The following is a 54,107-nucleotide window of genomic DNA, read 5'->3' on the forward strand; positions in this document are numbered from 1 at the left end:
GGGAGCCACCAACGTTCTACGGGCAGGGCTTGTCCGTCGCAACGCCCGCCAGGGTTAGCGAGAAGCCCCCGGCTTCAGCCGGGGGAGGAGTCACGGTCACGAGCCCGTTCGGGGTGGGGACCGGTGCGAGTTCGGCCGTGAACAGGCCGTCCGCGTGGGCCCGTGCCGCCTTGGCGTGCGAGTCGGCGGCGAAGGCGTCCATCTCCTCGCGCGAGATCGACCACTTCGCGGCGATCAGCTCGGCGCTGACGCCCTGCGGGACCAGCCCGCCGGGGTAGCGGGCGGCGACGGACGCGCCGAACGGATCGGCGCCGGGCGGCACGTTGGACCACATCGGCACGCGGCTCATCGACTCGATCCCGCAGGCGACCACCACGTCGTAGTAGCCCGCGATCACGCCCTGCGCGGCGAAGTGCACCGCCTGCTGGGAGGAGCCGCACTGCCGGTCGACCGTGGTCGCCGGGACGGAGTCCGGGAACCCGGCCGCGAGCCACGCGTAGCGGGTGGTGTTCATCGCCTGCTCGGCGACCTGGTCGACGCAGCCGCCGATCACGTCGTCGACCAGGGCCGGATCGATGCCGCTGCGCCCGATCAGGGCCTGGAGCGTGTGCGCGAGCAGCTCGACCGGGTGGACGCCGGCCAGCGAGCCTCCCGGCTTGCCCTTGCCGACGGGGGTGCGGACGGCTTCGACGATCACGGCGTCACGCATGACGGCCGCCCTTCTTGGGTGTTGGGGACCTGAGAGGGTAGTTGGAAAAGCGAACTCACTATAGATCTAGTGAGTTCGAGAATCCAACCCTCTCGGGCTCGTCGCCGCCTCGCCGCTACCGCTTCGTCGCCGCCTCTCCGCTTCCGCCTCTCCGCTTCGGCTCCCCGCGCCGGCTACACCGCCGCCGCGAACTCGTTCTGCAACCTGCGCAGCAGCGCCGTCCCCGCCGAATCGGCCGACCGCCCGCTGTTGACCAGGACCACCACCCCCACCTGCTTCTCCGGATCGAAGGCGACGAAGGACCGGAACCCGCCCGTGCCGCCGTTGTGCCAGATCTGGAGGTGACCGCCCTGCTGGCTGTGCAGGCGGTGGCCGAGCCACCCCAGGTGCATCCAGGCGAACGGGTTGACGCGGTGCCGCACCTCCCTGGTGAGCGAGACCGCGGGCGCCCGCGGCCCGTCCGGCTCGCGGCCGGCGGCCAGCTGGGCCCGCAGGAGTATCGAGAGGTCGGCGGCGGTCGAGCGGAGCGCCCCCATGCCTCCCAGGTCGGCGAGGTCCCAGTACGGCACCGGCCGTGCGGCCGCCGAGTGCCCCCGGGCGAGCCGGTCGGAATGCTCCTCGCCGGGCGTCACGACGGTGTCCCCGAGCCCGAGCGGCACGCAGACCTCGCGGCGCACCAGCTCCTCGTACCCGACCCCGGCCCGCTCGGCCAGCGCGAGACCGAGCAGCCCGGCGCCGAGGTTGGAGTAGCGGAAGCTGCGCCCGGGCGTCGAGCGCAGCTTGGTGCGGCCGAGCCCGGCGAGGACGTGCTCCGCCGTGCAGTGCGCGTACGGATCGGACCGGCGCGAGGTGAACAGACTGGCCACCAGGACGCCCCGGGGCAGGCGGGGGAGTCCCGAGGTGTGCGTGGCGAGGTCCTTCAGGGTGATCTCCCGCCCGCCCCGGACGGGGAGCGCGGTGCCGCCGGGGAGCAGTGCAGTGACCGGCTCCTCCAGCGCGGTGGAGCCGTCGAGCACCATCCGGGCGAGCGCGAGCGAGGTGAACACCTTGGTGACGGAACCGATTTCGAACAGCGTGCGCGGTCCGGGCGCGCCGCCGCCCGGACCGGTGCGCCCGGCACCGTGGATCTCCACGGCGCCGCCGGCCAGCCCGGCGACCACCGCGCCGACGTGCTGGCCCGCGAGCCGGTCGGCCGTCCGCTGGACGAGGCAGGCGAGTTCGTTCATGACTGTGAGCCTAGGCCCGCCCACCTGCCGATTCGTCAGCCCTCATGGTGATCTGCGCCGCCTCCCCGTGCGTCCCCGGGAGTACGCCCCGCTGCGCTCGCCGAAGTACGGGCGAAGTACGGGCGGAATGCGAGGCGACGTACGGGCGGGGCGACGTACGGGCGAGGCGGCGTACGGGCGGGGCGCGTCAGCAGGTCAGGTTCGCCCCCGGATCCACGCCGAGGAGCTGCGCGAACCCCTGGTAGAGGCTGACCCGGTGCTGCATCTGCGCCGGGTTGTTGCCGTTGCACTCCAGCGTGCCGTTGATGCTGCGGATCGTCTCGCCGAAGCCGGCGCCGTTGACCATCGCGTCGTGCGCGGTCATGGTGCCCGGCCCGTTCTGGGTGTTCCAGTACCAGAGGCCGGTCTTCCAGGCGACGGCCGGATCGGTCTCCACCAGGCCCGGACTGTCCAGCAGGTCGATCCCGAGCGAGTCCCCGGCGGCCTTGTAGTTGAAGTTCCAGCTGAGCTGGATCGGCCCGCGCCCGTAGTACGCGGCCTGCCCGGCCGGGCACCCGTACGGCTGCGAAGCGTCGCAGTAGTGCGGGTAGTTGGCGGTGTTCTGCTCGACGACGTAGACCAGTCCGCCGGTCTCGTGGCTGACGTTGGCGAGGAACGCGGCGGCCTCCTGCCGGCGGACGGTGTCGCTGCCGGTGGTGGTGAAGCCGGGGTAGGCGGGGAGCGCGTCGAGGAGGCCCTGGTAGGTGTAGAAGGGGTTCCGGTTCGGGAACATCTGCTCGAACTGGGCCTGGCTGACCGGGAATCCGCCCGGACCGGGCTGGGTGGGGGTCGGTGTGGGCGACGGGTCGCCGGAGCCGCCGCAGGCGCCCTGGTCGGACCAGACTCCGGAACCGCCGGTACTGGGCGGCTCGTTCTGAGTCCACCACTTGGCGGTCCAGTTGTGCCCGCCGTACGAGACGGCGGCTCCGCCGGTGTACACGGCCGAGGAGCTCCACGGCATGCCGCAGGTGGCGGCGCCGGCGCCAGCCGGGAAGAGCAGGAGGACGGCGAGTGCCGTCGTCATGGCGGAGAGCAGCGCGAATGCGCGTTTGACTGACACGTCATCACCCTCGGTGCAGTGGGGGAGTTGTGGGGGTGATGACGACTGAACCGCTATGGTCTATACCTGTCAAGGGGTTTGGTCAAAGGCGCTTACGAAATCCGACAGGGGCCCCGCCCCGCCCTACGGCGCCAGTGCCGCCCGCAGCCGCGCCGCGACCTCGGCCGCCGCGGCCTCGTCCGGGTACGTCCCGCGAGGCCAGAAGAAGCCGCGCAGCCCGTCCTTCGGATTGCGCGGCACGACGTGGACGTGGAGGTGCGGCACCGACTGGCTGATCCGGTTGTTCGCCGCGACGAAGCTCCCGGCCGCGCCCAGCCCGCGCTCCACGGCGGCGGCCACCCGCTGGACCCGCAGGAAGAACGGCCCGACGTCGGCGGCCGGCAGGTCGGCGAGGGTGCGGTGGTGGGTGCGCGGGACGACGAGGACGTGCCCGGGGAAGAGCGGTCGCCGGTCCAGGAATGCCACCGCCGCCTCGTCGTCCAGCACCCGGTGCGCGGGCTCGGTGCCGGCGACGACCGCACAGAAGACGCAGTCCATCCGCCCATTCAACCCGCCGCCCGCGGCCCGGGCACCTCCACCGCGCGAACGGACGCAGGAGGAGCGAACCGGCGCGAACCAACGTGCACCAACGTGAACCGGCGCGGACGGATGCCGGCCGACGCGGACGGACAGGCCGGGCTCCGGCAGCCCCTACTCGTACCGGTACTGCAGCGCGTCCCGCTCGTCCTGCTCGATCATCTCGATGGTCAGCCCGCCGTCCCGCAGGTGCGAGAGCGTGACCGCCGCCGAGCTCGGCTGCGCGTCCTTGGCGAGCCAGTTCTCCGGCTTCCACGCCGAACCGCGCAGGAACGACTTCGGGCAGTGCGCGTACACCTCCTCGACGCCCACGACGATCGCGCTGCGCGGCGGCTTGCCGACGGCCGTCAGCCGGCGCAGCAGCTCCGGGTCGGTGGACACGCAGGCCCGCCCGTTGACGCGCAGGGTGGTGTCCCGCCCGGGGACGACGAAGAGCAGCCCGACCCGGCCGTTCTCCAGGATGTTGTTCAGGGTGTCCAGGCGCTTGTTGCCGGTGGCGTCCGGTATGGCCAGCGTGTACTCGTCGAGCACCGAGACGAGCCCGGCCGGCCCGCCGCGGGGCGAGACGTCGCAGCGGCCCTCGGCGTCGGAGCTGGCCACGAAGACCATCGACGAGCAGGCGATCAGCTGCCGCGCGACCTCGTGCAGCCGGTCCACCTGCTTCTGGCGCGCCCGTTGGCCGGGCTGTTCGTAGACCTCGCGCAGCTGCTCGGCGGTGCGCAGGGCACCGGCGTCGAGCGCGGCGAAGAGGCCGTGCGGCTCGTCCTGCCCGGCGGTTGACGGAAGGGAGGTTTCCGATGTGCTGGTCATACCGGCGAATCTAGCCGGGCGGGTCAAGGCACCGGCCGGGGCGAATCCGAGTCCACCCCTCCCCACCAGCGCTTTTCCGCCGATTCCGCTGATAATGGGGCCAAGGACTTCCGCGGGAGGTGGTGGTCGTGATCGTCAGGATCTGGGCCGGGCAGGTCATGGCCGGGCGCGTCGAGGAATTCTGCACGCTGCTCACGACGAAGGTGATCCCGCAGCTCGGCAGCACCGACGGCTGCCTGGGCGGCGAGCTGCTGCGCTCGGTGACCGAGGACGGGCATCGGGTGCTCGTGGTCAGCCGGTGGCGCGACGAGGAGGCCCTGCGCGGGTACGCCGGGCCGATGTGGCGGATCCGGCCGGTCTGGTCCGAGGGGGAGCTGAGCTACCTCGCGCACCCGCCCGTGGTCAGCCACTTCATGCCGATCGCCGCACCCGCCAGGCTCTGAGGCCCGCCGGGCTCTGCGGCCCGCCAGGCTCTGGGGCCCGCCGGGCTCTGCGGCCTGCCAGGCTCTGGGGCCCGCCGGGCCTTGGCGCTCGGCGGCTTCAGATCTGCAGCGGCACCGGGTGGATCTCGTCCGCCGGGTGGCCCGTGCGGGTGTGGACGCGCTGCACGGCCTCCTTGGACGGCGCGTCGGAGAGGCAGTACACCGTGCCCGATTCGGGGTCGGCCCACGCCTGCTCGAACCGCACGCCCTCGTCGCCCTGGACCGCCAGGTCGGCGTCGTGGGCCGCCTTGAGCTGGTCGCCGGTGATCCCGGCCATCCCGTGGTGGACGTCCATGAACTTCATCGTTCTCGCCTCCACAGCTCCGGACCCCGGAGCTTCCTCACCTTCCGTGAACACCCCCACCATCACCAGCCTGCGCCCCCACCCCGCCGACCACCACCGCACGGCCGCGCGCCCACGGTCGCCCCGCGATCACGAGCGCGCCGCGCATTCCCCGCCCTCACGTGAAACAGCCCACAGCGAAAGCCTCTCGCTGGCCTTGCGCGCGCCGTGGCACAATGACCGCAACAGCAGTGACGTTCAGCGCACTCCGGGGTCGGTGAAAATCCGAACCGGCGGTTACAGTCCGCGACCCGTCCGCAGCCAGCGGGCGGTTGACCAGGTGAAATTCCTGGACCGACGGTTAAAGTCCGGATGGGAGGCGTGTGCGGGCGGACGAAGAGCAGTACCCGTGGCCCCCCGGTGGTCCACGGGAAGGTGGACGGCGGGAGCGCACGCGCTTCCGTGCCGGGCGAGCGATCTCCCGGCTGCTGCGGTACCCCGGAGACGGGTGTGCCACCGGCTCCGTGCACCGGTGCCCGTCCGTGTCATCTCCCCTTGCCGCCCCGGAGTCCGCGCCCCAAGCGCGAGGAGAACCCGGGTGTTCACCGGCATCATCGAAGAGCTCGGCGAGGTCGTGTCGATCGAGGAGATCGGCGACTCCTCGCGAATCCGCCTGCGCGGCCCGGTGGTCTGTTCCGGTGCGCGTCACGGCGACTCGATCGCGGTCAACGGCGTATGCCTGACGGTGGTCGACACCCCCGAGCAACTGGCGGCCGACACCGGCGAGTTCAGCGCCGACGTGATGGCGGAGACGCTGCACCGCTCCAGCCTGGGCGAGCTCGCACCGGGCTCGCCGGTCAACCTGGAGCGCGCCATGGCGCTCGGCGACCGGCTCGGCGGCCACCTCGTCCAGGGGCACGTCGACGCGACCGGCAGGCTGCTGGCCCGCGAGCCCGGCGAGCGCGACGCGGCCGGTGAACTCCGCTGGGAGGTCCTGCGGTTCAGCCTCCCGGAGACCATCTCCCGCTACCTGGTGGAGAAGGGCTCGATCACCGTCGACGGCGTGAGCCTCACCGTGGTCGAGGCCGCCCGCGACAGCTTCACCGTCAGCCTGATCCCCGCCACCCTCGCGCTGACCACGCTCGGCGCGAAGACCGTCGGCGCGAGCGTCAACCTGGAGGTGGACGTGCTCGCCAAGTACGTGGAGCGGCTGCTGGAGTCCCGCACCCTGCCGAACCTCCCCAACCTCCCCAACCTGAACGGCCTGAACGGCCTGAACGGCCTGAACGGCCTGAACGGCCTGAACGACCTCGACACCGCGAACGAAACCACGGGGGAATCCAAGTGAGCTGGCTGAGCTCCGAAGCCTTCACCGTCCTCGGCGAGCACGTGAAGTGGGCCGACATGATCGGCAACGTGTTCGGCCTGACCGGACTCGCGCTCGGCTGGCGCCGCTCGGTGTGGAGCTGGCCGGTCCAGCTGCTCTCCGGCGCCGTGCTGATCGCCGCCTACCTGGGCGGCCACGTCCCGGGCCTGATCGGCAAGCAGCTGATCGTCATCGTCACCGCCGCCTGGGGCTGGGCCCAGTGGCAGCGCGGCCGCCGGGACACCGGCACGATCGCCGTGCGCTTCGCCACCTGGCCCGAGCGGGCGGCCCTGGTGGCCGGCACCGCCGCCGGGACGGTCGCGCTCGGGCTGCTGTTCAAGGCCTACCCGACGCTCTCCTGGAGCCCCTGGTCGGACGCCTACATCTTCGTCGGCACGCTGGCCGCGATGGTCGCCCAGGCGCGTGGCTGGCTGGAGTTCTGGTTCGCCTGGATCGCCGTCGACGTGGTCGGCGTCCCGCTCGCGTTCAACAGCGGCTACACCTTCTCCGGCCTCACCTACTCGATCTACTTCGTCCTGGTGCTGCTCGGCCTGCGCGCGTGGTGGCTGAGCACCCGTGAGCAGCGTCCCCAGTCCGCCACCGTCCCGCAGGGAGTCACCGCATGAGCCGCCAGAGCAGCTTGACGACCCGTCAGAACGACGGCGACGCCGACGAGTTCGTCCTCGACCCGGTCGAGCGGGCGATCGCCGACATCGCCCTCGGCCGCGCCGTGATCGTGGTCGACGACGAGGACCGCGAGAACGAGGGCGACATCGTCTTCGCCGCCTCCGCCGCGACGCCCGAGCTGATGGCCTTCACCATCCGCTACAGCTCCGGCGTGATCTGCGCCCCGATGACCGGCGACGAGCTCGACCGGCTCAAGCTGCCGCCGATGACGCAGGTCAACGAGGACCGCAAGGGCACCGCGTACGCCGTCTCGGTGGACGCCCGCGAAGGGGTCGACACCGGCATCTCCGCCGCCGACCGCGCCCGCACCGTCCGCCTGCTGTCCTCGGCCGGCACCGAGCCCGGCGACCTCACCCGCCCCGGCCACGTCTTCCCGCTGCGCGCGGTCGAGGGCGGCGTGCTGGTCCGCCCCGGCCACACCGAGGCCGCGGTCGACCTGGCCCGGCTCGCCGGGCTGGCGCCGGCCGGCGCGATCGCCGAGGTGGTCAACGACGACGGCACCATGGCCCGCCTGCCCGAACTGGTCGCCTTCGCCCGCGAGCACGGCCTCGCGATCATCTCCATCGAGGACCTGATCGCCTACCGCCGCCGCACCGAGCTGCACGTCGACCGTGCCGCGACCACCGCCCTGCCCACCGTCCACGGCGAGTTCACCGCCGTCGCCTACAAGGGCACCATCGACGGCGTCGAGCACATCGCCCTGGTCGCCGGCGGACTCGGGCCGGACGGGCGGCTGCCGGAGGGCGAGGACGTGCTGGTGCGCGTCCACTCCGAGTGCCTCACCGGCGACGTCTTCGGCTCGCTGCGCTGCGACTGCGGCCCGCAGCTGGAGGCCTCGCTGCGCCGGGTCGCCGAGTCCGGCCGCGGCGTCGTCCTCTACCTGCGCGGGCACGAGGGCCGGGGGATCGGCCTGGCCCACAAGCTGCGCGCCTACGAGCTCCAGGAGCAGGGGCGGGACACCGTCGACGCCAACCTCGACCTCGGTCTGCCGGCCGACGCCCGCGACTACAGCATCGGCGCCCAGATGCTCGTCGACCTCGGCGTGCGCTCGCTGACGCTGCTCACCAACAACCCCGAGAAGCTCACCGCGCTCACCGAGCACGGCCTCAAGGTCAAGGGGCGTGAACCGGTCGAGGTCGCGCCGGGCGAGCACAACCTGCGCTACCTGCGCACCAAGCGCGACCGGATGGGCCACGACCTGCCCGGCCTCGGCTCCTGACCGCCCCGAGCCCACCCGCACCAACCCACCCGCACGACGCACAGGACAGGAAGTAGCGAACATGAGCGGCCACGGAGCCCCCGAGCTGACCATCGACGGCGCCGCCGACCTCAAGGTCGCGGTCGTCGCCGCCCAGTGGCACGACCAGGTGATGAACGGCCTCCTGGACGGCGCCCACCGGGCGCTCAAGGAACTGGGCGTCACCGAGCCGACCGTGCTGCGCGTGCCCGGCACCTTCGAGCTGCCGGTGGCCGCCAAGCGCCTCGCCGACCGCGGCTACGACGCCGTGATCGCCCTCGGCGTCGTCATCCGCGGCGGCACCCCGCACTTCGACTACGTCTGCCAGGCGGCCACCGCCGGCCTCACCCAGGTCAGCGTGGACACCGGCGTCCCGGTCGGCTTCGGCGTGCTGACCTGCGACAACGACGAGCAGGCGCTCGACCGCGCGGGCCTGCCCGGCTCCGCCGAGGACAAGGGCCACGAGGCCGTCACGGCCGCCGTCGCCACCGCGGTGACGCTGCGCGACCTCGGCTGACGCACGCGTCACCGAGCGCATCACCGATCGCGCCGGCACGCGCATCACCGATCGCGCCGGCACGCGCGTCACCGATCGCGCCGCCACGCGCGTCACCGAGCGCATCACCACGCGCGCACGGTCCCGGACCGTGGACGTCCAATGGACTGTCCACGGTCCGGGACCGTTTACCGTCGGTCCGCCCGCACGCCGTAAGGTGAGTCCCATCATGGCTTCGAAGACATTCGAGGAGCTCTTCGCCGAGCTCCAGCAGAAGGCCGCCACCGGCGACCCCTCGTCCTCCCGCACCGCGCAGCTCGTCCAGCAGGGCGTCCATGCGATCGGCAAGAAGGTCGTCGAGGAGGCCGCCGAGGTCTGGATGGCCGCCGAGTTCCAGTCGGACGAGCAGACGGCCGAGGAGGTCTCGCAACTCCTCTACCACCTTCAGGTGATGATGATCGCCCGTGGCCTGACGCTCGACGACGTCTACAAGTACCTCTAACAATCCGCTCCCACCAGCACCCCTCCCAACAGGTAAGGAACCGACCTCCCATGCTGCGCATCGCCGTCCCCAACAAGGGTTCTCTCTCGGGTCCCGCGGCGGAGATGCTCCATGAGGCCGGCTACCGCCAGCGGAAGGACCCCAAGGAGCTCGTTCTCGTCGACCCGAACAACGAGGTCGAGTTCTTCTTCCTGCGCCCGCGCGACATCGCCGTCTACGTCGGCTCCGGCCGCCTGGACGTCGGCATCACCGGCCGCGACCTGCTGCTGGACTCGCACTCCAACGCCGAGGAGGTGCTCGCGCTCGGCTTCGCCGGGTCGACCTTCCGCTTCGCGCGTCCCGTGGGCGTCCCGGTCGAGGACGTGAAGGGCCTGGAGGGCCTGCGCATCGCGACCTCCTACACCGGCCTGGTCGAGCAGCACCTCGCCGACCACGGCGTGAAGGCGACGGTCACCAAGCTGGACGGTGCCGTGGAGACCGCGGTGCAGCTGGGCGTCGCCGACGTGATCGCCGACGTCGTGGAGACCGGCACCAGCCTGCGCAACGCGGGCCTGGAGGTGTTCGGCGAGCCGATCCTGATCTCCGACTCCGTCGTGATCCGGCCGAAGGGCGCCGGCGAGGACCCGGCGGTGGAGCAGTTCCTGCGCCGCCTCCAGGGCGTGCTGGTGGCCCGCCGCTACGTGCTGATGGACTACGACATCCGCGCGGAGAACGTGAGCGCCGCCGTGGCCCTCACCCCGGGCCTGGAGTCGCCGACCGTCTCCCCGCTGCACACCGAGGGCTGGGTGGCCGTGCGCGCGATGGTGCTCCGCAAGGAGGCGCAGCAGATCATGGACGACCTGTGGGGCATCGGCGCCCGGGCGATCCTGGTCACCAACATCCACGCCTGCCGCCTCTGACCTCGCGTCCCGCGGGCCTCCGGTCAGCGCGCAGGTAAGCAAGGGTTGAATGGGGCGGGGACGCCGACCGGCGTCCCCGCCCTCGCGCTGTCCGCCGCCGGACAACCCCTGACCGAACCACCCCCGACCGAACCACCCCCACCGGAGATCCACGTGTCCACGCCCGTCGAGTACCCCGTCACCTGGGCCCCGCGCCGCACCCGTGCCGTGCTGCTGCCGGTCTGCGCGCTGCTGGTGGTGCTGTTCGCCGGGATGGCGCTCGTGCTCCCGGAGACCTGGCAGCTCAACGACCGGATCATGATGCTGTGCAGCGGTGTCGCGTTCGCGTGCGTCGGCCTGATGCTGGCCCGCCCCCGGGTGACGGCGGACGCGGAGGGCGTGACGGTGGTCAACTTCGTGCGCCGCCGCCGGCTGGCCTGGGCCGAGATCGTCCGGGTCAACTTCCGCCAGGGCGACCCGTGGGCCACGCTCGACCTGTCCGACGGCACCTCGCTGGCCGCCGTCGGCATCCAGTCCGGCGTCGGCAAGGCCCAGGCGATCGCCAACGCCCGCGCGCTGCGCGACCTCGTCGAGCACCACGCGCACGCCGCCTGAGCAGGGCCCGAACGCTCCTCCCGGAATCGAGCCGCGGCCGAACCGCGGCCGAGCCGCAGCCGAGCCGCGGCCGGATCGCGGTCGGATAACGGTCGAAACGGCTATGGTCTACGCTGGTAAAAGCGGGGCAAAGTTGCCGCCCCGCCCGACACGACCTGAGGAGTGACACTCCCCCTCGATGGACGATCCGTCCGGTAGTAGTACCTGCGCCGCCTCACTTCCGGCCCCCGGAAGGCAGGCGGCACTGTGATCACCGCCTGGCTGCTGTTGTTCGCGGCCGTCCTGCTCATCCTCGCCAACGGCCTCTTCGTGGCCGCCGAGTTCGCCTTCGTGACCGTCGAGCGCGGGGCGGTGGAGCGCGCCGCCGAGGCCGGCGACGCCAAGTCCCGCCGGGTCGCGCGGGCCCTGCGCCACCTCTCCTTCGAGCTCTCCGGCGCCCAGCTGGGCATCACCGTCACCTCGCTGGTGGTCGGCATGCTCGCCGAGCCGGCGCTGTCGACCCTGCTGAGCCCGGTGTTCGATGCCATCGGCCTGCCCGACGCGGCCGCCCACGCCACCGCCGTGATCCTCGGCATGCTGCTGGCGACCGTCCTGCAGATGGTGATCGGCGAGCTGGTCCCGAAGAACTGGGCCATCTCCCGACCGCTCCAGGTGGCCCGCGCGGTGGCCGCGCCGCACATGGCGTTCTCGCGCGCCTGCCGTCCGCTGATCAGCTTCCTCAACGGGGCCGCCGACCGCACGGTCCGCGCCTTCGGCATCGAGCCGCAGGAGGAGCTGGCGCACGCCCGCACCCCGGCCGAACTGGTCTCGCTGGCCCGGCACTCCGCCAAGGCGGGCGCGATAGACGAGGAGTCGGCGACGCTGTTCGTCCGCACCCTCGGCCTCGGCGAGCTCACCGCGGAGTCGGTGATGACGCCGCGCGTGGACGTCGCCGCGCTGCAGCGCGACGCGACCGCCTCCGACGTGGTCAACCTCACCCGGGCGACGGGCCTGTCCCGCTTCCCGGTCTACACCGACAGCCTGGACGAGGTCACCGGCACCGTGACGCTCAAGGACGCGCTGGCCGTCCCGGCCGTCCACCGCGGTCGGACCAGGGTCGCCGAGCTGGCCTCGCCGCCGCTCCTGGTGCCCGAGACGCTGCCCGCCGAGCGCCTGCTCGACCAGCTGCGCCGCCTTCAGCCGATGGCGATCGTGGTCGACGAGTACGGCGGCACCGCCGGCGTCGTCACGGTCGAGGACATCGTCGAGGAGATCGTCGGCGAGGTGCAGGACGAGCACGACCCGGCCGACAGCCCCGAGCTGGTCCCGCTGCCGCCCGTCGACGGCCGGCCGGTCTGGGAGGCCGACGGCCGCGCCCGGACCGACCAGCTGGAGGCCATCGGCCTGCACGCCCCGGACGGCCCGTACGAGACGCTGGCCGGCCTGGTCGCGGACCTGCTCGGCAGGCTGCCCCAGCCGGGCGAGCAGGCCCACCTGCCGGGCTGGCTGCTGACCGTGGAGGCGGTCGACCGGCACCGCACCAGCAAGGTCCGGGTGGAGCGCAGCACCGCGCACCCGGAGTTCGACGACGAGGACGGGACCCGATGACCGCGCTCCAACTGGCCGTCGCCCTCCTGCTCCTGCTCGGCAACGCGTTCTTCGTCGGAGCCGAGTTCGCGGTGATCTCGGTGCGCCGCAGCCAGATCGAACCGCTCGCCGAGGCGGGCCACAAGCGCGCCCGCACCGTGCTGCACGCGCTGTCGAACGTCTCCGCGATGCTCGCCGCCGCCCAACTGGGCATCACGGTCTGCTCGCTGGGCCTCGGCGCGCTCGCCGAGCCGACCATCGCGAGCCTGCTGGAGGGCCCGTTCCACGCGATCGGGATCCCGTCCGGCCTGATGCACCCGCTGTCGTACGGGATCTCGCTGGCCGTCGTGGTCTTCCTGCACATGGTGATGGGCGAGATGGTGCCGAAGAACATCGCCCTGGCCGGGCCGGAGAAGGCCGCGCTGTGGCTCGGCCCGCCGCTGGACCGCCTGGCCCGCTGGCTGGCCCCGGTGATCGGCTTCCTGAACGCCTTCGCCAACGGCGTGCTGAAGCTGTTCCGGGTCGAGCCCAAGGACGAGGTCGAGTCGGTGTTCACCACCGAGCAGCTGATGTACCTGCTGGTCGACTCCCGGGACGCGGGGCTCCTCGACGAGGAGCGCCAGGAGCGCCTGGAGGACGCGCTGGAGATGGGCCACCGGCCGGTCACCGACGTCCTGCTCAGGCCCGAGCAGCTGGTCACCGTGGACACCAAGGTGACGGCCGCGGAGGTCGAGGAGCTGGCGCTGCGCACCGGTTTCTCGCGCTTCCCGGTGACCGACGGGGACCCGGCCGGCCACGGCTACCTGGGCTACCTGCACCTCAAGGACATCCTCGACGTCGAGGACCCGTCGCTGCCCGTCCCGGCCCGCCTGTGGCGGCCCATCACGGTGCTGCGCGGCGGCCTCCCGCTGGACGACGCGCTCGGCGCGATGCGCCGGGCGGCCTGCCACCTGGCGGCCGTCCTCGACCAGGACGGGCGCACGCTCGGCGTGGTCATGCTGGAGGACGTCCTGGAGGAGCTGGTCGGCGAGATGCACGACCCCGACCACCGCTCCGTGGCGTAACGTTTTTTCGCCGCGTTCGGCCGCGCTCGGGTACGTTCCGCCACCCTCAGCCGCGTTCCGCCGCCGACGGCGGCCGCTTCGTCACCCGCTCCACCGGCGTTTCCGCTCTCGGCGATTCTGCCGACAGCAGGCAGCCGTTCCCATGCCGGCCACCCGCAGGACAGGGTGGTCGGCATGAGGCTTCTCTTGCTGGGTGGAACGAAGTTCGTCGGACGCGCCATTGCCGAGGAGGCGGTGGCACGGGGCTGGGAGGTGACGGCCCTCAACCGCGGCACGCAGCCCGCGCCCGAGGGCGTGACGGTGCTCCGGGGCGACCGCACCGCCGAGGGCGGGCTCGACGCCCTGGCGGCGGGGGAGTGGGACTCGGTGGTGGACACCTGGTCCTGGGCCCCGGCGGCGGTCCGGGCCAGTGCCAGGCTGCTCAAGGACCGGGTCGGGCACTACGCGTACGTGTCCAGCTGCTCGGTGTACGACTACCCGAAGCCCGCCGCCGCCGACGAGTCCGCCGCGGTCGTCGAGGCCACGCCGGACGCCGCGGGCGAGGTGCCGTACGCCGAGGCCAAGCGCGGCGCGGAGCTCGCCCTGGAGGAGGAGTTGGGCGGGAGCGCGGTGTACTCCCGCGCCGGGCTGATCCTCGGCCCGTACGAGAACATCGGCCGGCTGCCGTACTGGCTCAACCGGATCGCCAGGGGCGGCCCGGTGCTCGCCCCCGGCCCGCGCGGGCTGCCGCTGCAGTACATCGACGCCCGCGACCTCGCCGCCTGGATGCTGGACGCCACCGCGGCGCGGCTCGGCGGCGCCTACAACCTGGTGAGCCCGCCCGGGCACGCGACCATCGGGGCGGTCCTGGAGGAGTGCGTCCGCGCCACCGGCTCGGACGCCGACCTGCGCTGGACGGACCCGGAGCGGATCGTGGCGGCCGGGGTCGAGCCGTGGACGGAACTGCCGATCTGGGTGCCGCCGGGCGACCTGCACGACTACCTGCACGACGCGAACGTCGACCGCGCGGTGGCCACCGGCCTGCGCTGCCGGCCGGTGGCCGAGACCGTCCGGGACACCTGGGCGTGGCTGGAATCGATCGGCGGCAGCGCGCCGCAGCGCAGCGACCGGCCCTTCGTGTGGCTCGACGCCGAGCGCGAGGCCGAGCTGCTCAGGAGCTTCGGGGGCTTCGAGGACTCCGGGGGCTCCGGGAGCCTCGGGAACCTCGGGAGCTGACCCGCGGGCGGTCAGTTCCGGCCGTCGATCAGCTCCCCGTACGCCTGGACGAGGTCCGGCAGTCGCAGCGTCGCCAGGTCCTCCCGGCCCGGCGGCTCGCGCAGCAGCGAGAGCCGCAGGTCCCGGTAGGCGCAGGACTTCTCGTACAGGGTGCGGATGAAGCGGCCGTTGCCCAGTTCGTCGATCCAGCCCTCGCGCACCACGTGGGTGCAGATGCTGGCCAGCTCCTCGGCCGCGTCCTCGTCCCAGCCGTCGCCGTCCCGGCCGGCCAGCGCCGCGCCGATCGCGGTCAGCTCGCCGGGGCGGTAGCTGGGGAAGTCGACCCGGGTGGTGAAGCGGGAGTTGAGGCCGGGGTTGGTGGCGAGCAGCCGGTTCATGCCCTCGGGGTAGCCGGCCAGGATCACCACCAGCCGGTCGCGGTTGTCCTCGGCGCGCTTGAGGAGCACCTGGAGCGCCTCGTCGCCGTACGCGTCGCCCTTGGTGTAGCCGGAGTTGGAGAGGCTGTACGCCTCGTCGATGAAGAGCACGCCGTCCAGCGCGGAGTCGATCAGCTCGTTCGCCTTGACGGCGGTCTGGCCGAGGAACTCGCCGACCAGGTCGGCCCGTTGCGCCTCGACCAGGTGGTCGCCGGAGAGCAGGCCGAGGGCGTGGAAGACCCGCCCGAGGATCCGGGCGACGGTGGTCTTGCCGGTGCCCGAGGGGCCGGAGAAGACGAAGTGCCGCTTGGGGGGCTGGACCGGCAGGCCCTGCTCGGCGCGGAGCCCTGCCATCCGCAACTGTGCCGACAGCGCCCGCACTTGGCGCTTGACCGGCTCCAGGCCCACCATCATGGCGAGTTCGGACAGGGCGGCGTCCAACTCGCGCTCGCCGCCCGCCTGCTGGGATCCGGCGGACGGGGCGATCCGGGGCAGCGCCTCGCCGCGGAGCGGGAGCGGCACGACGGGCACGATGGGCGCCACGGGCGTGGCGGGCCCGGCCGGTCCGGTCGGCCCGGCCGATCCGGAGCGCTCGCCGGCGGCCTGCGGCGGGGCGTCCGTCGGTGCGGCCTCCTCGGCGTACCCGCCGCCGCTCGGATAGCCGGGCCCCTGGCCGTACGCGTCCTGGTACTCGACGTCCTCGGGAGAACGGGCGTCCGGAGAAAGGGCGTCCGGAGAAAGGCCGTTGGGGGAGAAGCCGTCGGGGGAGAGGCCGCTCGGAGCGAGCCCGTTCGACGGAAGCCCGTTCGAGGGAAGCCCGTTGGGAGAGAGCTCGTCCGGCGCGAACACCCCCGTCGACTGCACACCGGGCAAGAAGCCCTCCGGCGTCATCTCCTCCGGTGGGACGTCGTCCAGGTACGGCTCCTCCACGCCGCCCGGGCGCCCGCCCTCCAGCAGCCCGTCCGCGAGCGCGTCCTCCGCCGAGATCGCGGCCAGCCGGGCCGCGGTGTCCATGAACGCCGGATCGGCCCGGTGCACCGCCCGGTACAGCGGCAGCGCCGCCGCGCTGCGCCCGGCCCCCTCGTACGCCCGCCCCAGCCAGTACCGCAGCTCCTTGCGCTGCGGCTGCTCGGAGCGGCAGCGGGCCAGCGAGGCGGCCAGCGGGGCCTGGGCCTGGGCGCACATGTCCAGCCGGACCCGCGCCATGCCGGCGAACAGTCCGGCCTCGATGCCGAGCATCGGGTCGTCGAGCAGCCGGTCGGTGTCGCGGATCAGCTGTTCCCAGTCCTTGAGCAGGTAGGAGCGGCAGGCGTACAGGAACTGGGCGGACGGGTCCTCGCTGGGCGCCGGGCACTGCTCCAGCGCGCGGTCGAGCTCGGCCAGGTGTCGGCCGTCCAGCCAGTGCGAGGCGTGCGCGAGCGCGAGGTCGCGGGCGTCCTCCAGGACCGGCTGCACCCACCAGCCCAGCCAGTACCAGGAACTGAGCGGCCGGCGGTGGATCCGGCGCTGCTCGCCGAAGCGCTTCTGGTGGCGGTACATCGCGAGCAGGGCGGCCGGGGTGTCGCTGCGCAGGGCGTGCAGGCCGAGCCACGCGTCGGCCATGCCGGGGTCGAGCCGTACCGCCGCGCGGAACTCCTCCTCGGCGCGCGCGTACGCGCCCGCCGTGTAGGCGTCCATGGCGCGCAGCCAGGCCCGGTCGGCGAGCCGGTCCGGGCCGCCCGCGTTGCTGTCGGAACTGTCGACCGTCGTCACTCACGCCCCCCCGCGGTGTGGCCCGGGGCTCGGCCCGCGGGCCGCGTGCGCGGAGCCGGCCGGTGCTCGCAAGCCCCCGGGGCGCAGATGCGCCTGGTGCAAATCGTACCGGGGCCACGCTGATCCGGAAGGGTGCCGCACCGGTTCAAATGCGATCGTGCGCGCGGTTGTTGGGCACGTCGGGCGGTGGGGGAGCGCATTTCGCGACGGGCGCGGACGGCACCCCCGGCTCACGGGGGAACAAGCCGGGGATGCCGGGTCCACGGTGGCCGGAAGCTTTCGTTCCGGCGTCTGGGGAGAACTTAGGACGCGGTGACTGCGCAGGTCAAGAGCTTGTTGAAGGTTCACCCACGGTGCCCGGCGAGATCCGTCCGGTCACTCCGTCGACGCGCGTGCCGGCGTGCGGCCGGCTCGGGTCGGCGGCGAAATGCGCCGATTCGGCGCGTGCCCAGCCCACCCAGAATTCGGCCAGTTCCGGCCCGTCCCGTTCCTCGCCGCGGCGCCGGGCGGTGGTGGCGTCCAGGTCCATCCAGACGATCCGCGCCAGCCACGGCCGCACCTCCCGCCGCCCGGCCCCGACGCCCTCCACCAGCACCACCGGCGCCACCGGCACCGCGGCCGTGCCGGCGAACCGCCGCAGCGTCCAGTCGTACACGTCGTACGCGGTGTCCCGACCCGCCGCCAGCGGCTCCAGCACCTGTTCGCGCAGCCGCCCGGCCCAGCCGAAGGGCTCGGCGTGGGTGGCGAGATCGTCGAGGTGGATCACCGGGGCCCCGCCCAGCGCCCCGGCCAGGCGCCCGGCGAACGTCGTCTTGCCCGAGCCCGCGTGCCCGTCCACCGCGACCAGCCGCACCGGCCCACAGGACGGCGGCAGCGCCCGCAGCTCGGCGGCGAGGGTGGCGAGGGCGGCGACCGTGTCGGGGCTGCCGAGGGCGGCGACGGTGTCGGGGCTGCCGGGGGCGGCGAGGGCGCCAGGACCGCCCGGAAAGCCCGGTACGCCGAGGGTGCCAGGACCGTCCGGACGGCCCGGTGCGCCGTGATCGGGCGGCGTGATCAGGCCGGCACGGGGGTTCGGGGAATCGGAAGCAGCCACATCGTCAACCCTACGGTGCCGTACCCGGCCACTCCGGACAGTTCATATGCGCAGGTCGTGACGTCGGCGCGGCTTTCGGGCATACTCACTTCGCCACGCCTGTGAACGGCCGTTCACCGCAACCCGGTGCCGGTCGGGCCGACCTGCCACACCCGCGCCGGACCTGCCGAACCAGGACCCGGCGCCCGATCGAGGAGGCGACCGCCGCCATGACCACCTCCCCTGCGAAGCCCGTGGACCGCCAGCTGCCCACCGAGGAGGCCCGTGAGCTGCTGAGCCTCACCCGGGAGCTGGTCCAGCGCGAGCTCAAGCCGCGCGCGGCGGAGGACGAGGCCGCCGACCGCTTCCCGCGCGACGTCTTCCGCACGCTCGGCGAGGCCGGCCTGCTGTCCCTGCCCTACGACGAGAAGTACGGCGGCGGTGAGCAGCCCTACGAGGTCTACCTCCAGGTCCTGGAGGAGCTGTCGGCCGGCTGGCTGGCCGTCGGCCTCGGCGTGAGCGTGCACACGCTCTCCTGCCACGCGCTCGCCACCTTCGGCACCGAGGAGCAGCGCGCCGCCTGGCTGCCCGGCATGCTCTCCGGCGAGCAGCTCGGCGCCTACTGCCTCTCCGAGCCGCAGTCCGGCTCGGACGCCGCCGCGCTGCGCACCCGCGCCGGGCTGGACGGCGACGAGTACGTCGTCAACGGCACCAAGGCGTGGATCACCCACGGCGGGCGGGCGGACTTCTACAGCGCCCTCGTGCGCACCGGCGTGGACGGCCCGAAGGGCATCAGCTGCCTGCTCGTCCCCGGCGACCAGCCCGGCCTGTCGTTCGCCGCGCCGGAGCACAAGATGGGCATGCGCTCCTCGCCGACGGCGCAGGTGCACTTCGACGGTGCCCGCGTCCCGCGCGAGCGGCTGGTCGGCGAGGAGGGGCAGGGCTTCCAGATCGCCCTCGCCGCCCTCGACTCCGGCCGCCTCGGCATCGCCGCGTGCGCGATCGGCGTCGCCCAGGCCGCGCTCGACCTCGCGGTCGAGTACGCCGGCACCCGCCGCCAGTTCGGCCGCCCGATCGCCGAGTTCCAGGGCCTGTCGTTCATGCTCGCCGACATGGCCACCCAGATCGAGGCCGGCCGGGCGCTGTACCTGTCCGCCGCGCGGCTGCGCGACGCGGGCCGTCCGTTCTCCAAGGAGGCGGCGATGGCCAAGCTGTTCTGCACCGACACCGTGATGCGGGTGACCACGGACGCCGTCCAGGTGCTCGGCGGCTACGGCTACACGCAGGACTTCCCGGCCGAGCGGTACATGCGCGAGGCGAAGGTGCTGCAGATCGTCGAGGGCACCAACCAGATCCAGCGGCTCGTGATCGGCCGCCACCTCACCCGGGGCTGACGGGCCCCTCACCCGCGGCCGGCACACGGCCCCCGACACGGCCTCCGGCCGTCGCTCCAGGGTGCGGAGCGGCGGCCGGAGGTTTCGCTTTCCCGTCGAATGCGGTTTGACGTCCCGTCAACTCGCCGGCGTCAGTGGCTGATCAGCCGACGCCGCTGCTCGGGGATGGTCGGCGTGACGGCGGCGACGCGCACCGGGCGGTGCGCCACGGCGTGCGAGAACGGCTGGGTGCGCCAGTCCAGGCCGCTCGGCAGCTTGAACAGCGCCTCGAAGCCGGCCGGGCCGTCGTCGTCCGAGGCCTCCGCCTCGGCGAGGTCGTCGGTCGGGGCGCCCGAGCCCGGGCAGATCGCGGGGGCGAAGGGGTTCCACGCGGTCGGCAGCAGGGCGTGCAGCGGCAGCCGCTCCTCGTCCGCGACGAGGGCGATCGGGCGCCGGCACTCGGGGCAGTGGACCCGGAAGATGTCCCAGGGCTCGCCGTCGCCCGGGTCGGCGCTCGGCGTGGGGAGGTGCCCGACCGCGATGTCGTCGCGGCCGGCCGTATCGTCGGTCTCGTCGGAGCCCAGGGCACGCTGGTCGGTAGCAGGCATGAGGATCCCCCTCGGATCGGGCCCGGCGTGGTCGCCCGGGGCCACAACCAGCACTTCCCTTCCGCGCGGATACATAATCCTGCGGTCCGGCGCACCATGATGCACCGGGTGTGTCCTTCGCCACATTCGCCCGGCATGTGCCCGCCTGACACCCCTGCCCGCCCCTGGTGACACCGTGTGCGCCCATCGGGGCGCCCCGCGCGCCCCCGAGCGGGTAGGTTTGCGCACTGTGGAGGATCTCGACCAACGCATCGTCCAGCTGCTCCTAGAGGACGGCCGGATGAGCTACACGGACCTGGGCAAGGCCACCGGCCTGTCCACCTCGGCGGTGCACCAGCGCGTGCGCCGCCTCGAACAGCGCGGGGTGATCCGCGGCTACACCGCGATCATCGACCCCGACGCCGTCGACCTGGCGCTGACCGCGTTCATCTCGGTCAAGCCCTTCGACCCCAGCGCGCCCGACGACACCCCCGACCGCCTGGCGGGCCTGCCCGAGATCGAGGCCTGCCACAGCGTCGCCGGCGACGAGAACTACATCCTCAAGGTCCGCGTCGGCGCGCCCGGCGACCTGGAGGACCTGCTCGCCCGCATCCGCAGCGCGGCCGGCGTCTCGACCCGCACGACGGTCGTGCTGTCCACCCCCTACGAGGCGCGACCCCCGAAGATCTGAGCACCGGTCGGTTGGCCCCTCACCCCCCAGCCCGGCGGCGGGCAAGGGGGGAGGGTGCAGACTTGGGCGCATGACCGAACGCACCAACCGGACCGTCCTGCTGCGCGGCGGCGCCGTCTACAGCCCCGCCGACCCCTTCGCCACCGCGATGCTCGTGGAGGGCGAACACGTCGCCTGGGTCGGCAGTGACGGCGCCGCCGAGGCGTACGAGGGGGTGGCCGACGAGATCGTCGAGCTCGACGGCGCCCTGGTCACCCCGGCGTTCGTCGACGCCCACGTGCACGCGACCTCCACCGGACTGGCGCTCACCGGCCTCGACCTCACCGGCAGTCCGTCCCTCGCCGCCGCCCTGGCGGCCCTCACCGCCTTCGTCGACGCCCAGGAGACGGCCGGCGGCGTGCTCATCGGCCACGGCTGGGACGAGACCGGCTGGCCCGAGGGCCGCCCGCCCACGCTCGCCGAACTCGACGCCGCCGCACGGGGTGCCGCCGTCTACCTGTCCCGCACGGACGTCCACTCCGCCCTCGCCAGCACCGCGCTGCGCACCCTCACCGAGGGCCTCGCCGACCGGCCCGGCCACTGCGCCGAGGGCCCCCTCACCAAGGACGCCCACCACGCCGTCCGGCAGACCGCGCTCGCCCGCCTGACCCCCGAGCAGCGCCGCCGCGCCCAGCGCGCGACCCTCGCCCGTGCCGCCGAACTGGGCATCGGCGCCCTGCACGAGTGCGCCGGCCCGGAGATCTCCTCCGAGGCGGACCTGGCCGCCCTGCTGGCCCTGGCCGCCGACGGCGAGGGCCCCGAAGTCTTCGGCTACTGGGGCGAGTTGGGCGGCGTCGAGACGGCCCGCCGGCTCGGCGCGGTCGGCGCCGGCGGAGACCTCTTCGTCGACGGCGCACTCGGCTCGCACACCGCCTGCCTGCACGCCGCCTACGCCGATGCCGACCACACCGGCACCGCCTACCTGACCGCCGACCAGGTCGCCGACCACGTCGCCGCGTGCACCGAGGCCGGGCTCCAGGCCGGCTTCCACGCCATCGGCGACGCCGCCGTCGGCGCGGTCGTCGACGGCGTCCGGGCGGCCGGCGAGCGGGTCGGCGCCGCGCGCGTCAAGGCCCTGCGCCACCGCGTCGAGCACGCCGAGGCGCTGGACGACGAGTCCGTCGCGGCCTTCGCCGAACTCGGCCTCACGGCCTCCGTCCAGCCCGCCTTCGACGCCGCGTGGGGCGGCCCGGAGGGCATGTACGTCCAGCGCCTCGGTGCCGGACGGGCCGCCGCGCTCAACCCGTTCGCCGCCCTGCTGCGCGCCGGCGTCCCGCTCGCGTTCGGCTCCGACGCCCCGGTGACCCCGCTCGACCCGTGGGGGACGGTCCGGGCCGCGGCCTTTCACCGGACGCTGGAGCACCGGATCTCCGTCCGCGCCGCGTTCACCGCCCACACCCGCGGCGGCTGGCGCGCGATCGGCCGCGACCAGGACGGCGTCCTCGTCCCGGGCGCCGTCGCCAGCTACGCGATCTGGGCCGCCGGCGACCTGGTCGTCCAGGCCCCCGACTCCCGCGTCGCCGGCTGGTCCACCGACCCGCGCTCCGGCACCCCCGGCCTGCCGGACCTCACCCCCGGCCACCCGCTGCCGACCTGCCTGCGCACCGTCGTGCGGGGCCGCACGGTCCACGCGGCCGCCGAGTAGACGGGCGGAGCCGCCGGGCCGCGCAGGTCGGCCGGACGACGATCAGCCCGGTGGTCCCCGTCGGCTCCACCGTCGCGCACGCTGCTCGCCCAGGACTTCCGCCCGGAGCCCTGGGCGAGCAGCACAACGCATCCGATCTCGCCGCCTGGTCGGGCAGCCCGCCTCCGCCGCGCGGTCTCCATCCGGCTCGCCGCCGACCGGCCGTTCGGCGAGATCCGCCACGCGCCCCGCTGACCAGGCCGCGGGCCCGTCCCCACCCGCCCCTCGCCTCCCGGTCACCGTCCGTTCCGGGGTACCTTCTTCGCACTGCGTCCGAACAACAAGCCACAGAGAGATGGTGCGCCGGTGACCATGTCCGTCACCCAGGAGCGGTCCGCTGCCGCACCCGAGCCGCCGGCCCCCGAAGCACGGCCCGGCCGGCTCGCCCGAGCCGTCGCCAAGGTCCGCGCCGGCCTGCCCCGGACCGGCCTCGCCGCCCTGGCCGGCCTGCTGCTGGCCCTCGCCTTCCCGCCGTACGACCTGTGGCCGCTGTCGCTGCTCGGCGTCGCGGCGCTCTCGCTGCTCACCCGGGGCCGCACGGTCCGCCAGGCGGCCTGGACCGGCTTCGCGTTCGGCTTCCCGTTCTTCCTGATGCTGCTCAGCTGGCTGCGCGTGGTCGGCTGGGACGCGACGGTCGGCCTGTCGGTCGTCGAGGCGCTGTTCATGCTGCTGCTCGGCGCCGGCCTCGCCCTCACCTCCCGCCTGCCCGCCTGGCCGCTGTGGGCCGCGTGCCTGTGGGTCACCCAGGAGTGGGCGCGCGACCGGCTGCCGCTCGGCGGCTTCCCCTGGGGCCGGCTGGCCTTCGCCAACACGGCGACCCCGTACACCCCGCTGGCCGCGATCGGCGGCGCCCCGCTGGTGACCTTCGCGGTCGCCCTCTCCGGCGCCCTGCTGGCCTGGGCCGCCCTGCGCCTGCGCGGCCCGCGCCGCGCCCCGCGCGCGGCCGCCCTGGCCGGACTCGGCGCCGTGGCGGCGCTGCTGGCCGGCTACCTCGTCCCGGTGCCGACCAAGGCCGACGACACCGTGAAGGTCGCGATCGTCCAGGGCAACGTGCCCAACCCCGGCATGGACTTCCTCGGGCGCCCGATGATGGTCCTCAACAACCACGCCTCGGCGACCGAGCGGCTGGCCGCCGACATCAAGGCCGGCAAGGTCGAGCGCCCCGACGTCGTGATCTGGCCGGAGAACTCCTCCGACCTCGACCCCTTCAGCGACCCGCTCGCCTACGAGCGCATCGACGGGGCCGTCAAGACCGTCGGCGTGCCCACCCTGGTCGGCACCCTGGTGGACGGCCCGGACGCCCAGCACGTCCAGAACGAGGGCATCGTCTGGGACCCGAAGACCGGCCCCGGCGCCTCCTACACCAAGCAGCACCCCGTCCCGTTCGGCGAGTACGTGCCGTTCCGCGCCCAGCTGATGAAGGTGATCACCCGCCTGCAGCGGGTCGCCCGCGACTTCTGGCCCGGCGACCACAACGGCGTCATGCAGCTGGGCCCGGCCCGGATCGGCGACGTGATCTGCTTCGAGGTCGCCTACGACGAGATCGTCCGCGACACCGTCGACAGCGGCGCCCGCGTCCTGGTCGTGCAGACCAACAACGCCACCTACGCCAAGACCGGCCAGCCCGAGCAGCAGCTCGCGATGTCCCGGCTGCGCGCGGTCGAGCACGGCCGGGCCGTACTGATCGCCGCCACCAGCGGCATCAGCGCGGTGATCGCCCCGGACGGCACGGTGGAGCAGCGCACCCGGGAGCTGACGCCGGCCGAGCTGTCCGCCACCGTCCCGCTGCGCGACGGCACCACGGTCGCCGACCGGATCGGCCCCGCTCCGGAGTGGGCGCTCGCCCTCGGCGGCCTGCTGGCCTGCGGCGCGGGCCTCCTGGTCTCGCTGCGCCGGCGACGGTCCGGCGGAACACCGGCCGCCGGGGAATCGTTGGACCAGGTGGTGCCGTAGCCGGCCCGGACCTCCCGTGCGGCGTGCAGAGCACCGCCTTGGAGTGGATCCGTACCGTGACCCAGCAAGCTACCCCCGCCCGTCCGGCCCCGCGCGGAAAGCTCCGCCGTGTGCTGCCGCTGCTGATCACCGCCTGGCTGGTGCTGGAGATCTGGCTGCTGGTCCAGGTGGGTTCGTGGCTGGGCGGCTTCACCGTCCTGCTGCTGCTCATCGCCGGCGCCGTGATCGGCGGCTCGCTCATCAAGCGGGCCGGGCTGAAGGCGCTGTCCGCGGCGATCGAGCAGAGCAAGGACCCGAAGTCGCAGCAGCCCCAGACCGGCACCAGCATGACGGTCCTGGCCGGTCTGCTGCTGATCGTCCCCGGCTTCCTGTCGGACCTCGTCGCGCTCACCCTGCTGTTCCCGCCGACGCGCGCGCTCTGGCGGGCGGCCGGCCGCCGGCTGGCGGACAAGGCGCTGCGCAGCACCTCCGTCGTGGGCGCGGACGCGATGCGGCTGCAGGAGCAGATGCGGATCCACCGCCCGGACGGCAAGGTCGTCCAGGGCGAGGTGGTGGATCCGGAGGCGGGCCCGCGCGGCCCGCAGGGCCCGGACACCACCTACCGCCCGCCGATCACCGGCTGACCCGCCCCAGAAGCCCCGGCCGGGCCCGTTCACGGGCCCGCCGGGGCTTCTGCCTGCCCGGACCGTCCGGACAGACCGGCCGGGTCCGGACACGCGAAAGGGACCCTGGATCCCAGGGTCCCTTTTCGCGTCCTCCCGCCGGGGCGGGAGAGAGGGTCAGGCGCTCTTGCGGGTGTCACGCGGGTGGACCGCGAGGTTCATCCCGCCGGAGCGGAGCACCGCCAGCCGCTCGGCCAGCACCTCCTCCAGCTCCTCGCGCGTACGGCGCTCCATCAGCATGTCCCAATGGGTGCGCGTCGGCTTGGTCTTCTTCTCCTCCGGCTCGTCGCCGTCGAGAAGTGTCGCCTCCTGGCCACAGAAGCGGCATTCCCAGGTCTGGGGGATCTCCGCCTCGACCGAGAAAGGAACCTCGAAACGGTGTCCGTTCTGACATGCGTACTCGACGGTCTGGCGGGGAGCCAGATCGATACCACGGTCGGTCTCGTAGCTAGTGGCCCCGAGTCGCGTGCCGCGGAGAGCTCGCTCGCTCATGAATCGTGCCTCCCGGGCTTATGGCCCACAGGACTAGTGGTCGCTGTTCTTCGTCGTTCGGTCAACGCTCGGCTTCCGACGAAGATTCCCGTCCCGGGACATGCGTCGTCTGTCGTGCCGCCCCTGTTTGTACCCACCGGCGCCCGATTTGTCACATCTGGCCGGTGATATCACCCCAGGTGTCACCTATTTCACATCTGGTGATCGTGCGGCCTTTCTGTCACGAGCGTACCGGGACGGGATTCGGAAGCCGTCGGCGCCCCCGGTTCCGTGCGGTCAGGAGATCGGACGGGAACGGATCATCGGCTCGCCCTTGCCGAGGTCCACGGGCCGGACGGCGGGCGCCGGCTCGGCGGGGCGGACCAGCGGCGGCTGCTCGGGGCGCGGCGGTGCGTCGGCCGCGGCCTCGGTGCGGGTGTCGCGGTGCGGCAGCAGGGCGATCACGGCGTCCCGCAGGGCGGCCGGGGCCTCGTCGTCCAGCGGGTCGACGGTGGCGGGCACCTGGAGCCGGACCGGGACGCCGTTGCCGATGCGGGCGTAGCCGCGGCCGATCGGGGCGTGCGCGGCGGGCACGATGTCGAGCGGGGCGCCGAGCGCGAGGTGGCCCTCCTCGGGGCCGGCCGGGCCGAGCAGCACGCGGGCCCTGGTGGTGGTCCGGACGGTGGGGGTGAGCCGGTCCCTGGCCTCGACGTCGTCGGCGATCACGACGGTGACGCGGGCGGCGCGGCCGTGCCGCAGCGGGAGCTCCAGCAGGTCCTGGGGGTCGGGGCGGCCCTCGGCGTGGGCGAGCTCGCTGAGCTCGGTCGGGTGGTCGAGCAGCAGCCACAGCGGCCGGGTGACGTCCTCCGGCGGGGCGCTGCCGGTGTGCCGGGCGGTGTTGAGCGCGGCGAGCCGCCGGTCGGTCTCCTGGGCGGCCCACTCCAGGGCGGCGAGCGCGCCGTGCAGGCTGGTCTCGACGGTGTGCACGCCGGGCCGGTTGACCAGGCACGCGTGCTCGCCGGTGCCGGCGCCGTCGATCACCACGAGGTCGGCGTACGGGAGGGCCTGGAGCGCGATCGAGCGGACCAGGCTGGAGGTGCCGTACCCGGCGACGCCGAGCGCGAGCAGGTGGGGTTCGCCCGAGCGCGGCCCGGTGCGCCAGATCACCGGCGGCTGCTGCGTCACGGCGCTGCCCTGGCCGACCGGGATGGTGCGGGCGGTGCCGTCCTCGTCGGTGAAGCCGAGCACGATCTCGCCGGGGGCGGCGACGAAGCGCTGGGCGACGATGTCGGTGGGCAGCGGGCTCATCGCGGAGATCCGCAGCTTGTTGGACTCCTCGTCCCAGTCGAAGCGGTACTCGCGGGCCCGCCCGGCCTTGCCCTGGACGACCTGCTCGATCCGGGCCCGGGCGGCCGGCTCGGTGTCGGTGAAGTACGCCGGATAGGTGAGCTCCAGGCGGGAGAGCCGGCCCTCGCCGTCGAACTCCCAGGAGCCGAAGGCGCTCCTGTAGCTCCCCTCGAAGTGGTACAGCGGGTTGGCGTCCTCGGGGCCGCAGAGGTAGGGCGTCAGCGCGGAGTAGAGCGCCGCGAGCTTGACGTCGGCGACGTCGGGCGCGGGCGGGGCGGGCGGCGCCTTGGGGGCCCGTCCGGCCCACGCGGCGCTGGCCATGAGCGCGATCAGGGCGAACAGCAGGCCGTGCGGCAGCAGGTAGATGCCGACGAGCATCGCGGCGGACAGGAACAGCGTCGGGCCGCGGCGCTCCTTGGGGGTGGCCTGCCAGCGGTCCTTGGCCCAGCCCGTGTGGTGGCGCAGGCCGCGGCCGATGACGGTGAGCGGGGCGAACATGTCGGAGGCGTGGTCCCCGGCGGTCCGGGCGATCTCACGGCCCTTGCCGAGGTGGCGGTGGAGCGACATTCCTTGACTCCCCGGGCGGTCGGGACGGGTGGGGGGTGAAGCGGATGGAGCTGGGACTGTCGTCGTACGACGGGGCCCGGGGCGGTGGGATCCGCGCCCGGGCCCGTGCGGGGGAGTGGCGGCGCTAGAACCTGAGGCCGCCGAGCAGGCTGGCGAGGCTCGCGCCGCCCGCGGTGATGCTCGGTGCGATCGAGGAGCCGGCGACGTAGAAGCCGAAGAGCGCGCAGACGATCGCGTGGGAGACCTTTAGTCCGTCCCGGCGGAAGAACAGAAAGGCGATGGTGCCGAACAGGACGATGCCGGAAATCGAGAGGATCACGTTCTGCTCCTCGGGGAGGGGGACAGGGACAGTGTCACTGAAAGTGCCCTAATCGTGACAAAAAGTAATAGATGATGGAACGGTGCAAATGGGTGGTTTCACCGTTCAATACCGCCGTGGGGCTCGGGCGGAGGTATGCGAACCGGCCCGGGTCGGGGCCGTGCGGCGCTCTGTTGCGGTGTGGCGAGGCATTCCCGCCGGGTGGGCGGGAAGTTTCCCGGGGGTCCCGGAAGTTCGCTCGAACGGCTGCGCAACCGATCCGTCGGCGTGTCGTTTCCGGTGGGGCCCGCATCCGCCATCCGGACGCGTGCTGGCCCGGGCGTCCGCCCGGCGGCTACGGTGCGGTACGCGCGGCCGGCACCGCCACCGAGCACGAACCGACCGCGAACCGACGCGAATCGACCACGAGAGGCCGCCCGCCATGACCGACGCCGCCAGCCCGCAGCCCGCCGACGCCCCCGACGCCGAGGTGATCGCGCTCGCCGGGAAGCTCTTCGACGCCGCCCGGGCCGGGGACACCGCCGCCCTGACCGCCGCCGTCGACGCGGGCGTCTCCGCGAACCTGACCAACGGCAGCGGCGACACGCTGCTCATGCTCGCCGCCTACCACGCCCACGCCGGTACGGTCGCCGCCCTGGTCGAGCGCGGCGCCGACCCGAACCGCGCCAACGACAAGGGCCAGACCCCGCTCGCGGGCGCCGTCTTCAAGGGTGCGGTGGACGTCGTCGACGCCCTGCTGGCCGCCGGCGCCGACCCGAAGGCCGGCTTCCCGTCCGCCGTCGACGCCGCCGCGATGTTCGGCAAGGCGGACCTCCTCGCCCGGTTCGAGGGCCGCTGAGTCCAGGCCGCGCCCCAGGTCGTAGGCTTTTCGACCATGGAGAGCAGCGCGACAGAGAGCACGTCGGCCGGGGCCGCCGGCACCGTCGAGTACCGCGTCACCGGCTACGGCCACCCCGACGCCCAGGCCCTGTCGGCCGAGGTGCAGCAGGAGTACGTCCGCCGCTACGGCGACCCGGACGAGACCGTGCTGCACCCCGACGACTTCGAGGCGCCGGCCGGACTGTTCCTGATCGCCTACCTGGACGGCCGGCCGGTCGCCTGCGGCGGGTGGCGGGCCAAGCAGGCCGGCCCGCACGGGCTGCGCGACGGTGACGCCGAGCTGAAGCGGATGTTCGTCGTCCCGGGCGCCCGCGGGCGCGGCCTCGCCAGGGGCGTGCTGCGCCGGCTGGAGCAGACCGCCGCCGAGGCCGGCCGCACGCGCTTCGTCCTGGAGACCGGCACCGAGCAGCCCGAGGCCGTCGCGCTGTACCACTCCGAGGGGTACGAGGCGATACGGAAGTTCGGGATCTACCGTGAGCACCCGCAGAGCATCTGCCTCGGCAAGGAGTTCACCTCCGCGTCCGACTGACGGACCGTCCGCCGGGTAGGCTCCGGGCGAGACCGGTCCGGGGCACGTTCAGGGGGACGGATGAGTCACCAACCGCCGGCGCCCGACCGGCTCCCCGTGCTGGCCGCGCCCGGCGGCGCGCTGGACCGGCTGGTCCGCGCCGGCTCGCGAGGAGTCGGGGCGGGGGCGGTCTGGGCCGTCGGCGACGCCGGCGGGACGGTCGGACGGGGCGCCCACGGGCCGCTCGGGCAGGGCCCGTACGCGCGGCTCTCGCCCGGACCGGACACCCGGTACGACCTCGCGAGCCTCACCAAGATCGTCGCGCTCTGGCCGTGCGCCGGGGCGCTGTGGCAGGCCGGCCGCCTCCCGCTCGACGAACCCCTCGGGCACTACTGGCCGGACGCCGCGGGGCAGCCGGCCGGCGAGGTGACGGCTCGTCAACTGCTCGCCCACACCGCCGGATTGCTGCCACGGACGAACTTCGAGCGGCTCTACGGGCGCGACCTCGCGGCGATCCGCTCCGGCGTCATCGCCGCCCCGCTGCACCGCGCGCCCGGCACCGCCGTCGAGTACACCGACCGCGCCGCCGTGCTCCTCGGCCACCTCGTCGAACACCTCGGCGGCGCCCCGCTCGACGAGCTCGCCGCCCGCCGGGCCTGGCGGCCGCTGGGCATGTCCGACACCCGCTACGGGCCGCTCGGCCCCGGCGACACCGCCCACGCCGCGCCCACCGAGTACGACGAGACCCTCGGCGCCCACCTGCGCGGCGTCGTCCACGACCCGTCCGCCCGCCTCCTCGGCGGCGTCTCCGGCAACGCGGGCGCCTTCTCGACCGCCCGCGACCTCGGCCGCTTCCTCACCGCCCTGCTCGACCCGCCGCCCGGACTCTCCTGGGGCGAGCCGTGGATCGCCGAGTCCCTGCGCGAACAGACCGGCGGGCTCACCCCCGCCCGCGGCCTCTCCTGGCTCGTCGCCCCCGGCACCGACCCGGCCCACGGCACCTTCGTCCACTACGGGTTCACCGGCACCGGCATCTGGATCTCCCGCCGGCTCGGCCGCTGGGCGCTGCTGCTCACCAACAAGGTCCACTACGACCGCGGGGTCCAGCCGCTCACCGACCTGCGCAACGCCTTCCGGCGGGCCGTCTTCGGCTAGCGCCGTGCTGTCGGGCCCCCGCGCCACCCGATCGGGTGGATCTCGCACGAACCACCGCTCCCGGTGCGGAACCTGGGGCAGAGTGGGCCACGACGGACGGGTGGTGGCGGAGGAGTCGCGATGACGGAGACCTGGCAGCTCTCGGAGGGGGAGTGGCTGGCGCGCATGGTGCGCGCGTACGTCGGCTGCAGCGTCCTGCTCACCGACGCCATGGGCAACGTCCTCCTCCTGAAGCCGATCTACCGCGCCCACTGGCTCTTCCCCGGCGGCGGCATGGACCCCGGCGAGGGCCCGGCCGAGTGCGCCGCCCGCGAACTGCGCGAGGAGACGGGGCTCGTGCTCGACGACGAACCGCGGCTGGTCGTCGTCGAGTGGCGCGACCCGATCCCCAAGCAGCGCGAACACGCCCACCCCGCCGTCCAGTTCATGTTCGACGGCGGGGTGCTCGACGCCGCCGCCGAAATCCGCTGCCAGGCCGAGGAGATCGCCGAGTACGGCTTCTTCACCCCGGCCCGGGCGGCCGCGCTGCTCCACCCGAACGCGGCACGGCGGCTCACCCGGGCCCTGGACGCCAGGCGCGCCGGGCTCACCGCGCTGCTCCACTCGACGGGCTACCTCGGCTGAACTCCGCCCGGCCGACCGTCAGACGAGAGTGCTCCAGTAGTACCAGAACCGGTTGAGGATCAGCAGCGCGATCACCGCCGCCCACAGCACCGGCAGCGCCCAGTGGTAGCGCGCCGCCTCCCGCACGACCGTCCGCAGCCGCGGGCCCGCCGGGATCACGCCCGAGCGCAGGTTGTGCAGCGTCGTGTACCAGAACAGCGCCACGACCGTCGCCCACACCACCATGCAGTACGGGCACAACGCGCCGATCTCGTACAGCGCCTGGTCGATCAGCCAGTGCACGAAGACCACGCCCAGGAACGTCCCCGCCTGGAGGCCCAGCCAGAACCAGCGGCGGTACGCGGCGCCGGCCAGCAGTCCCGCGCCGATCGCCGCCAGTGCGCCGAAGGCGGCCAGCCCGATCAGCGGGTTGGGGAAGCCGAACACCCCCGCCTGCTCGGTGCGCATCACCGAACCGCAGCTGATCACCGGGTTGATGTTGCAGGTCGGGACGTACGACGGGTTCTCCAGGATGCGGAGCTTGTCGAAGGTCAGGACGGCGGAGGCCGCCAGCCCGATCAGCCCGCCGAAGAGCAGGAGCAGCGAGAGCGCCCGGCCGGCGCCGATCAGGGTGTCGGCCGGGGTGGGGCCGGCGGCGGGGCGGGGCACGTGCACGGAGGTAGAGGCGGTCATGGCAGCACACTCCGGTGGCTGGGAAGGGTGCCGGCCCGGCCGGGGTTCGGCCGGGCCGGTGGAGCTCGCTACAGGCCGGCGGCCTGCTTGACCTGCGCCGTGAACTGGTCCGGAGTGGCCGGGTTCTGGCCCGAGAACAGCGTGACCGGCTTGCCGTCGACCTTCACCGTCGGCGTGCCCTGCACCCCGCTGTCGTTGAACGCGTTCGCGACCTTCGCCGCCCACGGCGCGTAGGTGCCGTCCTGGACGGCCTTGACGAAGGCGTCGGTCTTCAGGCCCGGCACCTGGTCGGCCAGTTCCAGGATCTTGTTGGTGTCGCCGAAGCTGTCGGTGCGCTCGTCGGGCTGGTTCTTGTAGAGCACGTCGTGGAAGGCCTTGAACTTGTCCACGCCCTCGTTGAGCGCGGCGCCGGCGGCGGCCAGCGCGGTGCGCGAGCCCTTGCCGCCGAGGGCCTTGTCCAGGAACGCGGCCAGGTGGAACTCGACCTTGATCTGGCCGTCCGCGGTGAGCTGCTTGACCGTCTCGCCGTTGGCCGCCTCGAAGTGCTTGCACACCGGGCAGCGGAAGTCCTCGTAGACCTCCATCGTGTGCGGGGCGTCGGCCTTGCCGTAGGTGATCACGGTGCCGTCCTGGCCGGAGGCGTTCGCGGGCACGACCAGCGGCGCCGAGGAGCCGGACCCGGCGGCCGTCTCCTTGTCCTTCTTGGCCGAGCTCACCGCGATCGCCCCGGCGCCCGCGATGGCGAGGACGACCACGGACGCGACGGCGATGACGATGCGCTGGCGGCGCTTGGCGGCCGCCTGCTCACGGCGCTGCGCCTCCTGGATCCGCTCGCGGGCGCTGATGCGCTGGGACTGCTTGCTGTTGGCCTGAGCCATGGGGGTCAACTCCTGTACGCGGCGCGCGGGTGCGCGCGGGATGCCTCGCTCGGGCGTGCCTCGGAGGGCCGTGCCTCACTGGGGCGTGCCGAGGGGCGGGGTGGGTGAACGCGGGAGTCGTGCGCCGGGCCCGTGGCCGTGGGAACGGTGTCAGCAGGCCGGCGCGAAGGCCGGCGGGCCGCGCCGGGGCGCGGGGCTGAGGACGACGTCCTCGCGGCGGGGACGCTCGTGGTCGGACACCGGCAGCGGCACCCGCAGCACCGGGCGCACCGGGGCCGGGACCAGCAGCAGGAGCAGCGCCCGCAGCGGCGCGGCCACCGACTGGCGCAGGGCGCGCAGCGCCCGGGCCAGCCCGGTCAGGGCGGCGTCGCCCAGCCGCAGCCAGGCGGACGCGGCCACCGCGATCATCAGGTGCACCAGCAGGACCAGCAGCTGGGTGGCGGCGGGCGCGAACGGTCCGTCGTGCCCGAGCGGCCCGGACAGCAGCGAGCCGTCCACCGAACCACCGCCGCACACCAGCAGGTTCATGCCGCGCGCGGGCACGTGCTCGCTCAGGATCGGGCCACAGCCGGTCTGGCCGAGGTTGAACGTCGTGTTGAGCAGCAGCTCCACCGGCACCATCACGGCGGAGATGTGCAGCAGCCGCCGCTCCCCGCCGGCCAGCGCGGCCGACACCAGGAAGACGACGGCGGTCGCGGCGGCCACCAGCGTGAGCGGCAGCGGGCGACCCGTGATGACCACCTGGCCCAGCGCGGACAGCGGCACGGCGAGCGCGGTGAACACCGCGGCCCGCAGGGCCCTGGTCGCACGGGTGGACGTCATCACGTCCGGGAGTATGTCACGACCCTTACACCCGGCACGAGGGTGCGGGCCGGAACGGTGCCCCTCGGGAGGGGGTGGCGGGTCGTGCCGCGCGGTCGCCCGTGGTGGACGGAAGATGGACGCCCAGTAGACAGGGAGGGTCGGCGGACTAGCCTGGAAGGCGTTTCGCCGCTCCCGGGATGGGGCGGTGACCCCGACGAGGGGGTGAACGCCCATGGCCCGGCCCGACGCCACGGTCGGACAGGTGCTGCTCGCCCGCATCGAGGCCCAGGCCGCCGTGCTCGCCGGACTCGACGACGCCGTCCGCGCGGACGAGCCGGACGCGGTCCACCGGATGCGGGTCGCCTGCCGGCGCCTGCGCAGCGCGCTGCGGACGTACCGGCGCCTCTTCGCGGCCGGTGCCACGGACGAGCTCGTGGCCGAGCTGAGGTGGCTGGCCGCCGCCCTCGGCCGCGCGCGCGACCGCGAGGTCCTGGCCGAGCGGCTCGCGGCCCGCGCCCGGGAGCTGCCCGCCGAGTGCGGCCCGGAACGGGTGGCCGTGGAACTGGAACGGTGGGGCGGGGCCGAGTACCGCCGGATCCGGCCCGAAGTGGTGGCCGCCCTCGACAGCTCCCGCCGCCGTGCCCTCGCCGCCGGGCTGGCCGGGCTGCTGGCCGCCCCGCCGCTGCGCCGCCGGGCCCGGCGCCCGGCCGTGCCCGAGCTGTCGCGCATCGCCGCCAGGGAGCAGCGGCGCACCGGCCGCCGGGTGCGGGCCGCCCTGGCCGCCGGGCCCGAGGACCGGGACCGCGCCCTGCACGAGGCCCGCAAGGCCGCCAAGCGCGCCCGCTACGCCGGTGAGACCGCCGCGCCGGCGGTGGGCGGGGCGGCGGACCGGTACGTCGAGCGGATGAAGGCCGTGCAGGAGGTGCTGGGCGAGCACCAGGACGCGGCCGTGGCTGCCGCCGCCCTGGCCGGCCAGGCCGCGACGAGCGGCGAGGCGTTCGCGTACGGGGTGCTGTACGGCGGACAGCTGGCGGCGGCGGAGGCGGCCCGGGACCGCCTCCCGGCGGTGTGGGCCCGGGCGTCGCGGCACAGGCTGGTGCGCTTCGGGTAGGGCCGTGCCGGGCGTCGCAACACGGTGGACCTGTCCGGCCACGGCACCAGGGCCACGGCACCGGCGCCGGGGGCCGCAGGGGGTGCTCGGTCGACGGCGGGATCATGGCGGCGCGGCGCTTCGGCCGAGCGCCCCGCTACTTCGGGTCGAGGCCGGCGGTGCGGGCGGCGGTGCGGAGGAGCTCGTGGAGCATCTCGGTCGTGAGGCGGCCGGTGTTCGTGTTGCGCGGGCTCACGTGGTAGCAGCCGTAGAGGTGGAGCGGCGGGCCGCCGTCGGTGGCGGGCAGGGTGGCGTGGGCGGCGTGGCCGAACGCGGGGCGTGGCCGCGGGACCTCCCAGCCGGCGGCGGCCACGGCCGGGAGCAGGGCCTGCCAGGCGAACCCGCCGAGGGCGACGACCGTCCGCACGGTGGGGCGCAGGAGCTCCAGTTCCCGGGTGATCCAGGGGCGGCAGGTGTCGCGCTCGGCGGTGGTCGGCTTGTTGTCGGGCGGGGCGCAGCGCACCGGGTCGGTGACGCGGACGCCGCGCAGCTCCAGGCCGTCGCTGTGGCGGACGGACTCCGGGCGGTTGGCGAGCCCGAGCTCGTACAGGGCCGCGTACAGGATGTCGCCGGAGGGGTCGCCGGTGAAGATGCGGCCGGTGCGGTTGGCGCCGTGGGCGGCGGGGGCGAGGCCGACGAGGACGAGCGGGGCGTCGGGCGGGCCGAAGCCGGGGATCGGGCGGGCCCAGTAGTCCCAGTCCTGGTAGGCGCGGCGCTTGGTGCGGGCGGTCTCCTCGCGCCACTCGACCAGGCGCGGGCAGGCGCGGCAGCCGGTGACGACGCGGTCCAGGGCGGCCATTGCGGCGGCGCGGGCGGCGGCCTCGGCGGGGTGGCGCGGGTGGCCGGGGTCGTCGGCGGGGGACAGCGGCATGGCGACGATCCTAGGGCCGGTCAACGTTCTCCCGGCTCGCACCCGGGCAGGCGTAGCGTGGAACCAGCTGCTCCGGCGGCCCCCGGTCGGCCCGGGTCGGCCACGGCCGGGACGGGTGGGCGCGCGCGAGGAGGCCGCGATGATCGTCGATGCGGTGCTGGGGGCGATCGGGGGTCTGGTGGGGCTGGGGGCGGTCTGGGCGGGCCTGAGCATCAGGGTGGTCCAGCAGTTCCAGAAGGGCGTGGTGTTCCGCTTCGGGCGGGTGCGGGACGAGGTGCGCGAGCCCGGGCTGGTCGCGCTGATGCCGATCGCGGACAAGCTGCGCAAGGTCAACGTGCAGATCGTGACGATGCCGATCCCGGCGCAGGAGGGCATCACCCGGGACAACGTGACCGTGCGGGTGGACGCGGTGGTCTACTTCCGGGTGGAGGACCCGGTCAAGGCGACCGTCAACGTGCAGGACTACAACTTCGCGATCTCCCAGGTCGCGCAGACCTCGCTGCGGTCGATCATCGGCAAGAGCGAGCTGGACGACCTGCTGGCCAACCGCGAACCGATCAACCAGGGCCTGGAGTTGATGATCGACAGTCCGGCGCTGGGCTGGGGCATCCAGATCGACCGGGTGGAGATCAAGGACGTCGCCCTGCCGGAGTCGATGAAGCGCTCGATCGCCCGGCAGGCGGAGGCCGAGCGCGAGCGCCGGGCGCGGATCATCACGGCGGACGGCGAGTACCAGGCCTCGGCCCGCCTGTCGGAGGCCGCCGCGGTGATGAGCGCGACCCCGGCGGCGCTCCAACTTCGGCTGCTGCAGACCGTGGTGGAGGTGGCGGCGGAGAAGAACTCGACGCTCGTGCTGCCGTTCCCGGTGGAGCTGCTGCGCTTCCTGGACTCGGCGACGGACGCCCAGCTACGGTCGGCGCGGAACGCGGTCGCCGAGACCGCACAAGCGGCCGTGGACACCGCGCAGCCGGCTGTCGAGGACGCCGCGCAGCAGCTGGAACTCCCGCCGCTGGAGGAGCTGTTGAAGCCGTCGCCGCCGCTGGATGGCGCGGAGGCGGAGGACCGGCGCGCCGAGCACGGCAAGGCGGCCTGAGGGCGGTCCGGAGGCGGCCGTGAGGCTCCCCGGGGCTGCCCCGGTGGCGACCGTCGGCCGCCCGGACCACGATGGACAACGGGGACGGCAGGCACGTCAGGGAGGCGGACCATGACCAGAGCCAGCGACATCATGCACCCGGGCGCGGAGTGCATCCGCGAGCACGAGACGCTCGCCACCGCCGCCCGGATCATGCGGGACCGGGACGTCGGGGCGCTGCCCATCTGCGGCGAGAACGAGAAGCTGCTGGGCATCGTCACCGACCGCGACATCGTGCTCAAGTGCATCGCGGAGGGCCGGGACCCGTCCGCGGTGACGGCGGGCGAGCTGGCCGAGGGCCGGCCGATGACGGTGGAGGCGGACGAGGACACCGAGCAGGTGCTGCGCGTGATGGAGCAGTACCGGGTGCGCCGGCTGCCGGTGATCAACCACCCCGAGCACAAGCTGGTCGGGATGATCAGCGAGGCGGACATCGCGCGCGGGATGCCGCAGGCGCGGGTGGCGGAGTTCGTGTCGGCGGTGTGCGCGGAGGAGGCGCCCGTCCGCCCCTCGGTGACCGCGCCGGGTCAGGCGAGCGCGTAGACCGTGGTGGCGTGCGCGGCCGGCTCCTCGTCGCCCTCGGCGGTGAGCGTGATGTCGAGGAAGGCGATCCGCCGGCCGAGCTTGGTCACCCGGGCGTGCACCAGGACGTCCCGCTCGGCGACGGCGCGCTGGAAGGTCGTCGACTGCTGGACGGTGGTCATCGGACCGAAGCCGCCGCGGGCCGCTGACACGGCGATCACGCTCGCGGTGTCGGCGGCGGCCATCAGGGCCTGCCCGGACAACCCGCCGCCCTCCCGGGCCAGTTGACCGGACCACGGCAGGCGCAGCACGGCGTGCCGCTCGCCGGTCTCGGTCACTGACAGGCCGAGCGCCTGCACCCAGGGGGCGAAGTTGTCGGCCAGGATCTTGTCCGCCTCGGCGGTGGTGAGGGTCATCCGGCCATTGTGGCGCCGCTGGTGGCCCCGTGTCAGCGGGGTGCGGTGAGGCTGTCGAGGTGACGGCGCAGCACCGTGCGCAGCTCGTCCGGGTTGATTAGGTCGGGGTGCTGGACGGCCTGGAGGGTGAGGCCGTCGAGGAGGGCGGAGAGGCGGCGGGTCTCGACGGCGAGGTCGAGGCCGGGGGCGAGGGCGCCGGAGCGGGCGGTCTCTTCGAGGACGCGGCGGACGAGGTCGTCCAGGCCCGCCTGCATCTCGGCGGCGCGGGGCCGGAGGTCGGGGCGGGTGCGGGCGGCGGTGACGAAGGCGAGCCAGAGCGCGGACTCCTCGCGCCGCAGGGCGTCCAGCGGGAGGACCTCGGCGAGCAGCGCCTCGGTGCGGGCGGGCCGGTCGCCGGCGGCCGTCGCCGGGTCGAGCAGGGCGCCGGCGTGGGCGCGGATCCGGGCGTCGATGCGGCGGGCCAACTCCTGCATCGCGAAGACCATCAGCTCCGGGCCGCCCGCGAAGTAGTGCCGGACCGACCCGACGGCGAGCCCGGCCTCCTCGGCGACGTTGCGCAGTGAGGCGTGCTCCAGCCCGTCCCGGGCGGCGACCCGCAGCACGGCGTCGGCGACGGCCTGGCGGCGTTCCGCGGGGTCCACGATCTTCGGCATGTTGTCGTTATAGCACGGGTGGGCTAAATTGCTGATTTAGCACAGTCGAGCTAAAAACGTGGGGGGAACCGACATGAACGTCTGGCTGCACGTGGGCCTTATCGCCGCCGTGGTGGCGGTGGTGGTCGTCCGGCGCCTGAACGGCGAACCGCTCAACGCCCGGGACCTGTTCGCACCGCCCGTGGTGCTGACCGGGATCGGCCTCTGGACGGTCTCCCGGCACGCGGGCCTGCACGCGGCGGACTACGCCTGGATCGCCGCGGGCGCCGTCCTCGGCACCGCACTCGGAGCGGCCCGCGGCGTGACCGTCCGCGTCTACGAGCGCGACGGCGTGCTGTGGCAGCGCTACACCTGGCGGACGTTCCTGGTGGCCGGGATCTCCCTCGCCGTCATGGCCGGATTCGCCGCGCTGGCCGCCCACTTCGGCCTCGCCGCGGACGCCCGACCGGTCCAGCTCTCCATCGGCACCGGCTTCCTGGGCGAGGCCCTGGCCGTCGGCCACCGCGCCCTGTCCAGCGGCACGCCGTTCGCCCCGGAGCGGCGGCCCTAGGGCGTGTCTTTCGGATCAGGCCGGGTGTCGCGACGCCAGGGCACGCGCCTCGCTGCGTTGTCGTCGGTCGCCGATGTCCCCCAGCCTCCGGCCGGGAGGTGCCCCCACCGCATGGACTCCCTCCTCCGCCTTGCGATCCATGCACCCTGACGCCGCGGCCCTCCGACCTGATCCGAAGGACACGCCCTAGTCCTCCTCCCGCAATCCCCCGGCGATCAGCTCGGCGAGGTGCAACGCCCGGCGGCCTTCGGCGAGTTGGGTGATCTGGGTGCGGCAGCTGAAGCCGTCGGCCAGGATCACCGTGCCGGGGGTGGTGGCGCGCAGTTCGGGGAGGAGGACGCGTTCGGCGATCGCCTCGGAGATCTCGAAGTGGCCCTGCTCGAAGCCGAAGTTGCCGGCCAGGCCGCAGCAGCCGGAGTCCAGGACCCGGTTGTGCAGGCCCAGTCGGGCTTCGACGCGGCGGTCGGCGGCGGTGCCGAGGACGGCGTGCTGGTGGCAGTGGGTCTGGGTGACGGCGTCGCGCGGGATGCGGGGGAGCGGGGCGTCGGGGGCGTGTTCGTCGAGGAACTCGGCGAAGGTGAGCGTGCGTCGGGCGAGCGGGCGGCCGTCCGGGCCGAGCAGGCGGGGGAGGTCCTCGCGCAGGCTCGCGGTGCAGCTCGGGTCGAGTCCCACCACGGGGGTGTCGGCGGGCAGGCCGGCCGCGTCGATCGCGCGCAGGCTGCGGCGCAACACCCGCCGGGCGGAGTTGAGTTGGCCGGTGGAGTACCACGTGAGGCCGCAGCAGACCGGGCCGGCGGGCAGGCGGACGTCGAAGCCCAGGTGCTCCAGCACCTCGACGGCCGCGCGCGCCACGTTCGGCTGGAGGTGCTCGGAGAACGTGTCCGGCCAGAGCAGGACGGGTGGTGCGCCCGGCGGTGCCGGGTGCGTGGCGCGGTGCCGGCGGTACCAGCGGGTGAAGGTCTCCGGCGGGAGGACGGGCAGGACGCGCCGCCGGTCGATCCCGCCGACCCGCTTCAGCAGGGCGCCGGCCGGGGAGCGCGCGAGGGTGTTGGCGGCCCCGGGGGCGAGGGCGGCGGCGCGCAGCCAGAGCGGCAGCCGGCCCATCGCGTAGTGGGAGCGCGGGCGGAGGCGGCGCCGGTAGTGCTGGTACAGGAACTCCGTCCGGTACGTCGCCATGTCGACGTGCACCGGGCAGTCGCTCGCGCAGCCCTTGCAGCCCAGGCAGAGGTCCAGCGCCTCCCGGACCTCCTCGGAGCGCCAGCCGTCGGTGATCGCGGCCTCGGACCGGTGGCCGGAGGGTGTCCCCGCGCCGCGCAGCATCTCGGCGAGCAGCCTGGCCCGGCCCCGGGTGGAGTGCCGCTCCTCGCTCGTGGCCATGTAGCTCGGGCACATCACCCCGGTGCTGGTGTCGACGCACTTGGCGACGCCGACGCAGCGGTGCACGGCCTTCGTGAGGCTGCCGCCGTCCTGCTCGTACGGGAGGGCGAGCGGCAGGGCGCGGCGCGGGGCGGTGACGAAGCGCAGGTCGGCGTCGAGCGGGCGCGGGTCGACGAGGGCGCCCGGGTTGAGCAGGTTCTCCGGATCCCAGATGTGCTTGAACTCGCGGAAGAGCGCCAGGACTTCGGGCCGGTACATGCGCGGCAGCAGCTCGGCGCGGGCCTGTCCGTCGCCGTGCTCGCCGGAGAGCGAACCGCCGTACGAGACGGCCAGATCGGCCGCCTGCTCCAGGAACTCCCGGAAGACCAGCACCCCTTGGGGCTCGCCGAGCGGGAAGTCGATCCGCAGGTGCACGCAACCCTCGCCGAAGTGCCCGTACGGCACGCCGCGCAGGCTGTGCCGGCGCAGCAGCGCGCGCAGGTCGCGCAGGTAGTCGCCGAGCCGCTCGGGCGGGACGGCGGAGTCCTCCCAGCCCGGCCAGGCCTCACCGCCTCCCGGCAGCCGGGTGACGGTCCCGGCGCCCGCCTCCCGGACGGCCCACAGCTGCCGCTGCTCGACCGGGTCGGTGACGAGCGCGACGGCGGCCGACGGCTCGCGCCGCACCGCGTCGGCGAGCCGGCGGGCGGCCTGGTAGGCCTCGGTGCGGGTGGCGCCGCCGACCTCCAGGAACAGCCAGCAGGCGCCGGCGGGCAGCCGGTCGAGCGCGGGCGGGCGTGGGCCGGCCGCGAGGAGGGCCTCGATCAGGTCGGCCGCCATGCCCTCGGCGGTCAGCGGGCCCAGCGGCAGCAGGGCGGGGACCGCGTCGGCGGCGGCGCCCTCGTCCGGGTAGCCGGCCACGACGAGGGCGCGGGCGGGCGGGTCCTCGACGAGCCGGACGGTGGCGCCGAGCAGCAGCGCGCAGGTGCCCTCGGTGCCGGTGAGGGCGCGGGCCAGGTCGTGGCCGTGCTCGGGGAGCAGTGCGTCCAGCGGGTAGCCGGAGCCGCGGCGCGGCAGGCGGGGCAGGCCCTGGCGGATGGTCGCGAGGTTGCGGTCGGTGAACTCCTGGAGCAGCGTGTGGAGTTGCCCGGCCCGCCCGGGCAGGGCGCGCAGCGCGTCGCGTTCGGCGGGGGTCAGCGGGCCGCCGACGGTCAGCTCGGTGCCGTCCGCGAGGAGCAGCTCCAGCCGCTCGACGCTGTCGGAGGTGCGCCCCCAGGCGAGGGAGTGCGAGCCGCACGCGTCGTTGCCGATCATGCCGCCGACCGTGCAGCGGCTGTGCGTGGACGGGTCCGGGCCGAAGCGCAGCCCGTGGGGGCGGGCGGCGCGCTGGAGGTCGTCCAGGACGACGCCGGGCTCGACCCGGGCCGTGCGGGCCTCGGGGTCGACGTCGAGCACCGCGCCCAGGTGGCGGCGGAAGTCCAGCACCACCGCGCCCGGCCCGATCGCCTGCCCGCCGATGCTCGTGCCCGCCCCGCGGGCCACCACCGGCACCGCGTACCGGCGGCACAGCGCGAGCGCGGTGCGCACGTCGTCCCGGTCGGCCGGCTTGACCACGCCGAGCGGCAGGTGGCGGTAGTTGGAGGCGTCGTGGCCGTAGACCGTCCGCTCGGCGGCGCCGAAGCGGACCTCGCCGCGCAGCTCGGCGGCCAGCTCACGGGCCAGCTCGGCTCCGGGGACGGCGGACGGACGGCTCACCGGGGACCTCCGGGGCGGTGCGGCGACGGCTCCGGCCGATCATGACAGCTCGACGTGCCGCGCGGCAGTGGGCCACCCCGCCCGTTCCTCCGACGGAGTGGCCGCCGTAGCCGCTGCCCCCTGATCCCGGGATCTCGGGATCAGGGCTTGCGCCGGTTGGCCCCCGTGATCGTGCCGCGCGCGATGTGGGACAGCTTCGCCACCTCGAACGCCGGGTACGCCCCGCCCGCCAGGAGCGTGAACTTGACGCCCTCGCGCCCGCCCGGCTTCTTGTGCCCGGGCGGCAGGAAACGGCGGTGGTGCTCGGCGGCCCGGTGGAAGAACTGCGGCCGCTCGGCGCGCGTCACGCACCCGGCGAGGTCGAACACGAACAGGTAGTGCCGGATCATCCGGACGAACACCGCGTCGCGGACGGCGTACAGGTGCGGCTGGTCCTCCAGCAGCGCGAAGGCGCGCTCGTACTGCTCGAAGAGGTCGAAGACGCTGCCGCCGGGCGAACCGGTCGGGTGGACGGTCTCCCGGCGCCGCAGCTGCACGCACTCGCGCGGCAGGACGGCCACCCGCTGCGCGCCGAGCATCGCCTCGTACACGACCGGGATCTCCTCGTACCGGCCGTCGGGGAAGGCCAGCTTGAGCTCGGCCCAGTGACCGCGGCGCACCAGGCGGTCCCAGATCAGCGGCGGCGCGCCCAGCAGCTCCGGGCGCTCGAACGGCCCGGCGACCTCGCCCCCGGCCGCGGCCAGCCGCTGCGCCGCGCCGCCGGCCCACTCGCGGCCGTTGTGCAGCCGGGTGTGCCCGAACTGCAGGACGTCCACCGGGCCGGTCTCCGCCAGCCGGTCCGCGAGCGCCTGGAGCCCGTCCGGCGGCAGCACGTGGTCGGCGTCCAGGAACAGCAGGTACTCGCCGGCCGCCCGCGCCGCTCCGGCGTTGCGCGCCACGCCCACCCCGACCGCGGCGTCCAGGTGCAGCACCGACACCTGCGGGTGCTTCGCCGCGAACGCGTCCACGAGGTCGCGCGGGGTCTCGGGGGAGCGGTCGGCGACCACGATCACCTCGACGTCCCGGAAGGACTGGCCGAGCAGCGAGTCCAAACAGTCCGCCAGCTGTTCGTGCTGGTCGTAAGCGGGGAGCACGACACTGATCAGGGGTGAGGGCATGACGCCGGAGCGTAAGAGGGCGCGCGAACCGTGGCAAAGCCCTGACGCCCCGTAATTCCGGGCAATCCCCGGCAAACCGCACGACCGTGCGCGATATCTTCACGCCGCCTTCCGGACGCGTCCACGCCAGAAACCTGGCCGTATCCGAACGGCACGGGCCCGCGACGCGCTGCGCGCCGCGGGCCCGTGGGGGTGCCGGAGGGGCCGGCTCGGTGCCGGCGGCCGGATCAGTACCAGTGGTGGGTCTGCCAGAAGGACCACGCGCCGCAGGGGCTGCCGTAGCGGGAGTTCATGTAGTCCAGGCCCCACTTGATCTGGGTCGCGGGGTTGGTGCGCCAGTCGGAGCCGGCGGAGGCCATCTTGGAGCCGGGGAGGGCCTGGACGAGGCCGTAGGCGCCGGAGGAGGCGTTGACGGCGAGGGGGTTCCAGGTGCTCTCGCGGGAGACGATGTTGCTGAAGCACTGGAGCTGGCCGGCGGGCACGAGCTGGGCGGCGATCTGCTGCGGGGTGCCGGTGGGGGCCGCGGGGGCGGCGCTGAGGGTCTGGCGCTGCTGGGAGCGGGACGCGGCGGCGTCGGCGTCGGCCTTCGCCTTGGCGTCCGCCTGGGCCTTCGCGTCGGCCTCGGCCTGCGCCTGGGCGGCGGCCTGGGCCTGCGCCTGGGCGGCCGCGGCGGCGTCGGCCTGGGCCTGCGCGGCGGCGTCGGCCTGCGGGGTCTGCGGCGCCTGGGCGGCCTGGTCGGCGACCGAGACGGCGGCGACCGGGGTGGCGGCCTCGGCCGTGTCGCCGGCCTGCGGGATCGCCAGCGCGGCGGTGGCGGCACTCGCCACGACGAGGGTGGCGACACCGGTGATCAGGGAATTGCGGCGGGCATGGCTGAGCGGCATGACTGCGGAAGGTCCTTTTCCGTCGGGTGGCATCACACGACCGTCCTCGGACGGCCGCGGCGCCCCGGCGGAACCGGCGGGGCGGGCCGGGCGGCGCGGCGGTGGGACCGTCGGCGCTGCCTGGCGACGAGCCATTCTTGGCAGGGCCGGGGACGGGTGGCAAAGGCGCTCGCTACTACGCCGGGTAGTGGGTGTGGCGGGGGATGGTCGCCCGTTTTGAGTGGATTGCCCGAGTTGCGCGGTTGGAGGTTGCGGCCCGGTTGCGGACGGTGATCCAGAGGGGGAACGGCGTGGTGGCCTGCGTTCTTCAGGTGGGGTGAGGCGGCGGACGGGCCTGGGATCGGGCGGGCCGGGCGCCCGGTGCGGGGCTTCTGCTACGGAGAGTCGTAGATGGGGAAACCCCTGTGGGCGGCCTCACATGTTTGGCGGGCGGAGTTCGGCGGAGAGTAGTCGAATCGTCACCGGAATGTGGTGGAATCCCGCCTTGCTGTGTTCCTGCCAAGCCGGGCTGGCAGGGCCCGACCCCTCCTGCCGCGCCGTCGCGGCGCGCCACGCTCGATCCTCCCGACCTGTCCAGGAGGTATCGATGAAGCGTCAATTCGGAAGGATCGTCGGTCTGTTGGCCGGATTCGTGTTCGCGGCGGGCATGACGGCCCTGCCCGCCGCGGCCGCCCCGACGCCGTCCCAGACGGTCGTCGGCGGCACGCAGGCCGCGCAGGGCGAGTTCCCGTTCATGGTGCGGCTCTCGATGGGCTGCGGCGGCGCGCTCTACAGCCCGCAGATCGTCCTCACCGCCGCGCACTGCGTGAACGGCACCGGCGCCGACACGACCATCACGGCCACACTCGGCGTCGTCGACCTCAACAGCCCCGACGCCATCACCGCGCAGTCCGCGTACGTGTACCAGTCGCCCGCCTTCAGCGGCGCGGAGAACGGCAACGACTGGGCGCTCATCAAGCTGAGCGCGCCGGTCGGCGGCGCACAGGTCGCCACGCTGCCGGTCACCGACTCCACCGCGTACGACGACGGCACCTTCACCATCGTGGGCTGGGGTGCGGCCACCGAGGGCGGCGACCAGCAGCAGTACCTCCTGAAGGCCACCGTGCCGCACGTGGACGACGCGGCCTGCACGACCGCCTACCCGAACCTCGTCACCTCGGCCTCGCTGTGCGCGGGCTACGTCGACCAGGGCGGCGTCGACACCTGCCAGGGCGACTCCGGCGGCCCGATGTTCCGGGCCGACTCGGCCGGGCGGCCCGTCCAGGTCGGCATCGTCAGCTGGGGCAACGGCTGCGCCCGACCGGGCTACCCCGGCGTCTACACCAAGGTGAGCACCTACGCCGCCGACATCGCGGCGGCTGCGGCCACCCTCTGACCGGGGATGCGGAGAGGCGCCCGGGAGCCGGTCCTCGGCCCCCGGGCGCCGGCGCGTGCGGAAGAAGGGGAGGGAGCGGGCCAAGAGGGCGTGTGGGCCCGGCGGTCTGCCGGGGTGGTGAGGGCGTGGGTCTGGTGTGGCGGGCTGGTTGGGGCGGGCGGGCCTCGATGGGTCGCGTGAGGTGGGTGGGCCCGCCGTGGTGCGACTGCTCGGGGCGTCGGGCTCCCGACTGTGGCACGGCCCGTTGGGGTGGGTGGTCCCCGAGTGGGGCGTGCGGGCGTGGTGGTCTGCCGGGGCGGTGAGGGCGTGGGTCTGGTGGGGCGCGGCCCGTTGGCGGGGGTGGTCCCCGAGCGGGGCGAGGGCGGGCACCCCGGTTCAGGGGGTCGGGACGCGCGACAGCAGGCTGCGGGCCTGTCGGGCCTCGTGGGCGGTGCGGCCCGTCGGGGTGGGCGGCAGGTGGGCGAGGAGGGCGGTCGCGGCCTCCGGCTCGCCCGCGTGGGCGTGGGCGGTGGCCAGGCGGGCCGTGACGAGGGCGTGGTCGTGGGGGTGGGTGGAGGGCGGCAGCTGGGTGAGCGCGGTGCTCAGGTGGGCCGCGGCGCTGCGGGCGTGGGACGGGCGGCCGAGGCTCGCGGCGAGGTCGCGGTGGCACGTGCCGTGGGCGACGGTCAGGACGAGGTGGGCGCGCGCGAGCCACGGGCTCGGTTCGCCCGCGCGCAGGGCCGCCGCGGTCAGCCGTTCGGCGTCGGCGAGGGCGCGCAGGGCGTCGGGGGCGGCACCGGCGCGGCCGTACGCGTGGGCCTCGGCGAGGGCGGCCCAGGCCTGGACGCCGGGCCGGGCGGGTAGGAGGAGTGCGGCGGAGCGGGCGGCGCCGGCGAGGGCCAGGGCGGTCGTGGGGTCGCCGTTCCACCAGTGCACCGAGCTCTGCCGGGCGAGCAGGTCGGCGACGGCGGCCCGGTCGTCGGCGGCGCGGGCCCACGCGAGCCCGCGCCCGTACCAGGCGAGGGCGCGGGTGGGGCGGTCGCCGTCGAAGTGGGCCCAGCCGGCGAGCTCGGCGTAGCGGGCGGCGAGGGAGAGGACGCGGGCGTCCGGCCGCCAGCCGGCCAGGATGCGGGCGTGGTGTTCGAGGACGGCGGTGAGGTCCTCGCCGCCGATGTGGCCGAGGGCGGCGCGGTAGACGGCCAGCAGGCCGCTCTGGACGTCGAGGGCGGCCGCGTCGGGCCGGACGGCGCCGGCGGCCCCGGGCGCGCCGAGCGGGCCGAGTGCGCCGAGGTGTTCGCGTTCCTGCCGCACGGGCTGCCAGAGCTCGGTGAGTTCGCCGCCGGTGCCGAGCAGTGCGTCGGCGCGGACGGCGAGTCCGGGCGGCGGCCAGCGGCGGGCGTTCTCGATCCGGCTGATGAGGGAGTCGTCGTAGCCGAGCCGGCGGCCGAGTTCGGCCTGGCTGAGGCCGTGGACCTCGCGCCAGTGCCGCAGCCGGTGGCCGAAGCGCAGCCGGGCGGAGATGGGGATGGGGGTAGGGATGGCGGCGGAGGAGGGAGCAGGCGAGGGAACGTGGGGGAGCGGCACGGGGCCTCCCGGTGACGGTGGGGGTGCGCTCCGAGGGGGAAGCGCCATGCCGGGGTATCCCCATTGACGTAGACCCGTCAAACGAGTCGCCGCTCAAGCCGCCGTTCAACGCCGCCGTTCAAGCCGCCGTTCAAGGCCGCCGCTCAAGCCGCCGTTCAACGCCGCCGTTCAAGCCGCCGTTCAAGGCCGCCGTTCAAGGCCGCCGCTCAAGCCGCCGTTCAACGCCGCCGTTCAAGCCGCCGTTCAAGGCCGCCGCTCAAGCGCGGGGCGGAGCCCCGGGAACGCGGACCGGGCCCGGGAGCCTCCGCAACGGCTCCCGGGCCCGGCGTTCCTCACGCGCGGGGCGGACGGCTCAGGAATCCGCCGCCACCGCGGCCCGCCGCCGACGGCCCACCACGGCCGAGGCCGCGAGCACGATCGCCGCGGCGACCAGCGACAGGTACATCTGCTTGCGCCCGTCGGAGTCGGTGAACATGTACGCCATCACGAACCCGATCATGCCGATCGCGGTCCAGGTCAGGTACGGGTACAGCCACATCCGCACGGTCAGCCGCTCGGGCATCTCGCGCTCGATGATCTTGCGCATCCGCAGCTGGGTGCCGCAGATCACCAGCCACACGAAGAGCGCGACCGCGCCGGAGGAGTTCAGCAGGAACGCGAACACCGTGTCGGGGGAGGTGTAGTTGAAGAAGACGGCGATGAAGCCGAACACCACCGAGGCCAGGATCGCGACCCGCGGCACGCCGCGCTTGGTGACGGTCGCGAACGCCTTGGGCGCGTCGCCGCGCCGGCCGAGCGAGAAGGCCATCCGGGAGGCCGTGTACATCCCGGAGTTGAGGCAGGACAGGACGGCCGTCAGCACGATCACGTCCATCACCTGGCCGGCGTGCGGGATGCCCACGTGGTTCAGCACCGCGACGTACGGGCTGGCCTTGACCTCGGCGGAGTCCCAGGGCAGCAGGGTGACGACGAGCAGGATCGAGCCCAGGTAGAAGACGCCGATGCGCCAGATCACGCTGTTGGTGGCCTTGGTGACGGCCTTCTCCGGGTCCTCGGACTCGCCGGCGGCGAGCGTGACGATCTCGCTGCCCATGAACGCGAACACGACGGTGAGCATGCCGGTGAACACCGCGCCGACGCCGTGCGGCAGGAAGCCGCCGTGGCCGGTGAGGTTGCTGGTGCCGACCGAGTGGGTGCCGGGCAGCAGGCCGAACACGGCGAGGATGCCGATCACCAGGAACGCGGCGATCGCGACGACCTTGATCCCGGCGAACCAGAACTCGAACTCGCCGTAGGACGACACCGAGGCGAGATTGGTGGCGGTGAGCACCGCCATCACGATCAGCGCGAACGCCCACTGCGGCACGCCGGGCATCCAGTGGTTGAGGATCTTCGCGCCGGCGGTCGCCTCGACCGCGAGCACCACGACCCAGAAGAACCAGTACAGCCAGCCGATGCTGAACCCGGCCCAGCGGCCGAGCGCGCGGTCCGCGTACGCCGAGAACGAGCCGCTCTGCGGGTCGGCCGCGGCCATCTCTCCGAGCATCCGCATCACCAGCACGACCAGCAGGCCGGCCAGCGCGTAGGAGAGCAGGATGCCGGGGCCGGTGGCCGCGATGCCCGCGCCGGAGCCGACGAACAGGCCGGCGCCGATCACGCCGCCGATGGCGATCATCGACAGGTGGCGGTTCTTGAGCCCGGCCTTCAGGTGGCCGTCGCCGCCGTGCCCGCCGTGCCCGTCCGGTCCCGCCTGGTGGGGGACCTTCGCCGTCGTCGCCGGCTTGGTGGTGTCCGCACTCATCAAGGGTGCCCTTTTGCCTTTCCCGCGCGGTGTGACCCTCGGCTCGTCTCGCCGGAGGGTTTGTGGGGACAGACCCGCGCATTGCGGTGCAACCTAACTTCTACGCCCGAGTATCGGAACAAGGCCTCGATAACTGTTCGGTAAGCGGACGAGAAAGCGCAGGTCAGAGGGGGTGCAAAGGTGACGTGGAAGCCTCAAATCTGACGCAGCGTCAGATCGCGTGAGAGCGTTCCGGGATGGGAGGTCTATGCCTCTCGCAGTTCCAGGACGACGATCCGGCGCGCGTCCGCCGGCCGTCCGGTGAGGCGGGCCGCGAGGATCCGGGGGATGTCGCTCTCCTGCGCGTGGCCGGGGAGCAGGGCCACCTCCGCCCGTCGCACCCCGGGCTCTCCGCGGACGGCGTACGCCACCCGGTACGTCGTCCGCTCCGGCGGTGGCGTGCAGTGCTCCCGCCCGTCGACAGTCATCGGCACCCGCCTCCTCCGGGCCATTGTCGACCCGGTGTGGCCGAACGGGGCAAATCCGGGCAGAGTGGGATTCTCCGGAAGGGGTGGCCCTCATGCCCATGCAGACCACCTGGAAGGGGACGATCAGCTTCGGGCTGGTCAGCATCCCCGTTCACCTGTACTCGGCGACGCAGGAGCACGACGTCGCACTGCACCAGGTGCACGCCAAGGACGGCGGACGGGTGCGGATGAAGCGGTACTGCGAGCGGGAGGAGAAGGAGGTCCCGTACGCGGAGATCGCCAAGGGCTACGAGTCGCCCGACGGCCGGACCGTCACCCTCACCGACGAGGACCTGGCCGACCTCCCGCTGCCCAGCAAGAAGATCATCGACGTGCTGGCCTTCGTCGATGCCACCGAGATCGACCCGCTGATGTTCTCCAAGGCCTACTACGTCGGCGTCGCCGATAAGGGCGCCGCCAAGCCGTACGCCCTGCTGCGCGACGCGCTCGTCGAGTCCGGCCAGATCGCCGTCACCAAGATCGCGCTGCGCACCCGGGAGTCGCCCGCGGTGCTGCGCGTGCACGACGGCACCCTCGTGCTGCAGACCTGCATCTGGCCCGACGAGGTGCGCCCGGCGGCCGGGATCGCGCCGGAGGAGGACGTCAAGGTGCGGCCGCAGGAGCTGAAGATGGCCCGGTCGCTGATGGAGACGCTCTCCGAGGACTTCGACCTCTCCCAGCTCCACGACGACTACCAACTGGCCCTGCAGCAGGTCGTCCAGGCCCGCCTGGAGGGCGTCGAGATCCCGCACGAGGAGGAGCCCGGCGAGGCGCCCGACAACGTGATCGACCTGATGGAGGCGCTGCGCAGCAGCCTCAAGCAGGCCAAGGTCGCGCACGGCGGCGACGGGCCCGCGGGGGAGGGGCCCGCGCCGCCGCGCAAGCGGGCCGCCCCGGCGAAGAAGACGGCGTCCGCGCAACCGGAGGCCGCCGCGACGAAGACCACCGCCCGCAAGACCACCGCCCGCAAGACGACGACCGGCGAGACGACGACCGGCAAGACGACCACCCGCAAGACCGCGGCCCCCCGCAAGGCCTCGTAGGCCGTGCGGGAAGGTCCGCGGACCAGGCAGTCCCCCTTTCCCGACTTCCCCCCTTTCCGAATTTCCCGACCGACGACGGGAGGCGATCCCCATGGACCTGCTGACCTACAAGGAACTCGACACCGGCCCCGACGCCCCGGCGGACCCGAGCTGGGGCCACCGGGCCTGGCACTGGCTGCTGAGCCTCAGCCCGACCGCCGTGACGATCATGGTCGCGCTCTCGATCGGCTTCTGCATGGTCGCGGTGCAGGTGTCCCAGGAGGTCGTGCTCGCCGTGCTGGCCGTCTTCTGGGGCCTGACCTTCATCGCGCTGGTGGGCGTGGTCGCCCGCTGGATGACGACGCCCGGCCGGGGCAGGCACCGGATGGCCGCCTGACCCCGGCCGCGCAGGCGCGGGATCCGGGCGGGCTCAGCCGATCCACACCGTGGTGACGTTGCAGAACTCCCGGATCCCGTGCCCGGACAGCTCCCGCCCGAACCCGGAGCGCTTGACGCCGCCGAACGGCAGCGCCGGGTGGGAGGCGGTCATGCCGTTGAAGAACACCCCGCCCGCCTGGATGTCGCGCACGAAGCGCTCCTGCTCCGCCGCGTCCGTCGTCCAGACGTTGGAACTCAGGCCGAACGGCGTGTCGTTGGCGAGGGCGACGGCCTCGTCGAGGTCGGCGACGCGGTAGACGGTGGCGACCGGCCCGAAGGTCTCCTCCAGGTGGATCCGCATGGCCGGGGTGATGCCGGTGAGCACCGTCGGCTCGTAGAAGTACCCGGTGTCCCAGCCTTCGGGGCGCCCGCCGCCGCACTCGACCCGGGCGCCGTGGGAGCGCGCGTCCTCGACGAGTTCCTCCAGGTCGTCCCGGCCCTGGCGGCTGGCGAGCGGGCCGACGTCGGTGGCCTCGTCCATCGGGTCGCCGACCCGCAGGGCGCGCATCGCCTCGCTGAAGCCGGCGGTGAAGGCGTCGTAGACGTCGGTGTGGACGATGAAGCGCTTCGCGGCGATGCAGGACTGGCCGTTGTTCTGCGCCCGGGCCCGGACGGCGGTGCGGACGGCCGCGTCGAGGTCGGCGGACGGCATCACCACGTACGGGTCGCTGCCGCCGAGTTCCAGCACGGCCTTCTTGACCTCGTCGGCCGCGGTGGCGGCGACCGCCCGCCCGGCCGGCTCGCTGCCGGTGAGGGTCACCGCGGCCACCCGGCGGTCCCGGATCACGCCCTCGACCGCGCCGGAGCCGATCAGCAGGGTCTGGAAGCAGCCCTCGGGGAAGCCGGCCCGGCGGAACAGCTCCTCCAGCGCGACGGCCGTGCGGGGCACGTTGGAGGCATGCTTGAGCAGGCCGACGTTGCCGGCCATCAGCGCGGGCGCGGCGAACCGGATCACCTGCCAGAACGGGAAGTTCCACGGCATGACGGCCAGCACGGCGCCGATCGGGCGGTAGCGGACGTAGGCGCGGGCGGCGCCCGAGTCGGCGACGTCGGCCGGGGCCGGGTGCTCGTCGGCGAGCAGCGCCTCGGCGTTGTCGGCGTACCAGCGCATCGCCTTCGCGCACTTGGCGGCCTCGGCCCTGGCCGCGGTGAGCGGCTTGCCCATCTCCTCGGTCATCGTGCGGGCGATCGCCTCCTGGTCCTGGTCGAGCAGGTCGGCGGCCCGGCGCAGCAGCGCGGCGCGGGAGGCGAAACCGGTGGTCCGGTAGCTGTGGAAGGCGGCCTCGGCGAGGGCCAGGCGCCGGTCGAGGCCGGCCGCGTCGAGGGGTTCGAAGGTCTGCAGGATCTCGCCGGTCGCGGGGTTGACGCTTGCGATGGGCATGCGGGGGGCTCCCAGGGTGTCGGGGAAGGGCCTGTGCCCAAACCTGCCCGACCGACCGTCCCCGGACACGCCACCGCCGCCCGGCGTGTCCTGCCGGGCGGTGGGCGGGGACGGCCGGGCGGTGCGTGGGGACGGCCGGCGCGGGCTACTCGGGCAGCGACTCGACCCGGGCGGCGGCCTCGCGCGCACGGGCCCCGGCCCGGGTGCGGCCGGCCGTCACCAGGCGGTTCGGGAAGCGGTGCAGGTACTCGGCCTCCAGCTGGCCGGTGCGCAGGGTGTGGCGCTTGAGCGCCTCCTCGGAGCCGTACAGGAACGTCTCGTGGCGTGTGCGGTGCAGCTGTTCCAGCTCGTGCAGCAGGATGTCGTTGCCCAGCGCGTGCGGGGAGACGCCCTCGGGCCTGAGCTGCGGGGCGGTGGCGTGCCGCATGTCCGTACCTCCTCGGCGAATGCCCCCCTTGTACCCGGTGCCCGGCTACCCGCTCCAGTACACGCGTTCGGGTGACGGGCGGCATCTCGGGGTGGGCGCCGCGCTGCGGGTCCGGGCAGGCTGTGATCATCGAGCCTCGACATGAGACGTAGGATGAATCCTTCGTTTCCACAGAAACCGCGCGGACGGATCGCTCATGCCCCTTCCCAAGGCCGAACTCCACCTGCACATCGAAGGCACGCTGGAGCCCGAGCTCGCGTTCGCCCTCGCGGACCGCAACGGCGTCGCGCTGCCGTACGCCGACACCGAGGAGCTCCGCGAGGCGTACTCGTTCAGCGATCTGCAGTCCTTCCTGGACCTGTACTACGCGCTGATGGCCGTGCTGCGCACGGAGGAGGACTTCGCGGACCTCGCCGATGCCTACCTCGCCCGCGCCGCGGAGCAGGGGGTCCGGCACGCGGAGATCTTCTTCGACCCGCAGGCGCACACCGCGCGCGGCGTGCCGATCGGCGTCGTCGTGGACGGGCTCACCCGGGCGCTCGGACGCAGTGTGGAGCGGTACGGCATCAGCACCCGGCTGATCATGTGCTTCCTGCGGGACGAGTCCGCCGACTCGGCGCTGGAGACCTTCGAGGCCGCGCGCCCGTACTTCGACCGGATCGCGGGGATCGGCCTCGACTCGGCCGAGGTCGGCAACCCGCCGGCCAAGTTCCGCGAGGTGTACCGGCGCGCGGCCGAGGCCGGGCTGCGCCGCGTCGCCCACGCCGGGGAGGAGGGGCCGGCCGGGTACGTCACGGAGGCGCTGGACGTGCTGGGCGTCGAGCGGATCGACCACGGGCTGCGCTGCCTGGAGGACGGCGAGCTGGTGGCCCGCCTGGTCCGCGAGCAGGTGCCGCTGACCCTGTGCCCGCTGTCCAACGTCCGCCTGCGGTGCGTCGACACACTCGCCGACCACCCGCTGCGGGAGATGCTGGACGCCGGGCTGCTGGTCACCGTCAACTCCGACGACCCGGCCTACTTCGGCGGCTACGTCGACGACAACTTCCGGGCCGTCCAGCAGGCCCTGGCGCTGGAGCCGGAGACCCTGCGGCTGCTCGCCGCGAACTCCTTCCGCGCGTCCTTCATCGACGACGACCGGAAGGCCGAACTCCTGGCCGAGGTGGCCGCGTTCACCTTCCCGCCGGTCGAGTTCTGACGGCCGGTCGCGCCTGCGCCACCTCGGGATAGTGGGGTCGAGGGGGCGCAGGCGCGGCAGGTCAGAGCAGGGTGCTCCAGTAGTACCAGAACCGGTTGAGCACCAGCAGCGCGATCACCGCGTACCAGAGCACCGGCACCACCCAGTGGTAGCGCGCCGCCTCCCGCACCACCGGCCGCAGCCCGCGCCCGACCGGGATGACGCCCGAGCGCAGGTTGTGCAGCGTCGTGTACCAGAACAGGGGGATCATGGCCGCCCACACCACCATGCAGTACGGGCAGAGCGCGCCGATCCGGTAGAGCGCCTGGTACATCAGCCAGGTCGCGAAGCCGATCCCGAACAGCGTCCCGGCCTGGAGGCCGAGCCAGAACCAGCGCCGGTACGCCGCCCCCGCGAGCAGGCCCGCGCCGATCGCCGCCACGACGGCGAAACCGGCCAGGCCGAGCAGCGAGTTGGGGAAGCCGAAGGCCTCGGCCTGCGCGCTGCGCATGATCGAGCCGCAGCTGATGATCGGGTTGATGTTGCAACTGGGGACGTACGACGGGTCCTTCAGCAGCCGGAGCTTGTCCAGCGTGAGGACCGCCGAGGCGAACAGGCCGACCGCGCCGCCGATCAGCAGCAGCCAGGCGAACGGCCGGCCCGCGCCGTACGTCCGCCCGGCGGGGGCGGCCGTCACCCGGTCACCTGCTTGA

General features: G+C 73.9%; 55 protein-coding genes, 1 pseudogene and 1 riboswitch (1 of these 57 running past the window's edge). Of the genes and pseudogenes, 28 read left to right on the forward strand and 28 right to left on the reverse strand.

Annotation, left to right across the window (positions count from 1 at the left end; all coding sequences use genetic code 11):
* Positions 1 to 118 precede the first annotated feature (118 nt).
* The 5 genes and pseudogenes from ACFXDE_RS26915 to ACFXDE_RS26935 form a co-directional block, all read right to left on the reverse strand.
* Positions 119 to 709 (reverse strand): annotated as a pseudogene (locus ACFXDE_RS26915) (steroid 3-ketoacyl-CoA thiolase); the annotation flags it as partial.
* 173 nt (positions 710 to 882) lie between these two features.
* Positions 883 to 1,935 (reverse strand): serine hydrolase domain-containing protein, encoded by a 1,053-nt coding sequence (locus ACFXDE_RS26920; RefSeq protein ID WP_380497282.1) that lies wholly within the window; start codon positions 1,933 to 1,935, stop codon positions 883 to 885.
* Between the two features lie 187 nt (positions 1,936 to 2,122).
* Complete coding sequence (locus tag ACFXDE_RS26925) at positions 2,123 to 2,998, reverse strand: glycoside hydrolase family 19 protein (protein WP_380497334.1); 876 nt, start codon at positions 2,996 to 2,998, stop codon at positions 2,123 to 2,125.
* Between the two features lie 159 nt (positions 2,999 to 3,157).
* Positions 3,158 to 3,571 (reverse strand): HIT family protein, encoded by a 414-nt coding sequence (locus ACFXDE_RS26930; RefSeq protein WP_380497283.1) that lies wholly within the window; start codon positions 3,569 to 3,571, stop codon positions 3,158 to 3,160.
* Between the two features lie 153 nt (positions 3,572 to 3,724).
* Positions 3,725 to 4,420 carry an MSMEG_1061 family FMN-dependent PPOX-type flavoprotein gene (locus ACFXDE_RS26935; protein ID WP_380497284.1) on the reverse strand — a complete coding sequence of 232 codons (696 nt, stop codon included), beginning with the start codon at positions 4,418 to 4,420 and terminating at the stop codon, positions 3,725 to 3,727.
* A 128-nt stretch (positions 4,421 to 4,548) separates the two neighbouring features.
* Here ACFXDE_RS26935 and ACFXDE_RS26940 point away from each other — a divergent pair, with 128 nt between their 5' ends.
* Positions 4,549 to 4,863, forward strand: a complete 315-nt coding sequence (locus ACFXDE_RS26940) for an antibiotic biosynthesis monooxygenase family protein (protein ID WP_380438915.1) — start codon at positions 4,549 to 4,551, stop codon at positions 4,861 to 4,863.
* Between the two features lie 97 nt (positions 4,864 to 4,960).
* On the opposite strand, the gene ACFXDE_RS26945 is transcribed toward ACFXDE_RS26940, so the two are convergent.
* The gene (locus tag ACFXDE_RS26945; RefSeq protein WP_380438917.1) at positions 4,961 to 5,206 is read right to left on the reverse strand and encodes an SCO4226 family nickel-binding protein; all 246 of its coding nucleotides are present in this window, start codon (positions 5,204 to 5,206) and stop codon (positions 4,961 to 4,963) included.
* A gap of 239 nt (positions 5,207 to 5,445) precedes the next feature.
* A riboswitch (FMN riboswitch) is annotated at positions 5,446 to 5,573 on the forward strand.
* 210 nt (positions 5,574 to 5,783) lie between these two features.
* Here ACFXDE_RS26945 and ACFXDE_RS26950 point away from each other — a divergent pair.
* The 10 genes from ACFXDE_RS26950 (at position 5,784) to ACFXDE_RS26995 (ending at position 14,811) form a co-directional block, all read left to right on the forward strand.
* Positions 5,784 to 6,533: a riboflavin synthase gene (locus tag ACFXDE_RS26950; RefSeq protein WP_380497285.1), complete on the forward strand. Its 750-nt coding sequence runs from the start codon at positions 5,784 to 5,786 to the stop codon at positions 6,531 to 6,533.
* 56 nt (positions 6,534 to 6,589) lie between these two features.
* Positions 6,590 to 7,177, forward strand: a complete 588-nt coding sequence (locus tag ACFXDE_RS26955) for a nicotinamide mononucleotide transporter family protein (RefSeq protein WP_359963820.1) — start codon at positions 6,590 to 6,592, stop codon at positions 7,175 to 7,177.
* Entirely contained in the window at positions 7,174 to 8,457 is a 1,284-nt protein-coding gene (locus tag ACFXDE_RS26960) for a bifunctional 3,4-dihydroxy-2-butanone-4-phosphate synthase/GTP cyclohydrolase II (RefSeq protein WP_380497286.1), read from the forward strand. The genes ACFXDE_RS26955 and ACFXDE_RS26960 overlap by 4 nt, the downstream gene beginning before the upstream one ends.
* Positions 8,458 to 8,518: 61 nt before the next feature.
* On the forward strand, positions 8,519 to 8,992 hold the full coding sequence (gene ribH, locus ACFXDE_RS26965; RefSeq protein WP_380438923.1) for a 6,7-dimethyl-8-ribityllumazine synthase: 474 nt from the start codon (positions 8,519 to 8,521) through the stop codon (positions 8,990 to 8,992).
* Positions 8,993 to 9,200: 208 nt separating this feature from the next.
* Positions 9,201 to 9,473, forward strand: coding sequence for a phosphoribosyl-ATP diphosphatase (locus ACFXDE_RS26970; protein ID WP_030242547.1), 273 nt, complete (start codon positions 9,201 to 9,203; stop codon positions 9,471 to 9,473).
* A 50-nt stretch (positions 9,474 to 9,523) separates the two neighbouring features.
* Positions 9,524 to 10,372 (forward strand): ATP phosphoribosyltransferase, encoded by an 849-nt coding sequence (gene hisG, locus ACFXDE_RS26975; RefSeq protein ID WP_380497287.1) that lies wholly within the window; start codon positions 9,524 to 9,526, stop codon positions 10,370 to 10,372.
* 153 nt (positions 10,373 to 10,525) lie between these two features.
* Positions 10,526 to 10,966 carry a PH domain-containing protein gene (locus ACFXDE_RS26980; protein WP_380438927.1) on the forward strand — a complete coding sequence of 147 codons (441 nt, stop codon included), beginning with the start codon at positions 10,526 to 10,528 and terminating at the stop codon, positions 10,964 to 10,966.
* A gap of 246 nt (positions 10,967 to 11,212) precedes the next feature.
* Positions 11,213 to 12,553, forward strand: coding sequence for a hemolysin family protein (locus tag ACFXDE_RS26985; RefSeq protein WP_380497288.1), 1,341 nt, complete (start codon positions 11,213 to 11,215; stop codon positions 12,551 to 12,553).
* A complete protein-coding gene (locus ACFXDE_RS26990; protein WP_380497289.1) occupies positions 12,550 to 13,596 on the forward strand; it encodes a hemolysin family protein in 1,047 nt (348 codons plus the stop codon). The genes ACFXDE_RS26985 and ACFXDE_RS26990 overlap by 4 nt, the downstream gene beginning before the upstream one ends.
* Before the next feature lie 174 nt (positions 13,597 to 13,770).
* Entirely contained in the window at positions 13,771 to 14,811 is a 1,041-nt protein-coding gene (locus ACFXDE_RS26995; RefSeq protein WP_380497290.1) for an NAD-dependent epimerase/dehydratase family protein, read from the forward strand.
* Positions 14,812 to 14,822: 11 nt separating this feature from the next.
* On the opposite strand, the gene ACFXDE_RS27000 is transcribed toward ACFXDE_RS26995, so the two are convergent.
* Positions 14,823 to 16,904, reverse strand: a complete 2,082-nt coding sequence (locus ACFXDE_RS27000; protein WP_380497335.1) for an AAA family ATPase — start codon at positions 16,902 to 16,904, stop codon at positions 14,823 to 14,825.
* A gap of 400 nt (positions 16,905 to 17,304) precedes the next feature.
* Complete coding sequence (locus ACFXDE_RS27005) at positions 17,305 to 17,862, reverse strand: uridine kinase (protein ID WP_380497336.1); 558 nt, start codon at positions 17,860 to 17,862, stop codon at positions 17,305 to 17,307.
* A 419-nt stretch (positions 17,863 to 18,281) separates the two neighbouring features.
* Here ACFXDE_RS27005 and ACFXDE_RS27010 point away from each other — a divergent pair, with 419 nt between their 5' ends.
* Positions 18,282 to 19,445 (forward strand): acyl-CoA dehydrogenase family protein, encoded by a 1,164-nt coding sequence (locus tag ACFXDE_RS27010; protein ID WP_380438935.1) that lies wholly within the window; start codon positions 18,282 to 18,284, stop codon positions 19,443 to 19,445.
* Positions 19,446 to 19,576: 131 nt separating this feature from the next.
* Here ACFXDE_RS27010 and ACFXDE_RS27015 read toward each other — a convergent pair whose 3' ends face one another.
* Positions 19,577 to 20,032 carry a hypothetical protein gene (locus ACFXDE_RS27015; RefSeq protein WP_380497291.1) on the reverse strand — a complete coding sequence of 152 codons (456 nt, stop codon included), beginning with the start codon at positions 20,030 to 20,032 and terminating at the stop codon, positions 19,577 to 19,579.
* A 229-nt stretch (positions 20,033 to 20,261) separates the two neighbouring features.
* Between ACFXDE_RS27015 and ACFXDE_RS27020 the strand changes: the two genes are divergently transcribed.
* From ACFXDE_RS27020 to fxsA, 4 genes are all read left to right on the forward strand, one after another.
* A complete protein-coding gene (locus ACFXDE_RS27020) occupies positions 20,262 to 20,702 on the forward strand; it encodes an Lrp/AsnC family transcriptional regulator (RefSeq protein ID WP_380438939.1) in 441 nt (146 codons plus the stop codon).
* Between the two features lie 70 nt (positions 20,703 to 20,772).
* Entirely contained in the window at positions 20,773 to 22,386 is a 1,614-nt protein-coding gene (locus ACFXDE_RS27025; protein WP_380497292.1) for an amidohydrolase, read from the forward strand.
* Between the two features lie 351 nt (positions 22,387 to 22,737).
* Entirely contained in the window at positions 22,738 to 24,378 is a 1,641-nt protein-coding gene (gene lnt / locus ACFXDE_RS27030) for an apolipoprotein N-acyltransferase (RefSeq protein ID WP_380497337.1), read from the forward strand.
* Between the two features lie 56 nt (positions 24,379 to 24,434).
* Positions 24,435 to 25,001, forward strand: a complete 567-nt coding sequence (gene fxsA, locus ACFXDE_RS27035; protein WP_380497293.1) for an FxsA family membrane protein — start codon at positions 24,435 to 24,437, stop codon at positions 24,999 to 25,001.
* A 156-nt stretch (positions 25,002 to 25,157) separates the two neighbouring features.
* On the opposite strand, the gene ACFXDE_RS27040 is transcribed toward fxsA, so the two are convergent.
* The 3 genes from ACFXDE_RS27040 to ACFXDE_RS27050 form a co-directional block, all read right to left on the reverse strand.
* Positions 25,158 to 25,532 (reverse strand): RNA polymerase-binding protein RbpA, encoded by a 375-nt coding sequence (locus tag ACFXDE_RS27040; RefSeq protein WP_329929550.1) that lies wholly within the window; start codon positions 25,530 to 25,532, stop codon positions 25,158 to 25,160.
* A gap of 276 nt (positions 25,533 to 25,808) precedes the next feature.
* Positions 25,809 to 27,425, reverse strand: a complete 1,617-nt coding sequence (locus ACFXDE_RS27045; RefSeq protein ID WP_380497295.1) for a hypothetical protein — start codon at positions 27,423 to 27,425, stop codon at positions 25,809 to 25,811.
* 124 nt (positions 27,426 to 27,549) lie between these two features.
* The gene (locus ACFXDE_RS27050) at positions 27,550 to 27,744 is read right to left on the reverse strand and encodes a hypothetical protein (RefSeq protein WP_188305060.1); all 195 of its coding nucleotides are present in this window, start codon (positions 27,742 to 27,744) and stop codon (positions 27,550 to 27,552) included.
* A 421-nt stretch (positions 27,745 to 28,165) separates the two neighbouring features.
* Here ACFXDE_RS27050 and ACFXDE_RS27055 point away from each other — a divergent pair, with 421 nt between their 5' ends.
* The 4 genes from ACFXDE_RS27055 to ACFXDE_RS27070 all read left to right on the forward strand — a co-directional run bounded on the left by ACFXDE_RS27055 (position 28,166) and on the right by ACFXDE_RS27070 (position 30,910).
* A complete protein-coding gene (locus tag ACFXDE_RS27055; RefSeq protein WP_380443161.1) occupies positions 28,166 to 28,582 on the forward strand; it encodes an ankyrin repeat domain-containing protein in 417 nt (138 codons plus the stop codon).
* 36 nt (positions 28,583 to 28,618) lie between these two features.
* Entirely contained in the window at positions 28,619 to 29,152 is a 534-nt protein-coding gene (locus ACFXDE_RS27060; protein ID WP_380443163.1) for a GNAT family N-acetyltransferase, read from the forward strand.
* 60 nt (positions 29,153 to 29,212) lie between these two features.
* On the forward strand, positions 29,213 to 30,286 hold the full coding sequence (locus ACFXDE_RS27065; protein WP_380497297.1) for a serine hydrolase domain-containing protein: 1,074 nt from the start codon (positions 29,213 to 29,215) through the stop codon (positions 30,284 to 30,286).
* 120 nt (positions 30,287 to 30,406) lie between these two features.
* Positions 30,407 to 30,910, forward strand: a complete 504-nt coding sequence (locus ACFXDE_RS27070) for an NUDIX domain-containing protein (RefSeq protein ID WP_380443167.1) — start codon at positions 30,407 to 30,409, stop codon at positions 30,908 to 30,910.
* Positions 30,911 to 30,928: 18 nt separating this feature from the next.
* On the opposite strand, the gene ACFXDE_RS27075 is transcribed toward ACFXDE_RS27070, so the two are convergent.
* The 3 genes from ACFXDE_RS27075 to ACFXDE_RS27085 all read right to left on the reverse strand — a co-directional run bounded on the left by ACFXDE_RS27075 (position 30,929) and on the right by ACFXDE_RS27085 (position 33,282).
* Positions 30,929 to 31,582 (reverse strand): vitamin K epoxide reductase family protein, encoded by a 654-nt coding sequence (locus tag ACFXDE_RS27075; RefSeq protein ID WP_380497298.1) that lies wholly within the window; start codon positions 31,580 to 31,582, stop codon positions 30,929 to 30,931.
* A gap of 68 nt (positions 31,583 to 31,650) precedes the next feature.
* Entirely contained in the window at positions 31,651 to 32,460 is an 810-nt protein-coding gene (locus tag ACFXDE_RS27080) for a thioredoxin domain-containing protein (RefSeq protein ID WP_380497299.1), read from the reverse strand.
* A gap of 150 nt (positions 32,461 to 32,610) precedes the next feature.
* Entirely contained in the window at positions 32,611 to 33,282 is a 672-nt protein-coding gene (locus tag ACFXDE_RS27085; protein ID WP_380443173.1) for a hypothetical protein, read from the reverse strand.
* 214 nt (positions 33,283 to 33,496) lie between these two features.
* On the opposite strand from ACFXDE_RS27085, the gene ACFXDE_RS27090 reads away from it, so the two are divergent.
* On the forward strand, positions 33,497 to 34,375 hold the full coding sequence (locus ACFXDE_RS27090; protein WP_380497300.1) for a CHAD domain-containing protein: 879 nt from the start codon (positions 33,497 to 33,499) through the stop codon (positions 34,373 to 34,375).
* A 136-nt stretch (positions 34,376 to 34,511) separates the two neighbouring features.
* Here the strand turns inward: ACFXDE_RS27090 and ACFXDE_RS27095 are convergent, their stop codons facing one another.
* Positions 34,512 to 35,213, reverse strand: a complete 702-nt coding sequence (locus ACFXDE_RS27095) for a uracil-DNA glycosylase (protein ID WP_380497338.1) — start codon at positions 35,211 to 35,213, stop codon at positions 34,512 to 34,514.
* A 211-nt stretch (positions 35,214 to 35,424) separates the two neighbouring features.
* Here ACFXDE_RS27095 and ACFXDE_RS27100 point away from each other — a divergent pair, with 211 nt between their 5' ends.
* Both ACFXDE_RS27100 and ACFXDE_RS27105 read left to right on the forward strand, forming a co-directional pair.
* Complete coding sequence (locus tag ACFXDE_RS27100; RefSeq protein WP_380497301.1) at positions 35,425 to 36,378, forward strand: SPFH domain-containing protein; 954 nt, start codon at positions 35,425 to 35,427, stop codon at positions 36,376 to 36,378.
* Between the two features lie 111 nt (positions 36,379 to 36,489).
* Positions 36,490 to 36,960 carry a CBS domain-containing protein gene (locus ACFXDE_RS27105; RefSeq protein ID WP_380497303.1) on the forward strand — a complete coding sequence of 157 codons (471 nt, stop codon included), beginning with the start codon at positions 36,490 to 36,492 and terminating at the stop codon, positions 36,958 to 36,960.
* On the opposite strand, the gene ACFXDE_RS27110 is transcribed toward ACFXDE_RS27105, so the two are convergent.
* Positions 36,945 to 37,355, reverse strand: a complete 411-nt coding sequence (locus tag ACFXDE_RS27110; RefSeq protein WP_380443182.1) for a PaaI family thioesterase — start codon at positions 37,353 to 37,355, stop codon at positions 36,945 to 36,947. The two genes, ACFXDE_RS27105 and ACFXDE_RS27110, sit on opposite strands and share 16 nt — an antisense overlap.
* 32 nt (positions 37,356 to 37,387) lie before the next feature.
* Positions 37,388 to 38,008 (reverse strand): TetR/AcrR family transcriptional regulator, encoded by a 621-nt coding sequence (locus ACFXDE_RS27115; protein WP_380497304.1) that lies wholly within the window; start codon positions 38,006 to 38,008, stop codon positions 37,388 to 37,390.
* A 73-nt stretch (positions 38,009 to 38,081) separates the two neighbouring features.
* On the opposite strand from ACFXDE_RS27115, the gene ACFXDE_RS27120 reads away from it, so the two are divergent.
* Complete coding sequence (locus ACFXDE_RS27120) at positions 38,082 to 38,558, forward strand: DUF1453 domain-containing protein (protein ID WP_380497305.1); 477 nt, start codon at positions 38,082 to 38,084, stop codon at positions 38,556 to 38,558.
* Between the two features lie 186 nt (positions 38,559 to 38,744).
* On the opposite strand, the gene ACFXDE_RS27125 is transcribed toward ACFXDE_RS27120, so the two are convergent.
* From ACFXDE_RS27125 to ACFXDE_RS27135, 3 genes are all read right to left on the reverse strand, one after another.
* Positions 38,745 to 41,666 (reverse strand): FAD-binding and (Fe-S)-binding domain-containing protein, encoded by a 2,922-nt coding sequence (locus ACFXDE_RS27125; protein ID WP_380497306.1) that lies wholly within the window; start codon positions 41,664 to 41,666, stop codon positions 38,745 to 38,747.
* Positions 41,667 to 41,806: 140 nt separating this feature from the next.
* Positions 41,807 to 42,823 (reverse strand): glycosyltransferase family 2 protein, encoded by a 1,017-nt coding sequence (locus ACFXDE_RS27130; protein ID WP_380497307.1) that lies wholly within the window; start codon positions 42,821 to 42,823, stop codon positions 41,807 to 41,809.
* Positions 42,824 to 43,050: 227 nt separating this feature from the next.
* Entirely contained in the window at positions 43,051 to 43,707 is a 657-nt protein-coding gene (locus tag ACFXDE_RS27135) for a transglycosylase SLT domain-containing protein (RefSeq protein ID WP_380497308.1), read from the reverse strand.
* 586 nt (positions 43,708 to 44,293) lie between these two features.
* Here ACFXDE_RS27135 and ACFXDE_RS27140 point away from each other — a divergent pair.
* Entirely contained in the window at positions 44,294 to 45,082 is a 789-nt protein-coding gene (locus ACFXDE_RS27140) for a serine protease (protein WP_380443195.1), read from the forward strand.
* Between the two features lie 375 nt (positions 45,083 to 45,457).
* Here ACFXDE_RS27140 and ACFXDE_RS27145 read toward each other — a convergent pair whose 3' ends face one another.
* The 3 genes from ACFXDE_RS27145 to ACFXDE_RS27155 form a co-directional block, all read right to left on the reverse strand.
* Positions 45,458 to 46,645, reverse strand: coding sequence for a helix-turn-helix domain-containing protein (locus ACFXDE_RS27145; protein ID WP_380497309.1), 1,188 nt, complete (start codon positions 46,643 to 46,645; stop codon positions 45,458 to 45,460).
* A gap of 352 nt (positions 46,646 to 46,997) precedes the next feature.
* Positions 46,998 to 48,446 carry an amino acid permease gene (locus tag ACFXDE_RS27150; protein WP_380497310.1) on the reverse strand — a complete coding sequence of 483 codons (1,449 nt, stop codon included), beginning with the start codon at positions 48,444 to 48,446 and terminating at the stop codon, positions 46,998 to 47,000.
* 245 nt (positions 48,447 to 48,691) lie between these two features.
* Positions 48,692 to 48,913, reverse strand: coding sequence for a hypothetical protein (locus ACFXDE_RS27155; RefSeq protein WP_380497312.1), 222 nt, complete (start codon positions 48,911 to 48,913; stop codon positions 48,692 to 48,694).
* A gap of 98 nt (positions 48,914 to 49,011) precedes the next feature.
* Between ACFXDE_RS27155 and ACFXDE_RS27160 the strand changes: the two genes are divergently transcribed.
* Entirely contained in the window at positions 49,012 to 49,995 is a 984-nt protein-coding gene (locus ACFXDE_RS27160; protein WP_380497339.1) for a Ku protein, read from the forward strand.
* Between the two features lie 91 nt (positions 49,996 to 50,086).
* Positions 50,087 to 50,371, forward strand: coding sequence for a hypothetical protein (locus tag ACFXDE_RS27165; RefSeq protein ID WP_380443203.1), 285 nt, complete (start codon positions 50,087 to 50,089; stop codon positions 50,369 to 50,371).
* Between the two features lie 33 nt (positions 50,372 to 50,404).
* On the opposite strand, the gene ACFXDE_RS27170 is transcribed toward ACFXDE_RS27165, so the two are convergent.
* Positions 50,405 to 51,793: an NADP-dependent succinic semialdehyde dehydrogenase gene (locus ACFXDE_RS27170; RefSeq protein ID WP_380443205.1), complete on the reverse strand. Its 1,389-nt coding sequence runs from the start codon at positions 51,791 to 51,793 to the stop codon at positions 50,405 to 50,407.
* 145 nt (positions 51,794 to 51,938) lie between these two features.
* On the reverse strand, positions 51,939 to 52,220 hold the full coding sequence (locus tag ACFXDE_RS27175; protein WP_380443207.1) for a DUF6158 family protein: 282 nt from the start codon (positions 52,218 to 52,220) through the stop codon (positions 51,939 to 51,941).
* 196 nt (positions 52,221 to 52,416) lie between these two features.
* On the opposite strand from ACFXDE_RS27175, the gene ACFXDE_RS27180 reads away from it, so the two are divergent.
* Positions 52,417 to 53,415, forward strand: a complete 999-nt coding sequence (locus ACFXDE_RS27180; RefSeq protein ID WP_380497313.1) for an adenosine deaminase — start codon at positions 52,417 to 52,419, stop codon at positions 53,413 to 53,415.
* A gap of 61 nt (positions 53,416 to 53,476) precedes the next feature.
* Here ACFXDE_RS27180 and ACFXDE_RS27185 read toward each other — a convergent pair whose 3' ends face one another.
* Complete coding sequence (locus tag ACFXDE_RS27185; RefSeq protein WP_380497314.1) at positions 53,477 to 54,091, reverse strand: vitamin K epoxide reductase family protein; 615 nt, start codon at positions 54,089 to 54,091, stop codon at positions 53,477 to 53,479.
* Positions 54,088 to 54,107, reverse strand: the 3' portion of a protein-coding gene (locus ACFXDE_RS27190) for a DsbA family protein (protein ID WP_380497315.1). It continues 772 nt past the right edge of the window; 20 of the gene's 792 nt are visible here — the last part of the coding sequence; its start codon lies beyond the right edge, outside the window; it ends in the stop codon at positions 54,088 to 54,090. Before ACFXDE_RS27190 ends, ACFXDE_RS27185 begins: the two co-directional genes overlap by 4 nt.

Source organism: Kitasatospora sp. NPDC059408 (assembly GCF_042751525.1).
Classification (GTDB): domain Bacteria; phylum Actinomycetota; class Actinomycetes; order Streptomycetales; family Streptomycetaceae; genus Kitasatospora.

Bases quoted from the DNA above. Each gene is read 5' to 3' on its own strand.
- ACFXDE_RS26920 (WP_380497282.1), bottom strand. From the start codon at position 1,935: ATGAACGAACTCGCCTGCCTCGTCCAGCGGACGGCCGACCGGCTCGCG.
- ACFXDE_RS26925 (WP_380497334.1), bottom strand. From the start codon at position 2,998: ATGACGACGGCACTCGCCGTCCTCCTGCTCTTCCCGGCTGGCGCCGGC.
- ACFXDE_RS26930 (WP_380497283.1), bottom strand. From the start codon at position 3,571: ATGGACTGCGTCTTCTGTGCGGTCGTCGCCGGCACCGAGCCCGCGCAC.
- ACFXDE_RS26935 (WP_380497284.1), bottom strand. From the start codon at position 4,420: ATGACCAGCACATCGGAAACCTCCCTTCCGTCAACCGCCGGGCAGGAC.
- ACFXDE_RS26945 (WP_380438917.1), bottom strand. From the start codon at position 5,206: ATGAAGTTCATGGACGTCCACCACGGGATGGCCGGGATCACCGGCGAC.
- ACFXDE_RS26955 (WP_359963820.1), top strand. From the start codon at position 6,590: ATGATCGGCAACGTGTTCGGCCTGACCGGACTCGCGCTCGGCTGGCGC.
- ACFXDE_RS26960 (WP_380497286.1), top strand. From the start codon at position 7,174: ATGAGCCGCCAGAGCAGCTTGACGACCCGTCAGAACGACGGCGACGCC.
- ribH (WP_380438923.1), top strand. From the start codon at position 8,519: ATGAGCGGCCACGGAGCCCCCGAGCTGACCATCGACGGCGCCGCCGAC.
- ACFXDE_RS26970 (WP_030242547.1), top strand. From the start codon at position 9,201: ATGGCTTCGAAGACATTCGAGGAGCTCTTCGCCGAGCTCCAGCAGAAG.
- hisG (WP_380497287.1), top strand. From the start codon at position 9,524: ATGCTGCGCATCGCCGTCCCCAACAAGGGTTCTCTCTCGGGTCCCGCG.
- ACFXDE_RS26990 (WP_380497289.1), top strand. From the start codon at position 12,550: ATGACCGCGCTCCAACTGGCCGTCGCCCTCCTGCTCCTGCTCGGCAAC.
- ACFXDE_RS26995 (WP_380497290.1), top strand. From the start codon at position 13,771: ATGAGGCTTCTCTTGCTGGGTGGAACGAAGTTCGTCGGACGCGCCATT.
- ACFXDE_RS27000 (WP_380497335.1), bottom strand. From the start codon at position 16,904: ATGGACGCCTACACGGCGGGCGCGTACGCGCGCGCCGAGGAGGAGTTC.
- ACFXDE_RS27010 (WP_380438935.1), top strand. From the start codon at position 18,282: ATGACCACCTCCCCTGCGAAGCCCGTGGACCGCCAGCTGCCCACCGAG.
- ACFXDE_RS27015 (WP_380497291.1), bottom strand. From the start codon at position 20,032: ATGCCTGCTACCGACCAGCGTGCCCTGGGCTCCGACGAGACCGACGAT.
- ACFXDE_RS27025 (WP_380497292.1), top strand. From the start codon at position 20,773: ATGACCGAACGCACCAACCGGACCGTCCTGCTGCGCGGCGGCGCCGTC.
- lnt (WP_380497337.1), top strand. From the start codon at position 22,738: ATGTCCGTCACCCAGGAGCGGTCCGCTGCCGCACCCGAGCCGCCGGCC.
- ACFXDE_RS27040 (WP_329929550.1), bottom strand. From the start codon at position 25,532: ATGAGCGAGCGAGCTCTCCGCGGCACGCGACTCGGGGCCACTAGCTAC.
- ACFXDE_RS27045 (WP_380497295.1), bottom strand. From the start codon at position 27,425: ATGTCGCTCCACCGCCACCTCGGCAAGGGCCGTGAGATCGCCCGGACC.
- ACFXDE_RS27055 (WP_380443161.1), top strand. From the start codon at position 28,166: ATGACCGACGCCGCCAGCCCGCAGCCCGCCGACGCCCCCGACGCCGAG.
- ACFXDE_RS27060 (WP_380443163.1), top strand. From the start codon at position 28,619: ATGGAGAGCAGCGCGACAGAGAGCACGTCGGCCGGGGCCGCCGGCACC.
- ACFXDE_RS27065 (WP_380497297.1), top strand. From the start codon at position 29,213: ATGAGTCACCAACCGCCGGCGCCCGACCGGCTCCCCGTGCTGGCCGCG.
- ACFXDE_RS27070 (WP_380443167.1), top strand. From the start codon at position 30,407: ATGACGGAGACCTGGCAGCTCTCGGAGGGGGAGTGGCTGGCGCGCATG.
- ACFXDE_RS27075 (WP_380497298.1), bottom strand. From the start codon at position 31,582: ATGACCGCCTCTACCTCCGTGCACGTGCCCCGCCCCGCCGCCGGCCCC.
- ACFXDE_RS27080 (WP_380497299.1), bottom strand. From the start codon at position 32,460: ATGGCTCAGGCCAACAGCAAGCAGTCCCAGCGCATCAGCGCCCGCGAG.
- ACFXDE_RS27085 (WP_380443173.1), bottom strand. From the start codon at position 33,282: ATGACGTCCACCCGTGCGACCAGGGCCCTGCGGGCCGCGGTGTTCACC.
- ACFXDE_RS27090 (WP_380497300.1), top strand. From the start codon at position 33,497: ATGGCCCGGCCCGACGCCACGGTCGGACAGGTGCTGCTCGCCCGCATC.
- ACFXDE_RS27095 (WP_380497338.1), bottom strand. From the start codon at position 35,213: ATGGCCGCCCTGGACCGCGTCGTCACCGGCTGCCGCGCCTGCCCGCGC.
- ACFXDE_RS27100 (WP_380497301.1), top strand. From the start codon at position 35,425: ATGATCGTCGATGCGGTGCTGGGGGCGATCGGGGGTCTGGTGGGGCTG.
- ACFXDE_RS27105 (WP_380497303.1), top strand. From the start codon at position 36,490: ATGACCAGAGCCAGCGACATCATGCACCCGGGCGCGGAGTGCATCCGC.
- ACFXDE_RS27110 (WP_380443182.1), bottom strand. From the start codon at position 37,355: ATGACCCTCACCACCGCCGAGGCGGACAAGATCCTGGCCGACAACTTC.
- ACFXDE_RS27115 (WP_380497304.1), bottom strand. From the start codon at position 38,008: ATGCCGAAGATCGTGGACCCCGCGGAACGCCGCCAGGCCGTCGCCGAC.
- ACFXDE_RS27120 (WP_380497305.1), top strand. From the start codon at position 38,082: ATGAACGTCTGGCTGCACGTGGGCCTTATCGCCGCCGTGGTGGCGGTG.
- ACFXDE_RS27130 (WP_380497307.1), bottom strand. From the start codon at position 42,823: ATGCCCTCACCCCTGATCAGTGTCGTGCTCCCCGCTTACGACCAGCAC.
- ACFXDE_RS27135 (WP_380497308.1), bottom strand. From the start codon at position 43,707: ATGCCGCTCAGCCATGCCCGCCGCAATTCCCTGATCACCGGTGTCGCC.
- ACFXDE_RS27140 (WP_380443195.1), top strand. From the start codon at position 44,294: ATGAAGCGTCAATTCGGAAGGATCGTCGGTCTGTTGGCCGGATTCGTG.
- ACFXDE_RS27150 (WP_380497310.1), bottom strand. From the start codon at position 48,446: ATGAGTGCGGACACCACCAAGCCGGCGACGACGGCGAAGGTCCCCCAC.
- ACFXDE_RS27155 (WP_380497312.1), bottom strand. From the start codon at position 48,913: ATGACTGTCGACGGGCGGGAGCACTGCACGCCACCGCCGGAGCGGACG.
- ACFXDE_RS27160 (WP_380497339.1), top strand. From the start codon at position 49,012: ATGCAGACCACCTGGAAGGGGACGATCAGCTTCGGGCTGGTCAGCATC.
- ACFXDE_RS27165 (WP_380443203.1), top strand. From the start codon at position 50,087: ATGGACCTGCTGACCTACAAGGAACTCGACACCGGCCCCGACGCCCCG.
- ACFXDE_RS27170 (WP_380443205.1), bottom strand. From the start codon at position 51,793: ATGCCCATCGCAAGCGTCAACCCCGCGACCGGCGAGATCCTGCAGACC.
- ACFXDE_RS27175 (WP_380443207.1), bottom strand. From the start codon at position 52,220: ATGCGGCACGCCACCGCCCCGCAGCTCAGGCCCGAGGGCGTCTCCCCG.
- ACFXDE_RS27180 (WP_380497313.1), top strand. From the start codon at position 52,417: ATGCCCCTTCCCAAGGCCGAACTCCACCTGCACATCGAAGGCACGCTG.